The following is a 57,112-nucleotide window of genomic DNA, read 5'->3' as shown; positions in this document are numbered from 1 at the left end:
ACCTGCTCGAGTCTTCTCGGGCCAGGCCTGGGGTTGTGAGGGTGGGACCGGCCGTAGCTTGAGAACTGCACAGTGGACGCGAGCATCTTTGTAATCTGTGGTCAAGTTTTTAAGAGCACATGGTGGATGCCTTGGCAGTAGGAGCCGAAGAAGGACGTTGTAGCCTGCGATAAGCCTCGGGGAGCTGGCAAACAAGCTTTGATCCGAGGATGTCCGAATGGGGAAACCCCGCTGGAGTCATGTCCAGTGACCCTCGCCTGAACACATAGGGCGAGTGGAGGGAACGTCGGGAAGTGAAACATCTCAGTACCGACAGGAAGAGATATTCCGTGAGTAGTGGCGAGCGAAAGCGGAACAGGCCAAACCAGGCACGTGTGATAGCCGGCAGGCGTTGCGTGTCTGGGGTTGTGGGACCTTTTGGATTGATCTGCCGATCAGTCAAGGAGTCAGAAATCCGCGTGATAGTCGAAGGGCATTGAAAGGCCCGGCATAGAGGGTGCGACCCCCGTAGACGAAATTTCGCGGACTCCTGAGAGTCATCCCAAGTAGCACGGGGCCCGAGAAATCCCGTGTGAATCAGCGCAGACCACTGCGTAAGCCTAAATACTACCTACTGACCGATAGCGAATCAGTACCGTGAGGGAAGGGTGAAAAGTACCCCGAGAGGGGAGTGAAATAGTACCTGAAACCGTGTGCTTACAATCCGTCGGAGCCTCCTTGGATGGGGTGACGGCGTGCCTTTTGAAGAATGAGCCTGCGAGTTAGTGCTCAGTGGCGAGGTTAACCCGTGTGGGGCAGCCGTAGCGAAAGCGAGTCCGAATAGGGCGTTTGAGTCGCTGGGTCTAGACCCGAAGCGAAGTGATCTATCCATGGCCAGGCTGAAGCGCGGGTAAGACCGCGTGGAGGGCCGAACCCACTTGGGTTGAAAACCGAGGGGATGAGCTGTGGATAGGGGTGAAAGGCCAATCAAACTTCGTGATAGCTGGTTCTCCCCGAAATGCATTTAGGTGCAGCGTTGCGTGTTTCTTGCCGGAGGTAGAGCTACTGGATGGCCGATGGGCCCTACCAGGTTACTGACGTCAGCCAAACTCCGAATGCCGGTAAGTGAGAGCGCAGCAGTGAGACTGCGGGGGATAAGCTTCGTAGTCGAGAGGGAAACAGCCCAGAACACCAACTAAGGCCCCTAAGCGTGTGCTAAGTGGGAAAGGATGTGGAGTTGCACAGACAACCAGGAGGTTGGCTTAGAAGCAGCCACCCTTGAAAGAGTGCGTAATAGCTCACTGGTCAAGTGATTCTGCGCCGACAATGTAGCGGGGCTCAAGTACACCGCCGAAGTTGTGTCATTCACACACTGCCTGGCCTTCGTGGTCCAAGCGTGTGGATGGGTAGGGGAGCGTCGTGTGGCGGGTGAAGCTGCGGGGTAACCCAGTGGTGGACGCCACACGAGTGAGAATGCAGGCATGAGTAGCGAAAGACGGGTGAGAAACCCGTCCGCCGAATGACCAAGGGTTCCAGGGCCAGGTTAATCCGCCCTGGGTAAGTCGGGACCTAAGGCGAGGCCGACAGGCGTAGTCGATGGACAACGGGTTGATATTCCCGTACCGGCGAAGAACCGCCCATGACGAGGCGGACGATGCTAAGTGCCCAAAGCCGGTGAACCCTTCGGGGGAATCTCGGTGGCGCGCACGAACCAGATCCGTAGTAGTCAAGCGTAATAACAGGGGTGACGCAGGAAGGTAGCCGAGCGTGGCGATGGTAGTCCACGTCTAAGGGTGTAGGGCGAGCTGTAGGCAAATCCGCAGCTCATGTGCCTGAGACCTGATGGTGACCGCATTAGCGGGAAATCGGTGATCCTATGCTGCCAAGAAAAACCTCGGCGCGAGGTTCTAGCCGCCCGTACCCCAAACCGACTCAGGTGGTCAGGTAGAGAATACTAAGGCGATCGAGAGAATCGTGGTGAAGGAACTCGGCAAAATACCCCCGTAACTTCGGGAGAAGGGGGGCCTGAGGCGTGAACCAACTTGCTTGGGGAAGCGTTTGAGGGCCGCAGAGACCAGGGAGAAGCGACTGTTTACTAAAAACACAGGTCCGTGCGAAGTCGCAAGACGATGTATACGGACTGACGCCTGCCCGGTGCTGGAAGGTTAAGAGGAGAGGTTAGCCGCAAGGCGAAGCTTTGAATTTAAGCCCCAGTAAACGGCGGTGGTAACTATAACCATCCTAAGGTAGCGAAATTCCTTGTCGGGTAAGTTCCGACCTGCACGAATGGCGTAACGACTTCTCCGCTGTCTCCACCGCGAACTCGGCGAAATTGCACTACGAGTAAAGATGCTCGTTACGCGCAGCAGGACGGAAAGACCCCGGGACCTTTACTATAGCTTGGTATTGGTATTCGGTGTGGTTTGTGTAGGATAGGTGGGAGACTTTGAAGCTCGGACGCCAGTTCGGGTGGAGTCATTGTTGAAATACCACTCTGATCACTCTGGATATCTAACTTCGGTCCGTAATCCGGATCAGGGACAGTGCCTGGTGGGTAGTTTAACTGGGGCGGTTGCCTCCCAAAGAGTAACGGAGGCGCCCAAAGGTTCCCTCAGCCTGGTTGGCAATCAGGTGTCGAGTGCAAGTGTACAAGGGAGCTTGACTGTGAGAGTGACAGCTCGAGCAGGGACGAAAGTCGGGACTAGTGACCCGCTGGTGGCATGTGGAAGCGCCAGCGCTCAACGGATAAAAGGTACCCCGGGGATAACAGGCTGATCCTGCCCAAGAGTCCATATCGACGGCATGGTTTGGCACCTCGATGTCGGCTCGTCGCATCCTGGGGCTGGAGTTGGTCCCAAGGGTTGGGCTGTTCGCCCATTAAAGCGGTACGCGAGCTGGGTTTAGAACGTCGTGAGACAGTTCGGTCCCTATCCGCTGCGCGCGCAGGAAACTTGAGAAAGGCTGCCCCTAGTACGAGAGGACCGGGGTGGACCAACCTCTGGTGTGCCAGTTGTTCCGCCAGGAGCACGGCTGGTTGGCTACGTTGGGAAGGGATAACCGCTGAAAGCATCTAAGCGGGAAGCCTGTTTCAAGATGAGGTTTCCATGGGCTTTGCCCGAGAGGCCCCCAGCAGACCACTGGGTTGATAGGCCGGATGTGGAAGAGAGGACTAACGACTCTTGAAGCTGACCGGTACTAATAGGCCGATAACTTGACTTACATCAAAGTTTGCAAAAGCATTGCTACGCGTCCACTGTGCGGTTCCCGAGATACGGACGGGAAACCGTTGACATCTCCATAGAGTTTCCGCAGCCATAGCGAGAGGGAAACGCCCGGTCCCATTCCGAACCCGGAAGCTAAGCCTCTCAGCGCCGATGGTACTGCACTCGCTAGGGTGTGGGAGAGTAGGACGCTGCGGGACAACACTTCACCGAAGGGCCGCCCACACAGGGCGGCCCTTCGGCATTTCACCCAGAATAGATCTACCTGCACAGAGAGAGCGGAGCAACATGTCCGACGAGGATCAGCCGAAGCGCCAAGCGTCTGGCGGTGACAGCGACCGTTCGCGGCCTCGTAACGCGAACTCTCGAGGTGGATACCGTTCGGGTCCGACTCGTGACAGCCGTTCGAGCGAAAGCTCGGGACGCTCTGGCGGTCCTCGTCGTGAGGGCGGCTACGGAGATCGCTCTGGTGCGCCGCGTCGTGATGGTGAGCAGCGTGGCTATGGTGGCGATCGTTCTGGCGGTCCTCGTCGTGAGGGCGGCTACGGCGGCGACCGCTCTGGTGGTCCTCGTCGCGAGGGCGGCTACGGTGGCGACCGCTCCGGTGGCCCGCGTCGTGACGGGGGTGACCGGTCCGGTGGCTACGGTGATCGCTCTGGCGGCCCGCGTCGTGATGGTGAGCAGCGTGGCTATGGTGGCGATCGCTCTGGCGGTCCGCGTCGCGAGGGCGGCTACGGTCCGCGTCGTGACGGGGGTGACCGGTCCGGTGGCTACGGTGATCGCTCTGGCGGCCCGCGTCGTGATGGTGAGCAGCGTGGCTATGGTGGCGATCGCTCTGGCGGTCTGCGTCGCGAGGGCGGCTACGGTGGCGACCGCTCCGGTGGCCCGCGTCGTGACGGGGGTGACCGGTCCGGTGGCTACGGTGATCGCTCTGGCGGTCCGCGTCGTGATGGTGAGCAGCGTGGCTATGGTGGCGATCGCTCTGGCGGTCCGCGTCGCGAGGGTGGCTACGGTCCGCGTCGTGACGGGGGTGACCGGTCCGGTGGCTACGGTGATCGCTCTGGCGGTCCGCGTCGTGATGGTGAGCAGCGTGGCTATGGTGGCGATCGCTCCGGTGGGCCGCGTCGCGAGGGCGGCTACGGCGGTGACCGCGCAGCGGGCAGTCGGGCCGGCCGCGGCTTGAGCGGACCTTCGCAGGACCGGGATCGCGGCTCGCGACCCGGCCAGGAAGAGCGCGCCGCACGCCCTCGCCTCGAGGTGCCGGAGATTCCCGACGAGGTTACGATCGGGCAGCTTGACCGTGACGTGCGTGAGCGGCTTCGCACCCTGAGCAAGGACAACGCCGAGGATGTCGGCCGCCACCTGGTGATGGCCGGACGCCTCCTCGACTTCGACCCGGAGACCGCATACAAGCACGCTCAGATTGCAGCGCAGCGAGCCGGACGCGTAGACGTGGTCCGAGAAGCCGCAGCGCTGACGGCCTACGCGACGGGTCGCTATGCGGAGGCACTTCGGGAGCTTCGCACGGTGCGTCGGTTGAATGGATCGAACGAGCACCTGCCTCTGATGGCCGACTGTGAGCGAGGTCTTGGGCGCCCCGAGCGCGCGCTCGATGTCGCACGTGAGGACGGTGCGAAGGCTCTCACCCCGGAAGCGAAGGTCGAGCTCGAGATCGTCGTCGCCGGTGCTCGGATGGACCTCGGCGAGGGCGAGGCCGCTCTCGTGCACCTCGGCCGGCTTACTCCAGTCGACGAGGCTCAGCGGCTGCGGATCGTTGGCGCGCGTGCGGAGGTGCTGCGTTCGCTCGGACGTGCTGAAGAGGCCGCTGCGCTAGAAGCCGAGATCCCTGAGGTTGAGGAGCCTACGGATCCATTCAGGGATGACGTGATCCTGTACGACACCGCAGAGCTCTGGGTTGACGACGACGTCGACGACGACCCGGAAGACGCATCCGAAGAGCGTGGCGACGCACTTGAGCAGGGTGTGCCCTGGCCGCACGATCTCGACGTCGAGGACGCACCTGCGGACGAGGACTCTGCGCCCTTGTCGGACGGCGGCGACGAGGAGGACAAGTGACGGACAGGCCGATGCTGCGGGGGACCACACGACCCCTTCAGGAGGTGCACGACGTCGCGCTCGTTGACCTCGATGGTGTCGCGTACCGCGGGCCTGAAGCTATTCCCAGCGCGCCGCCGGCGCTCGCTGCCGCACGCGCGGCCGGCATGCGAGTCGTCTTCGTGACGAACAACGCGAACCGGGCTCCGGAGACGGTCGCCGCGCACCTGACCGACTTGGGCATGCCGACCACCCGCGACGAGGTCATGACGGCAGCGCAGGCAGGCGCCGCTCTTCTCGCCACCCTGGTGCCGAGCGACGCCACCGTGCTGGTCGTCGGTGGTGACGGACTGAAGGCCGCGGTCGAGGAGCTCGGCTTTGCGACGGTGGAGAGCGCCGCAGATGCACCCGACGCAGTGATCCAGGGCTTCAACCCGGACATTCGGTGGCGTGATCTGGCTGAGGTGGCCTATGCCGTGCAGGGTGGTGCGTTGCACGTTGCAACGAACCTGGACCTGACGATCCCGAATGATCGAGGCATCGCCCCGGGCAACGGATCCTTGGTCCGTGCGGTGGCGGAGGCTACCGGCGCCATTCCTCCTGCAGCGGGCAAGCCCGAGCCGGCCATGTTCCACCTGGCGGCCGCGAAGGCCGAGGCTCACAACCCGGTGATGATCGGGGATCGGCTGGACACGGACCTGAAGGGCGCGCGCGCCGCTGGTTACGCGGGGCTGCTCGTGCTCACCGGAGTCGACGGCCCGCGCGAGGCCATCCTCGCGTCGCCGGACATGCGGCCGGCCTATATCACCGAGGACATGTCGGGACTCGCCGAGCCGCACCCCGCGCCGGTGGAGGCACACGGATGGTGGCTGGTCGGCGACGCCCGCGCCCGGGTGCGGGAAGGCCTGCTGTCCGTCGAGGGCGGCAGTCGCATCGATCGCGTGCGTGCCGCGTGTGCCGCGGCATGGTCCACGGTCGACGCGGGGGGCTTCCTCGACGTTGAGGCGCTCACCGATGACGGGGTAGCCTGACGACATGGCTGAGATCAACGAGCACCGCGAGCCTCTCGGAGAGGTCGACTATCCGGCGGAGGTGAAGAAGGCGCTGCGTTCGGTGACCGAGATGCCCTCGGATCTTCAGGAGCAGGCGGACTTCTTCGACAAGATCCAGGAGTCGCTCTCGGGCCGTCTTCGCGACGACTCCTGAGCTCGCGGTGCGGCTCGACCGCGCGCTGGCGGAGCGGGGTGTTGCACGGTCCCGTTCGCATGCGCAGGAGCTCATCCGCTCTGGTGCTGTCGCTGTGGACGGTGCGACGGTCACGCGGCCGTCGCACACCGTGTCTGCGGACACGGTGATCACCGTGAGCGCAGACGCTCGCTACGTGTCGCGCGCCGCGTTCAAGTTGGCCGGTGCACTCGAAGCGTGTGCGCCTCTCGGCCTGAATGTGGCCGGCATGACTGTTCTCGACGCAGGCGCCTCGACCGGAGGCTTCACGCAGACGCTGCTTGAACACGGCGTGGCGCATGTGCTGGCTGTGGACGTCGGCCATGGTCAGATGGCGGCTGCGATCGCCGCGGACCCGCGAGTCACGTCCCGCGAAGGGGTGAATGTGCGCGACCTGAGTGCCTCCGCTCCCGGCGCCGGCGTCGATCTTGTGGTCGCCGATCTCTCGTTCATCTCGCTTCGACTGGTGCTTCCCGCGCTTGCGGACTTCGCTCGCGAGGGCGCTCAGATGCTTCTGATGGTGAAGCCGCAGTTCGAGGTGGGGCGGGAGCGTCTTGGCGCGGGTGGGGTGGTGACGAGCCTCGCCGACAGGGCGGCCGCGGTGGCCGGCGTGCTGGCTGCTGCGCGTGCGCTCGGGCTCGTCGTGCGTCATGTCGCACGCAGCGGACTCCCTGGTCCGCACGGGAACGTGGAATTCTTCGTGTGGGTCGGTGGGCCATGGCAGGCTAGAAGCGACAGTGAGCAGGAGCCCGCGTGGCCAGTGCTCGACCAGGACGCGGAGAACGCCGCGATCCGTCGTGAGGTGCATGCCTCAGGGCAGCGGGAGGGAGAGTGATGGGCCGTCGGATCCTGATAGTCGCGAATCCGCACCGCGAGGACACGCTCGCCGCGGTCGAGGTGGCGCGGGCAGCGCTCGTGGACGCAGGGATCGACGCGTGCACAGATTTCGCCGCCGGGGTCGATGCGCCCATCGAGGCTGCGTTGGTGCTGGGCGGCGATGGGACCATGCTCCACGCCGCGCACCTGACGCGCGACGCGGGGATCCCTCTGCTCGGAGTCAACCTGGGTCATGTCGGTTTCCTCGCAGAGCTGGAGCGCGACGATGTGGCTCACGCTGCGCAGAGGCTCGCGTCGGGCGCCTATGAGATCGAGGAGCGCGGAACGGTAGACGTCAAGGTGATCGCCGCCTCCGGAGACGTCGAGGTCGGATGGGCCCTCAATGAGGCGACGATCGAGCGCGCGAATCCTCGGACGATGCTTGAGGTGGACCTGGCGGTCGACGGGCGGCCGCTGTCGAGCTTCGGATGCGACGGCATCGTCGTCGCGACTGCGACAGGATCGACCGCGCACGCGTTCTCGGGAGGCGGCCCGGTGCTCTGGCCGAATGTGGAGGGGTTGCTTCTGGTGCCGCTCGCGGCCCACGCACTGTTCGCTCGGCCGCTCGTGATCGGGCCCGGGTCGACGTTCACCATCGACGTGGTGCCGCATTCGGAGACGTCGGGCCACGTGGTTCTCGACGGCTCGCGCACCATCCCTTTACAGCCGGGCGGGCGGGTCGAGATGGCCTACAGCGCTGGACGTGTGCGGCTCGCGCGGCTATCCGACGCGCCGTTCACGGAGCGGCTCGTGCGCAAGTTCCACCTGCCCACCACAGGGTGGCGCGAGGACGGTCGAGTGCGTGCGCCGGGAGTAGCGGGGGAGGGCCACTAGGTGCTGCACGAGCTCTCCATCGAGAACCTGGGGGTCATCGAGGCCGCGCGTCTCGAGCTCGGCCCCGGGCTCACGGTCGTCTCAGGTGAGACAGGCGCGGGCAAGACCATGGTCCTCACCGGGCTGGGCCTCATCCTTGGCTCCAAGGCGGTGCCGGCGACGGTGAGAGTCGGTGCGGACTCCGCCCTCGCCGAGGCGGTGGTGGACGTCGAGCCGGGCTCCTCACAGGCTGATCGGCTAGAGGACGCGGGCGCAGTGCTCGATGACGACGGCACGGTCGTCGTGAGCCGGTCCGTCGGCGCGACCTCCAGGTCGAGGACGGTCATCGGCGGTCGCACGGTGCCGCAGGTGCTGCTCGCCGAGCTCGCGTCCGAATGGGTCACGGTGCACGGCCAGTCCGACCAGCAGCGCCTTCGGAGCACCGCCCGACAGCGGGCGCTCCTCGACGAATACGCAGGCGATTCCCACGCCACTGTGATCGCGGAGTTCTCGAGGGCGTGGAATGCCTGGCGCGAGGCTCGCGAGGAGCTGGAGCGCATGGAGTCGGGTGCGGATCGTGCGCGGATGGAAGCGGCCCGGATGCGAGACGACCTCGCAGCGATCGACGAGATCGACCCTCAGCCAGGCGAGGACGAGGCACTCGCCGCCGAGGCCGCGGTGCTGCAGAACTCCGAGGCGGTGCGCGCCGGCGTTCTCGGGGCTCACGAAGCGATCGACGGTGAGTCTGACCTGACGCTCGTGATCGCCGTCGACGGCGCGCGTCGCGCATTGGCGGAAGCGGCACGGCACGACCCTGCGCTCGTCGAGCTCGAGCAACGGCTCTCCGAGATCTCGTACACGGCTTCGGATGTCGCCTCCGAGCTGGCGTCATACCTGGACAGGATGGACTCGGACCCGGCGCGTCTGGACCTGGTGCTCACCCGGCGTTCCGCGCTCGCGGGTCTCATGCGACGCGTCGGCGCCGACTACGACGGGCTCTTGGACTACCGGATCCGAGCGGCCGAATCGGTGGCGCAGGACGATGAATGGGACGAGCGGCTCGAGCTGCGTCGCGAGACGGCGGCCCGCGCGGAGACGCTCGTGCGTGACGTCGCCGCGCGCGTCACGGCCGGCAGGATCGCCGCGGCCACGCGTCTCGCGACAGCGGTGCGCGCCGAGCTCGCGTCGCTTGCGATGCCCGACGCGCAGTTCGCCGTGTCGGTGGAGCCCGACGAGCTGCGTCACTCTGGCGCCGACGCGGTGATGATGACGCTCGCCGCGCATCCGGGCGCTCCCGCGCGGCCGGTGGCTGAGTCCGCGTCGGGCGGCGAGCTGTCGCGCGTCATGCTTGCGATCGAGGTGGCGCTCGCTCGAGGAGCGCTCCGGCCTGGGCACACGTTCGTGTTCGACGAGGTGGACGCCGGCGTCGGCGGAAAGGCCGCGCAGGCGGTCGGCAGGCGGCTCGCGGAGCTTGCGCGCACGCATCAGGTGCTCGTCGTGACCCATCTCGCTCAGGTCGCAGCATTCGCCGATACCCACATTGTCGTCGCGAAGTCCACGGATGGGTCGATCACTCGCTCGCAGGTCGTGTCCGTCGAAGGCGAGCAACGGGTGCAGGAGATCGCTCGTCTGCTGTCGGGCCGCGAGGAGTCGGAGACCGCACGCGCCCACGCGCTTGAGCTGTTGGAGGCCTCCATCGTGGCACCATGAGCCACATGAGCCCCAGCCGCCGCCGAGACACCGCCACCGCACTGGGGGAGATCACCGGAACGCTTCGCCTCGAGTCCAGCCCACGAGCGCTCCTCCGGCGTCTCCGCAAGGGGGACATCGCGGTGATCGACGTCATGGATCTCGACTCGCGCACCGCGGAGGAGCTCGCCGCGGTCGGACCCGCGGCTGTGGTGAATGCGCAGCGGACCGTCTCCGGAAGGTATCCCGCCGGTGGTGCGGCCGTGCTGGTAGGCGCGGGCATCAGGGTGGTGGACGACGCGACGAGCGCCGTGATGGCGCTCATGGATGGGACGCGAGCCACGATCTTCCCCGACGGTGTGATGCGTGCCGGGGATCGGGAGCTCGCCCGCGGCACGGTCCTCACCCCGGATACCGTCGGCGATGCGATGGCGGACGCCGAGGAGGGCCTCCATGTCCAGCTCGCCGCGTTCGCGGCCGACGCGGTGGACCGTATCGAGCATGAAGCGCCGATGCTGCTGGAGGCTCGGGGGATTCCCGACACCGGTGTGGATCTCGCGGGACGCCAAGTCGTGATCGTCGCCCCTGGCTTCCAGCACAGGAGCAGGCTGAAGGCGCTGCGACCGTACCTGCGCGAGCATCGGCCGGTGATCATCGCCGTCTCCGAGGCCGCGGACACGGTGATGGAGGGCGCGTACCCGGCGACCGTAATCCTGGGCGACGTCGAGTCCGTCTCGGAGCGAGCTCTCGCCCGTGCCGCGCACATCATGCTGCACGACCCCGCGGGCGGAGAGGCTGGTGCGAGCAGGCTCGATACCTTGGGTCTGGCACATTCCGAGGTCGAGTCGTCGCTTGGCAGCGCGGATGTCGCGATCCTTCTGGCTCGCTCCGGCGGCGCGGCCTCCATCGTGACCCTGGGGGTAGCAGGCGACCTGACGTCGCTGCTGGAGACCTCGGCGCATGACCATGCCGTGGGCGCCGCGGGCACCTTCCTGGCTCGGCTTCAGGCGGGCGATCGGATCGTCGATGCCGAGGCGCTGTCTGTGCTCTACCGGCACCGATATCCGTGGTGGGTGGTGATCGCACTGCTGATGTCGGCGTTGCTGGCGCTCGGCGTCGCTTTCTGGATCACGCCTGGCGGAGGGCCGTGGCTCGAGGACGCCTGGCACACCGTCGGCGGCTGGATCGGGGTGGGGCGATGACCTCGTTCCGATATCACGTCGTCTCGCTTGCCGCGGTGTTCCTCGCGCTCGCCGTCGGGATCCTGCTCGGTTCCGGTCCGCTCCGTTCCGCGTTGGAGCAGTCGTTGGGCGAGGACGTGAACACACTGCAGCAGCAGGTGGACGACGCGCAGGCGGCGGTCTCCGACGCTCAGGCGCAGGCGGTCGTGGGTACCGATTTCGCGAACGAGCTCCGACCCGCCTTGCTGGACGGTCGGCTCGCGGGCGTGAGCATCGCCCTGGTGTCGGTCTCGGCGCCAGCTGACAGCGAGGTCGAGGCAGTGCGGCAGGCCCTGGTCGATGCCGGCGCGACGGTGACAGCCGACGTGACCATCGAGGCCGCGTGGACCGATTCCTCGCAGAACACCTTCCGTGCGGCACTCGCCGAGCAGGTCGCGGGGCAGGTGACGGGTGTCGATTCAGCCGCCACCTCGTCGGACAGGATGCTTGCGCACGCGTTGGCGCAGGCGCTCGTGCCAGCGTCGGACCAGGCGTCAGCGCAGGGCGGGGTGCTGCTGGATCTCCTGAAGCAGGCCGACCTGGTGTCAGGGACCGTGACGGGCTCGGCGACCGCGATCGTCGTCGTCTCCGGGGCGGGTTCGGACAACGAGGATGCACGCGCCGCCGCCTCTGACTCCTTGGCGAACGTGGTGGGCGTGCTGTCGGGCTACGTGCAGGGAACCGTGGAGGCGCAGGGCGCGACCGCGACGGGCGATCTCGCCTCGGCGCTGCACAACACCCCTGATACTGCAGCGATCAGCACGGTCGTGGAGGCCGACACGGTCTATGGCCAGATCGCCACCTCCTTGGCGCTGGCGGAGCAGGTGACGGGTGGCTCCGGTCACTATGGCGCCGGCTCGGATGGGACCCTGCTGCCCCAGTCGATGCTCGCCGGAGGGTGACCGTCGGCGCGTCCGAGGCGACGAGCGCCCCATCCGGCTGTTAGCATTGAAGCCCGTGGAGCGAACGAGATTCTCGTCCAATACGGACCATGTCACCCGGCACATCTTCGTCACGGGGGGCGTCGTCTCCTCCCTGGGGAAGGGCTTGACGGCTTCCAGCCTCGGCCGACTTCTCCGGTCGCGCGGACTGCGTGTCACGATGCAGAAGCTGGACCCCTACCTCAACGTGGATCCGGGCACGATGAACCCGTTCCAGCACGGCGAGGTCTTCGTGACCGACGACGGCGCGGAGACGGACCTCGACATCGGCCACTACGAGCGATTCCTGGACGTGAAGCTCTCGGCCAACGCGAACGTCACCACGGGTCAGGTGTACTCGCAGGTGATCGCCAAGGAACGCCGTGGTGAGTACCTGGGCGACACCGTGCAGGTGATCCCGCACATCACCGACGAGATCAAGCGTCGGATGCGCGAGCAGGCCGGACCGGACATCGACGTGATCATCACCGAGATCGGCGGCACGGTCGGCGACATCGAGTCGCAGCCGTTCCTCGAGGCCGCGCGCCAGGTGCGCCACGACGTCGGCCGCGATGACGTGTTCTTCCTCCACGTCTCGCTGGTTCCCTACATCGGTCCGTCCGGCGAGCAGAAGACCAAGCCGACCCAGCACTCCGTGGCGGCGCTGCGGTCCATCGGCATCCAGCCCGACGCGCTCGTGCTGCGCTCCGACCGTCCCGTGCCGCAGTCCGTCAAGAACAAGATCGCACTGTTCTGCGACGTCGATGCGGACGCCGTGGTAAACGCGATCGACGCGCCCAGCATCTACGACATCCCGAAGGTGCTCCACTCCGAGGGCCTCGACGCGTACGTGGTGCGTCGCCTGGATCTGCCGTTCCACGATGTCCAGTGGGGCGCATGGGACGACGTGCTGCGGCGCGTCCACCACCCGGCTCACGATGTCGAGGTCGCGCTCGTGGGCAAGTACATCGACCTGCCTGATGCCTACCTCTCGGTGAGCGAGGCGCTTCGCGCCGGCGGCTTCCACCACAACGCGCGGGTGAAGATCCGCTGGGTTGCCTCGGACACGTGCCAGACGGAGGAGGGCGCGGAGAAGGCGCTCGCGGGTGTGGACGCGGTGCTCGTGCCTGGTGGTTTCGGCGTGCGCGGTGTGGACGGCAAGATCGGGGCCCTTCGCTGGGCCCGTGAGAACAAGGTGCCGACGCTCGGGATCTGCCTCGGCCTGCAGACGATGGTCATGGAGTACGCGCGCAACGTGGTGGGTCTCGACGGTGCATCGAGCTCGGAGTTCGACGCCGATACCAAGCACCCGGTCGTCGCGACGATGGAGGAGCAGCTCGCGATCGTCGATGGTCAGGGCGACCTGGGAGGCACGATGCGCCTCGGCGAGTACAAGGCGGTGCTCGTTCCCGGATCGGTGGTGGCAGAGACCTACGGCACCACCACTGTCGGCGAGCGACACCGTCATCGCTACGAGGTCAACAACGCCTACCGGGCGCAGCTGGAGGAGGCGGGCCTGGTCGTCTCAGGGGAGTCGCCGGACCGGTCGCTCGTCGAGTTCGTTGAGCTCCCGCGCGACGTCCACCCGTACTATGTGTCGACGCAGGCCCACCCTGAGTTCCTGTCGCGGCCTACGAAGGCCCACCCGCTGTTCGCTGGGCTGATCGGCGCGGCGCTCGCGGTACGCGAGCACGCTGCCGACCAAGCAGCCGTCGCGGGCGCCTGACCCGTGGTCGGCTCCGGCGACCTGGCGGACAGGCCCGGACCGCGGCCGGTGCTGGCCACGCATGAGCGGTTCCATGGCAAGGTGTGGGACGTGGCGAGCGACGAGGTGGACCTGGGGGAGTCCGGTGTCGTCGTCCGCGACTATCTGAAGCACACCGGGGCTGTCGTCATCGTCGCGATGAATGACGACGGTCTCGTATACCTGGTCCGCCAGTACCGACACCCCGTGGGCGCCGAGTGCTGGGAGCCGCCTGCCGGTCTGCTCGACATGCCAGGGGAGTCCCCCGTCGCTGCTGCTCGTCGAGAGCTGGCCGAGGAGGCCGACCTCATCGCGGCGACGTGGCACACGCTCGTCGACTACTACCCGTCCGGTGGTGGTACGTCTGAGGCCGTGCGGATCTTCCTCGCACGGGGCATCTCCGAGGTACCTGAGGACCAACGCCATCAACGCGAGGCCGAGGAGCGCGACATGATCGGCGCCTGGGTGTCCCTGGATGACGCGGTGGCCGCGGTCCTCGACGGACGTATCCATGCTTCATCGGCAGTGGCTGGGCTGCTGGCTGCTGATCGCGCGCGTCGCAGCGGCTTCGCATCGCTGCGTTCCGCAGATGCCCCGTGGGTGCGTCCTGGCGCCACACGTCTGGTGCGGTGACCGAAACTCATCCAGCCGCGGCAGGGCGAGACGGTCGACCGTCGTCACGAGCTGACGACCTCCGGGGTGAAATCCGCTGCGCGGAGGGCATCGAGCACCTCGCTCTGGTGGTTCGGGCCGCGGGTCTCCACGCTCACCTGCAGCACCACGTCGTTCAGCGTGAGCCCCATGTCGTGGCGAGTGTGAAGCACCTCGATCACGTTGGCACCCACGGCGGCAAGCACCTCCGCCACCCGTGACAGTTGACCTGGGCGGTCAGGCAGCGGTACCCGGAGGGTCATGTAGCGGCCTGAGGCCACAAGGCCGTGCGCGATGATCCTCTGCATCAATAGCGGATCGATGTTCCCGCCGGACAGCAGGGCGACGGTCGTTCCAGTCGGCTCGATGAGTCCGCCCAGGATCGCTGCGATCGGCGCCGCCCCTGCCGGTTCGACGACGAGCTTTGTCCGCTCGAAGACGGTGAGGACCGCTCTCGCGAGGTCGTCCTCCTCGACGACGACGATCTCGTCGACCAGATCCCTCACCAGGGGGAACGTGATCTCGCCGGGCTTCGCTACCGCGATCCCGTCGGCGATGGTCGCGCCACGTTCGATCGCCACGGGGTGTCCGGCGGCGATCGACGGGGGGTAGGCCGCGGAGGCCGCTGCCTGGACCCCGACGACCTTGATCTCCCGCCTGGCCCTGGCGCCGAGCTCCTTGACCGCCACCGCGATCCCGGCGATGAGGCCCCCGCCGCCGATAGGGACGATGATCGTCTGCGCCTCGGCGACGTCCTCGATGATCTCGATCCCGAGCGTGCCCTGGCCTGCGATGACATCCGCATGGTCGAACGGGTGGATCATGACCGCGCCCGTACGCTCGGCATGTTCAGCGGCGCCCGCCAGACAGTCCTCGACCGTGGTGCCGGTCGTGATGACGGTGGCTCCGTAGCTCTTGGTGGCGAGCAGCTTGGGCACTGGAGCGCCGAGCGGCATGAAGATGGTGGCGTCGATTCCGAGCTGCTGCGCGGCGAAGGCGACGCCCTGCGCGTGGTTGCCTGCGGATGCGGCCACGACGCCACGGGCGCGCTCCGCGTCGGTGAGGCGGGACAGGCGATAGGTGGCGCCCCGCAGCTTGAAGGAGCCCGTGCGCTGCAGGTTCTCCAGCTTCATGTACGTGGGGACCCCTAGGAGGCCGCTCAGGTAGGTGGCCTGGTCCACAGGCGTGTGCTGCGCCACCCCGGCGATCGTCCGCGCCGCATCCTCGATGTGGGCGAACGTCACCTCATGCTGTGTCATCCCTGTTCCTGTTCTGCTTTCGTGAGGTAGAAGAAGGCGGAGTGCGCTGCGGTGAGCGCGGCCGCGCCCAGCAGGTGCGTGCCCACGATGACCTCGGGCAGACCCGTGAAGTACTGGACGTACCCGATCGCCGCCTGCGCGAAGGTGATGGCGACGAGGACGATCCATGCCTTGCGGACCTCGTCCCGGTCTCCTGCGGAGCGATCGCCGCGGAGCCTGTAGACCAGTAACAGGAGCACGGCGACGAACGCCCATACGACCATCGCGTGGATCTTGGCCACGTGGGCAGGGCTGAGCGCGAGCCTGTCTGTCGCATCGGCGTCGCCGGAGTGGGGGCCGGCGCCTGTGGTGAGGACTCCCATGAACAGGACCCCGATGAGCAGAGCGACCGAGATCCAGCGGAGCGTCGCGAGCGGCGCGCCTGCGCGACGAGGCGCACGACGGTACGTGAGCGCGAGCCAGACCGCCTGCCACACGAGCAGCATCGACAGCAGAAGGTGCGGTGCCACGACAAGCGGATTGAGTTGCACGAGCACCGTGATCCCACCGAGGACGGCTTGCGCGATGACGCCCAGCCCGGGCACGAGGCCCCACCACTTGAGATCGGAGCGCGAGTTCCAGACTCCGATGGCGAGCAGGATCGCCACCACGAGGAGGACGCCGGTGAGCGTGCGGTTGCCGAACTCGATGAAGGGATGGATGCCCGACGCGGAGTGGGCCTCGGGGGTGAACTCGCCCGGCTCGCACTGCGGCCACGTGGAGCAGCCGAGGCCGGAACCGGTGAGCCGGACTGCTCCGCCTGTGACGATGATGCCGGACTGCGTCACGATGTTCGCGATGGTCAGACCGCGGGTGTGGCGCCCGAGGAGGCCTGCACTGCTGCGCCAGAGACGGACTGGGAACGGCTTCGCCGCCGCGGCGGGGGACTGGTCGGTCGTGCTCACCCGGCAAGTCTAGGGGCGAGGGCCTTCGAGGCATCGACGGCGGAGCCCGCGAACACCAGGTTAGGTGTCCCTTGCTTGCGAGGAAGTTTTTAATGAACCAAAATGTTTCCTAATTGCTTGACGGCACACGGCCGGCAGGCTTCTCCACGGTGAGAAGGGGCCACGCATGCATGCTGACACCACACGCGACCGTGTGCTCAGCCTCATCGTCACGGCAGGACCGATCACCGCCGCCTCGCTCGCGTCCGAGCTCAGCCTGACGGCTGCGGGCGTGCGGCGGCACCTGTCGACCCTGATCGGCGACAGGCTGATCGTCGATCACGAGCAGCCGGGCCCGAACGTGCGCGGACGCGGGCGCCCCGCCAGGTCGTTCGTCGCCACCAACCACGGCCAGGAGTCGCTCGCCTCGGACTCGTCCGCCGTCGCGGTCGACGCGGTCCGCTTCATGCGCGATCACGGTGACCTCGAGGCGTTCGTCGAGTCCAAGGCATCCGAGCTCGAGTCAGCGATCGCGCCCACCGTTCCCGCAGGCGCCCCGATGCCCCAACGCGTCGAAGCCGTCGCAGCAGCGCTCGGCGTGAGGGGTTATGCGACCTCAGTTCGTCCGGGTCCCGGCGGCTACACCCTCCAGCTGTGCCAGGGCCACTGCCCTGTGCAGGAGATCGCGACCGAGGCCCCCGAGTGGTGCGAGGCGGAGACTCGCGCCATCTCGCGTCTTCTCGACGTCCACGTGCAACGGCTGTCCACCCTCGCGGGTGGGGCCCACGTGTGCACCACCACCATCCCCGTCGCCCCGGCGGCCACCAAGGAAGGTTGACCATGAGCACCCCTACAGATAATGCCCCGGCGCAGACCGACGACGAGATCATCGCGTCCATCGGGGGCTACGAGTACGGCTGGCACGACTCGGACGCCGCCGGCGCGATCGCTAAGCGCGGTCTCAATGAGAACGTCGTGCGCGAGATCTCGGCGCTGAAGAACGAGCCCGAGTGGATGCTGAACACGCGCCTGAAGGCGCTCAAGCTGTTCGGCAAGAAGCCCATGCCCAGCTGGGGCTCCGACCTCACCGGCATCGACTTCGACAACATCAAGTACTTCGTGCGCTCCACCGAGAAGCAGGCGACCAGCTGGGAAGAGCTTCCTGAGGACATCAGGGCGACCTACGACAAGCTCGGCATCCCGGAGGCGGAGAAGCAGCGCCTCGTGGCCGGCGTCGCCGCGCAGTACGAGTCCGAGGTGGTCTACCACCAGATCCGCGAGGACCTGGAGGAGCAGGGGGTCATCTTCCTCGACACCGACACTGCGCTCAAGGAGCACCCGGAGCTGTTCGAGCAGTACTTCGGCACCGTCATCCCGTCGGGAGACAACAAGTTCGCCGCGCTCAACACCGCCGTGTGGTCCGGCGGATCCTTCGTGTACGTCCCGCCGGGCGTCCACGTCGAGATCCCGCTCCAGGCCTACTTCCGCATCAACACGGAGAACATGGGCCAGTTCGAGCGCACGCTGATCATCGCCGACGAGGGCTCCTACGTGCATTACGTCGAGGGCTGCACGGCGCCCATCTACTCGTCCGACTCGCTGCACTCCGCGGTCGTCGAGATCATCGTGAAGAAGAACGCTCGCGTGCGCTACACGACCATCCAGAACTGGTCGAACAACGTGTACAACCTCGTGACCAAGCGCGCGACCGCCGCCGAGGGCGCCACCATGGAGTGGGTCGACGGCAACATCGGCTCGAAGGTCACCATGAAGTACCCGGCGATCTACATGCTCGGCGAGCACGCCAAGGGCGAGACGCTGTCCATCGCCTTCGCCGGCGAGGGTCAGCACCAGGACGCGGGCGCCAAGATGGTGCACGCCGCCCCGAACACGTCGTCGTCGATCATCTCGAAGTCCGTCGCACGAGGCGGAGGCCGCACCTCGTACCGCGGCCTTGTGCAGGTGCTCGAGGGCGCGAAGAACTCCAAGTCCAACGTGCTGTGCGACGCGCTGCTCGTGGATCAGATCTCGCGCTCCGACACGTACCCGTACGTCGACGTCCGTGAGGACGACGTGCACATGGGGCACGAGGCCACCGTGTCCCGCGTGAGCGAGGACCAGCTGTTCTACCTGATGTCCCGAGGCATGGAGGAGACGGAGGCCATGGCGATGATCGTGCGCGGGTTCGTGGAGCCCATCGCGCGCGAGCTCCCCATGGAGTACGCCCTCGAGCTGAACCGCCTCATCGAGCTCCAGATGGAAGGATCCGTCGGTTGACCGTCACCGATCACACCCGAGCAACCGCCGACGCCGCGCACAGCCACGGCATCGGCTCCACCGTTCCCGACGCCTCGCGGGCCGACCGCCCCACGTCCTTCGACCCTGAGGTCTTCGGGGTGCCGAACGGCCGTGAGGAGCAGTGGCGGTTCTCCGCGCTCAAGGACCTCGCGCCGGTCCTGTCGCTCACAGGCGGCGACGGCCACCTGGCGTGGGACGTCCCGCCGCTACCCGCAGGGGTCGACCTGTTCGACATGGCCACCGAGGACGCGCAGGCACGCTCCGTGCGTGCCCCCGGTGACAGGGCCTCGGCGGTGGCCGTCGCCCGCTCCGGCGGCGCGAAGGTGCTGCGCTTCGACGCCAACACGATCGTCGACGAGCCGATCGCGATCACCATGACGGGCGCCGGAGACGACGTCCGTGGCCACGTCCTCATCGAGGTGGGACCGGGCGCCGAGGCGACCGTCGTCCTCACGCGCAAGGGCGACGCGACCTACTCGGAGTTCGTCTCCGTTGACCTGGGCGACAACGCCGGCCTCAACCTCGTCCTGCTGCAGCAGTGGGACGACGAGGCCGTCCACGCCGGAGAGGTCGTCGCCCGTCTGGGGCGCGACGCGCGCCTGCGCGGCTCCGTCGTCACCCTGGGCGGACGCGCGGTGCGTCTCAACACCTCCGCCGCGTTCGCAGGCGAAGGCGCCTCCATCGACCTGTTCGGCCTGTACTTCGCCGACTCGGGTCAGCACCAGGAGCACCAGCTCTTCGTCGACCACGCCGTGCCCCGTTGCACGTCCCGCGTCACCTACAAGGGCGCGCTCGCCGGCAAGTCGGCGCGCACCGTGTGGATCGGCGACGTGCTGATCCGTGCCGAGGCCGAGGGCACGGACACCTACGAGCTCAACAGGAACCTCGTCCTCACCGACGGGGCACGCGCGGACTCCGTCCCGAACCTGGAGATCGAGACCGGCGAGATCGAGGGTGCGGGCCACGCGTCCGCGACCGGCCGCTTCGACGACGAGCAGATGTTCTACCTGCGGTCACGCGGAATCTCCGAGGACGAGGCCCGCAAGCTCGTCGTGCGCGGCTTCTTCGCCGACCTGGTCCGCGAGATCGGCGTGCCCGAGGTCGAGGAGGGCCTCATGCGCGAGATCGAGCTGGAACTGGAGCACATCGAGGAGGACGAGTGAGCGAGCAGGTCGCCTGCAACGTCACCGACGTCAAGCCCGGGACGGCGCTGCTGGCCGAGCTGACGCTCGCGGACGGCTCCGAGCAGCCGTTCGCCATCGTCCGCGCCGAGGACGGCGAGTTCTACGCGATCGACGACACCTGCACCCACGGTCAGGTCTCCCTCTCCGAGGGCGACGTCGAGGGCTGCGAGATCGAATGCTGGGCGCACGGCGGTCGCTTCGACTTCCGCACCGGCGCCGCGACGGAGCTTCCCGCCCTGTCGCCCGTGAAGGCGTACCCCGTCCGAGTCGACGGCGAGCTGGTGCTCGTCGACATCGACAACCCCAAGACCCCCCAGGCTTCCTGACACAAGGAGAACCCCGAATGAGCACTCTAGAGATCAAGAACCTCCACGCCTCCGTGGAGACCCCCGACGGCACCAAGCAGATCCTCAAGGGCGTCGACCTGACCATCAGGTCCGGAGAGACGCACGCGATCATGGGCCCGAACGGCTCCGGCAAGTCGACGCTCGCGTACTCGATCGCCGGCCACCCGAAGTACACCATCACGGAGGGCAGCGTCACGCTGGACGGCGAGGACGTGCTGGCGATGACCGTCGACCAGCGTGCCAAGGCCGGCCTCTTCCTGGCTATGCAGTACCCGGTCGAGGTTCCTGGCGTGTCCGTGTCCAACTTCCTGCGCACCGCCAAGACGGCAGTGTCGGGCGAGGCCCCCAAGCTGCGCCAGTGGGTGAAGGACGTGAAGGTGTCGATGGACAACCTCCGCATGGACCCGGCCTTCGCGGAGCGCAATGTCAACGAGGGCTTCTCCGGCGGTGAGAAGAAGCGCCACGAGATCCTCCAGATGGAGCTCCTCGAGCCGAAGATCGCGATCCTCGACGAGACCGACTCCGGCCTGGACGTCGACGCGCTGCGCATCGTCTCCGAGGGCGTGAACCGCATCAAGGACAACACGGGCCTGGGCGTCATGCTGATCACGCACTACACGCGCATCCTCAACTACATCAAGCCTGACTACGTGCACGTGTTCGTCAACGGCCGCGTCGCAGAAGAGGGCGGGCCTGAGCTCGCCGAGCGCCTCGAGAACGAGGGCTACGACCGCTTCCTGGTGGACGCGTAACCCATGCTTCCCGACCTGCGTGACGACTTCCCGCTCCTGGCCCGCACGGTCAGGAACGGGAAGCCGCTCGCATACCTCGACTCCGGTGCGACCGCGCAACGCCCGCACACGGTGCTGCATGCCATGGACGAGTTCGACCGTCTTCACAATGGCGCCGTCGCTCGAGGCGCCCACCTGTTGGCGGAGGAGGCCACCGAGGCGTTCGAAGGTGCTCGTGCCTCGGTCGCTCGACTCGTGAATGCGTACCGCCCCGATGAGATCGTCTGGACCGAGAACGCGACCGCCGCGATCAACCTCGTAGCGAACGGCATCGGCAACGCGTCGGCCGGTCAGGGCGGTGCCGAGTCGGCACGCTTCCGCATCGGTCCCGGCGACTCGATCGTCGTCACCCAGGCGGAGCACCACGCGAACCTGATCCCGTGGCAGCAGCTAGCCGCTCGCACCGGCGCGACGCTCCGGTGGATCGAGCTGGACGACGACGGTCGTCTGCGACTCGAACAGCTCGCCACCGTCGTCGACGGGACGACGAAGGTGGTCGCGTTCACGCACGCGAGCAACGTCACCGGCGTGATCACGAACGTCCCGCCGGTCGTCGCGCGGGCTCGCGAGGTCGGCGCGCTCACGGTGCTGGACGCCTGCCAGTCGGTGCCGCACATCCCGGTCGACGTGCAGGCGCTCGGGGTCGACTTCGCGGCGTTCTCCGGTCACAAGATGCTCGGGCCGACCGGCATCGGAGCTCTCTGGGGACGCAAGGAGCTGCTGGACGTGCTCCCGCCGTCGGTCTTCGGAGGCGGAGCGATCCAGATCGTCACGCTTGAGGAGACCACCTGGCACGAGGCTCCGACGCGCTTCGAGGCGGGCACGCAGCCTGTGACGCAGGCGGTCGGCATGGGCGCCGCGGCGGAGTACCTCATGGGTCTCGGCATGAAGGACGTCGCGGCACACGAGCGACGGATCGCGCAGATCATCCGCGAGGGCGCCGACGCGATTCCCGGCGTGCGGCTGCTCGGTCCTGTGGGCGATCCGGACGCCGACGACGTGCTCGGTCTTGCCGCGGTCGTCGTCGACGGCGTCCACGCGCATGACGTCGGCCAGGTGCTCGACGACCAAGGGATCGCGGTGCGGGTGGGCCACCACTGCGCCCAGCCCCTTCACCGGCGCTTCTCCGTCACGGGATCGACCCGCGCGAGCGCCCACGTGTACACGACCGAGCAGGACGCGCTGCGGTTCCTCGACGCGCTCGCCTCGGTCCGAGACTTCTTCGGAGTGCATGCATGAGCAGCCTTGAGCAGATGTACCAGCAGGTCATCATGGACCACGCGCGTGCCCGTCACGGGGCTGGGCTCGTGGACCTCGACCTGCCGGCCGTGGGGGAGTCCCACCAGGTCAACACGACCTGCGGCGACGAGGTGACGCTGCGCGTCGGACTCGACGGCGGCAGGGTCTCGTCGGTGCACTGGGAAGGCCAGGGGTGCTCCATCTCGCAGGCGTCCGTCTCGGTCCTCACCGAGCTCGTCGAGGGCCACAGCCTCGAGGAGACCGACGAGGTGTACGAGGCTTTCCGCGCGCTTATGGGCAACCGCGGCGAGGACCTCGGCGACGACCGGGACGACATGCTTGGGGACGCCGGCGCCTTCGTGGGCGTCGGCAAGTATCCTGCCCGTATCAAATGCGCCCTGCTGGGCTGGATGGCGCTGCGCGATGCGATCGCGCATGCGCAGGCAGCCGAGGGCGCGGAAGGAGAGACGCATGGCTGAGACCACCGCACCGTCCAACGCCGCGGACGTCGAGGAGGCGTTGCGCGACGTCATCGACCCCGAGCTCGGCATCAACGTCGTCGACCTAGGCCTGGTCTACGGCGTCCAGCTCGACGAGAACCGTCATGCGGTCATCGACATGACGCTCACGTCCGCGGCCTGCCCGCTGACCGACGTCATTGAGGACCAGGCGTCGCAGGTGCTGGCCGGCCTCGTCGATGGCTTCCGCATCAACTGGGTGTGGATGCCGCCGTGGGGTCCGGACAAGATCACCGACGACGGTCGCGAGCAGCTGCGCGCGCTCGGGTTCAACGTCTGACCCGCCTCGGGGCGATGAGCAGCGCGTGAGCGCGACCCATGTCGTCCTGATCCGCGGCATCAACGTCGGCGGCAGCAACAAGGTGCCCATGGCCGAGCTCCGCGCGTCGCTCCAGGCGGCGGGGCTCAGTCAGGTTCGGACGTACATCCAGTCCGGCAACGTCCTCGTGGACGCGGGCGGCATGCCGTCGTCGTCGGTGAGCTCGCTGGCGGAGCGTGTCCTTCTGGACCGCTTCGGCGTCGAGACCGTCGCGGTCACCGTCTCGGCCCGCATGATGCGCCGTGCGGTGTCAGAGGCCCCCGAGGGCTTCGGCAGCGACCCTGGCGTGTACCACTGCGATGTCGCGTTCCTTCGTCCCGGCATCGACATGGCCGACGCGGTCGCGGCCTTCTCCGTGAGGGACGGCGTCGACACCCTCTGGCAGGGCGACGCGGTCGTGTACTTCCAGCGGCTCAGCGCACAGCGCACGAGATCCCGGCTGTCCCGCGTGATGAGCACCCCGCTGTACAAGCACATGACGATCCGCAACTGGCGGACCACGACCACAGTGGCGTCGATGCTCGACGCGTGAGCGACCCCGACGCCATCCTCAGAGGGTGATCGTGCGGGTGGCGAGCGCCACGGCCGCGGCGGCCGCGCCGGCGACGCTCACGGCGCACAGTCCGATCTCCCACGTGGAGAAGACCTGCATCCCGCGCTCCCGCCTGGCCCACACGTACAGGATCGACGCGGGTGCGTACACGAGCAGCGCGAGCAGCAGGTACTTCATGCCGGCCGCGTACACCAGGTATGCGGTGTACACCACGGCGACCGCGGCGATCGCGACCGCACCTGACCAGCGGCGGGGGCCGAGCGCCTCCTTGAGCCCGAATCCTGCGGTGAGCAGATAGGGAAGCAGCGCGAGCGTGCTGGTGAGCGCGAGCGAGAAGTCGAAGGCGCTCGCCGAGAAGTGGGTGACGAACAGGAAGGCCTGCGTCGCCACCGACGTCGCAGTGAGCGCCGCGATCGGCACACCCTTCGCGTTGACACGGCTCAGGAGCCGAGGAGCGTCGTCCTGCCTCGCCGCCTCGAACAGCACCTCTGAGGCGAGGAGCGACCACGCGAGGTAGGCACCGAGCACGGACACGGCGAGACCGATGCCGATGAACCAGCCGCCCCACGGACCGACCACCGCCTGGAGCACGCCCGCCACGGACGGCTGCCTGAGCCCAGCGAGCTCGTCTCGCGGCATGACTCCGTACCCGAGCATCGTCACGACGACGAAGAGCGCGAGCACCGTCAGGAATCCCAGCACCGTGGCTCGGCCGACGTCCGCTCGGCGACGCGCGTAGCGCGAGTAGACGCTCGCCCCCTCGACCCCGAGGAACACGAACACGGTGACGAGCATCGTCGCCCGCACCTGTGCTGCGATCGGCCCGAGCACCGCGGTGTCACCGCGGAGATTCGCGACGAAGACGTCCCAGGAGAAGCCGCCAGCCGCGACGATCACGACGAAGAGCACCAGCGGCACAATCTTGGCGACAGTGGTGATCGCATTGAGAAGAGCCGCCTGCGACACTCCTCGGGCGATGACGAGGTGGAAGGTCCACAGGCCGATCGTGCCGAACGCAAGCGCCCAGAGGGTGTCGCCCTCTCCGAACGCGGGGATGAGTGCACCGAGCGTGGACGAGAGCAGCACCCAGTAGGTGACGTTGGCGATGCATGCCGACGCCCAGTACCCGAACGCGGAGAAGAAGCCGACGTAGCTTCCGAAGCCGGCGCGGGCATAGGCGACGATGCCCGAGTCCAGGTCGGGGCGGCGCACGGCGAGCCTCTGGAAGACGAAGGCAAGCATGAGCATCCCGCCGCCGGCGACGCCCCAGGCGAGGGCGGCACCGACCACGCCCGCGGACGCGGCGAACGACGACGGCAACGAGAAGACGCCCGCTCCGACCATCGAGCCGACCACCATGGAGGCCAGCACGGGCATCGGCATGGTGCGTGGTCGATCCTGGGCGATCGTCATCGCGTGGAACCCCCTGAGTGGATGAAGGGGACTACGGTAGCGGCGCCGGCCCGCGAGCGCCTGACCCCTGGTGGAGAACGTTAGCCCGCGCGGCGCTGACGCGCCCTGCGGGACGACACTGCACGCCTCGCGCGCCGCGATTGCGGGATCTCCTCGGTGAGCTCGTCTGAGTGGTCCTCGGTCGCCTCGTCGGCGATGCCCCGGGCGTGGAGCGCCTGGCCGAGGTCCACGGCGAAGCCGACCGTGCGCGTTGCGGCGGGCACCAGGATCGCACGCGGGGAGCGTTCGGCGCCGCGCGCCATCGCCGCTTGGCGCGACTGGCCCAGAATCTGAATCATCTCGGGGATCAGGCGGATGAGCAGGGAGAACATCAGGCCTATGGTCTCGTGCGGGACGAATCGCCTGAGGGGACGCAGCAATCCGGAGATGAGGTCCAGCATCTCGGACATCGGCGTCGAGCTGGAGACCGCGAGCGCGAGGAACACGACCGTGAACAGGTCGGTCGCGATGTCGAGGCCCAGCCGCAACTCGCCGCGCCACAGCTGGTACCCGGCCGCCATCGCGGCGAAAAGCGTGGTCCAGAGGATGGCCTTCAGAGCGACCTTCCACGGCGGCATCGTGGACAGGTAGAGGGCCAGCGAGGCTGCCGCGAACGCCAGGCCGGTGGCCACGTCCTGCACCAGGACCATGAGCACGGAGACCGCGGCGAGCAGCAGCACCTTGAACCACGCGGGAGCGAGGTGCAGGGGGGTGCGCAGCGGGCGGTAGTTCCCGAGCGTCGGGTTCATGCGCGCTGTGCCTGCTCGGGGCGGCCGAAGATGAGGTCGCGATAGAACTGGACGGCATCGCCGGGTGCGCCGTCGAAGGCGACCCGACCGGAATCGATCACGAGCGTCCGCTCGGCACGCATGGCGCTGTCGAGGTCGTGCGTGACCTCGATCAGCTGCACGGGGAGCGATCTCAGCAGGGCACCGACGTGTCCACGCCACTTCAGGTCGAGCAGGGTGGTCGGCTCGTCGGCGACGATGATGCTGGGCGCCACCGCGAGCACGCCTGCGAGCGCGAGCAGCTGGCGCTGCCCACCTGAGAGGGCGCTGACGGCGACGTCGGCGCGATCGGCGAGCCCGAGCGCGTCGAGTGCCTCGAGCGCAGCGCGCATCCGCGCGTCACGGCCCTTCACGGTGCGCCGCAGCGACAGCATCACGTCCTCGGCCGCGGTGGGCATGATGAGCTGCGCCGACGGGTCCGTGAACAGGAAGCCCACCATGCGCCGGACCTCACGCCCGTGCTTGTGGGTGCTCTTGCCCTCGACGGTGACAGTGCCCTCGGTGGGCATCACCAGGCCGTTGATGAGCCGTGCCAGCGTGGACTTCCCCGAGCCGTTGGCTCCGATGACGGAGATGTGGCGCTCACGCAGCGTCAGGGTGGTCGGCTCAAGGATGGTGACGCCCGAGTCCGGCGCGACGACTGTCGCGTCCTCGAAAACGATCATGCGAACAGACTAGGCGGTTGCGGCATCGACCCGCGCCGCGTCCCGCCGCCTGGTGGCAGGAAGCAGACCCGGGTAGGAGCGGTGGACGGCCCACGCGACGAATGCGGAGGCGACGACCTTGATCACGTCGCCGGGGAAGAACGGTGCCATCGCGATCAGGAGATCCCGCGGCGCGACGTCGAACCGGACGCCCACCCAGCCCCAGCCGATGAGGTTGATGACGATGAGCGAGCCGACGGCGCAGGCGAGCAGGAGCGTCGGCAGGGAGAGCCTTCCGCGCCTGCGCGCCGCGCGTGCGATCCATCCGGTCGCGAAGGCGCCGGCGACGAAGCCCGCGAGGAACCCTCCGGTGGTGCCCGCCCAGACTCCGAGCCCGCCGACGTGCCCGGCGAAGATCGGCGCGCCTGCGGTGCCGACCGTCAGGTACAGCAGGACGGCGGCACTGCCGCGCCATGGACCGAGGCAGGCACCTGCGAGGATCACCGCGAACGTCTGGAGCGACAGCGGCACTCCGACCGCCAGCTCGAAGGAGGGGACAAGCGTCGACGCGGCGATCAACGCGGCGAAGACTGAGACGAGGGCCACGTTGGGCCCGGTGAAGTGCTTGTGCAGCGCCATCTGAACTCCCGGGGATAATGGTTGGCGGCCACGATAGCGTTGCTACAACGAACTGCGCCGTGAAAGACGTACGTCGACCGAATCCTTGGAGGATTCGTACAAACGCTGTGGTCCTCAACCGCTAAAGAAGGAGCCTGAAGCCTGTGATCGTCGCCCAGGAGCTCGAGATGCGCATCGGCGCCCGGGTGCTGCTGCAACCCACGTCGTTCCAGGTGGGGCCCGGCGACCGGGTCGGCCTGGTGGGTCGCAACGGCGCAGGCAAGACGACGCTCACCAAGATCCTCGCAGGCGAGGGCCAGCCGACTTCCGGCAAGGCGATCCAGAAGGGCTCGCTCGGCTACCTGCCGCAGGACCCGCGCACCGGCGACCTCGATCAGCTCGCGATGGACCGCATCCTGTCCGTCCGCGATCTCGCGGGCCTCATGCGCAAGCTCCGTGACGCCGAGGAGGCGATGGCGAGCGAGGACGACAAGGTGCGTGACAAGGCGATGGACGCATACCCGCGCCTCGAGGAGAGGTTCCGCGCCGCGGGTGGCTACGCCGCCGAGGCAGAGGCGTCCCAGATCGCAGCGAACCTGGGTCTCGACTCGCGCATCCTGGGGCAGCCCGTCGGCACGCTCTCCGGAGGTCAGCGTCGCCGCGTCGAGCTGTCGCGCATCCTCTTCTCCGGGGCCGACACGCTGCTGCTCGACGAACCCACCAACCACCTCGACGCCGACTCGATCCAGTGGCTGCGGAACTTCCTGTCAGGCTTCCAGGGCGGCCTCATCGTCATCTCCCACGACGTCGAGCTGCTGCGCCAGACCGTGACGAAGGTGTTCCATCTCGACGCGAACCGTGGGGTGATGGACCAGTACGCGATGAAGTGGGACCTGTACCTGCGGCAGCGCGAGGCCGATGAGCGTCGTCGCCGCCGCGAGCGCGACAACGCGGAGAAGAAGGCATCCGCGCTGATGGCGCAGGCCGACAAGATGCGCGCCAAGGCCACGAAGGCCGTCGCGGCCCAGAACATGGCGAAGCGCGCCGAGCGGCTGCTCGCGGACACCGAGGGGGTGCGCCAGCAGGACAAGGTCGCCTCGCTGAGGTTCCCCACGCCCGCTGCGTGCGGCAAGACGCCGCTGCGAGCGGAGGGGCTCAGCAAGTCGTACGGCTCGCTCGAGGTGTTCACCGACGTGGATCTGGCGATCGACCGTGGCTCCCGAGTCGTCATCCTCGGCCTCAACGGTGCGGGCAAGACGACGCTGCTGAGGCTCCTGTCCGGTGTGGAGGACCCCGACACGGGCGAGATCCAGCCCGGGCACGGGCTGAAGCTCGGCTACTACGCGCAGGAGCACGACACGCTCGACCTGGACGCGACCGTCGGTCAGAACATGGCGCATGCCGCGCCCGATCTGGGCGAGACCGAGGTGCGCAAGGTGCTCGGTTCCTTCCTGTTCACGGGCGACGATGCCGACAAGCCGGCGCGCGTGCTCTCGGGAGGCGAGAAGACCCGCCTGGCGCTCGCCACGCTGGTCGTGAGCCAGGCGAACGTGCTTCTGCTCGACGAGCCGACGAACAACCTCGACCCTGCGTCGCGTGCGGAGATACTCAACGCCCTGCGCACATACGAGGGTGCCGTCATCCTGGTCACGCACGACGAGGGCGCGGTGGAGGCTCTGGAGCCCGATCGGGTCCTGCTCCTGCCCGACGCGGTCGAGGACCTCTACAACGAGAGCTACCGCGACCTCATCTCGCTCGCCTGAGCGTCAGAGCGCGTCCTCGATCTCCTCGTCCGTGGGCGCGCGCCGTCGGCGTGGCCTCGGCGCGGGCGCGGGGGTGACCACGCCCTCCGCGGCGCGCTTCATCTCGAGGTCGCGGCGCGTGAGGATCCATGCGCCCACAGGCACCATGAGCGAGAACGCCCACCACTGCCAGGCGTAGCTGAGGTGGGGCCCCAGATCGAGCGTGGGCAGGGGCACGGCTGCCAGGGGGCTATCGGTGCCGCACAGGAGCGCGCACCGGTCGGCGGCGACCACGTAGCCGGGGACCACGTGCCGCGACCCCGGGTCCGGCATCTGGGCAGGAGTGATGCGGGTCGCGCCGCCGCCGCGCTTGCCGTCGTCCCGCTCGAAGGCGCGCATGGTGCCCGTGAGGGTCACCTCGCCTGACGGGATCGTCGCCGTGAGCGCGGCCGTCGTCGCCTGCTCGTCCTCGACCGTGCTCCAGCCCAGGTTGACGAGCACGACGGCGCCGTCGTCCAGATGCATCCACGCCAGGTACTGCAGCGCCGCCGCCGAGTCCACCGGACGGTTCCGCAGCGCGGTGAGGCTGCCGGGGTCGATCGTGCCGGTCACGCCCACCGTCCGCCACTCCGCGCCGTCGGGCAGCGCCGCGGCGGCATCGCGCGCGGTGTCGGCGGGCGGTGCGACGTCCTCCACCTGTGCGGGGGGGAGCGCCTGGGCCGCGTGGTAGGCAGCCAGCGCGTCGGCCTTCGTCACGTACCTGCCGTACTGCCACCGACCCGCGATGACGCACAGCGTCGACAGCACGAGCACCACCAGCACCGTCACAAGCAGACGTGGCCACCCGATCTCTCGGATCACGCGCAGTGCACGCGTGCCAGGGGAGTCGGGGGAGCTCACCCCCTGATGCTATTCCTGGCGCCGGTGCGTGCCGTACCGCATCGCAGCCAGGCGAGGGGTGGGCGAGAGCCACAATCTCGCACGCCCGACGCGCAGTGACCTCCACATCGTCCCCACCCGCGAGGCTCCACTACCGTGGAGGCCATGACACGACATGTGGTGGTGACAGGAGCGAACCGCGGCATCGGCCGCGCTCTGGCGGAGGCGTTCGTCGCGAACGGCGACACCGTCAGCACGATCTATCGGGGCGGCGACCTTCCTGACGGCGTGACCGGCGCGATCGCGGATGTGACGGACACCGATGCCGTCAACGCCGCGTTCGACGAGCTCGAGGCGAAGCACGGGCGCGTGCGCGTGCTCGTGGCCAACGCCGGCATCACGCGCGACGGCCTCCTGATGCGGATGAGCGACGAGGACTTCACGTCCGTGCTCGACGTCAACCTCACCGGCACCTTCCGATGCGTGCGCCGTGCCGTGAACTCCATGATGCGGGAGCGCTTCGGGCGGATCGTGCTCGTCGGCTCGGTGGTGGGCCTCATGGGCAACCCCGGCCAGGTCAACTACTCGTCGTCGAAGGCCGCGCTGGTGGGCATGGCACGGTCGATCACCCGGGAGGTCGGCTCCCGGGGCATCACCGCGAACGTCATCGCTCCGGGTTTCATCACCACCGACATGACCGACGAGCTCCCGGCGGACACCAAGAAGCAGTACGAGGCGACGATCCCGGCCAGGCGCTTCGGCATCACGCAGGACGTCGCCGCCGCTGCGGTGTTCCTGGCCTCCGACGAGGCGGGCTACGTCTCCGGAGCGGTGCTTCCGGTCGATGGCGGTCTTGGCATGGGACACTGACCGACGGATCCCGGCCCACGGCCGATGCGACCACCGCCTCGCGTGGCGCAGCGACGGCACCCGCCGCGATGCGCGGCACTAGGCTTCCACGACAGGGAGGAAACGACATGGGCATGCTTGAAGGAAAGAACATCCTGGTCACCGGAGTGCTGACGGAGGGCTCGATCGCCTTCCATGTCGCCAGACTGTGCCAGGAGCAGGGCGCGACGGTCGTCCTGTCCGGCGTGGGACGGTCGCTCAAGATCACGCAGGCGATGGGTCGCAGGCTCCCCGTCGAGGCGCAGGTCGTGGAGCTCGACGTCACGAACGAGGAGCACGTGGCGGCGCTCGCGGACCGTGTGCGCGAGCACGTGCCGCACCTGGACGGCGTGGTGCACTCGATCGGGTTCGCGCCGCAGTCCGTGATGGGCGGCAACTTCATGAGCGGCGAATGGCCTGACGTCTCGACGGCGGTGCACATCTCGGCGTACTCGCTCAAGGCGCTTGCCGCCGCGACCGCACCGCTCCTGACCGAGGGCGGATCCATCGTCGGCCTCACGTTCGACGGGCGTTACGCCTGGCCGGTCTACGACTGGATGGGTGTGGCGAAGGCCGCGTTCGAGGCGGTGTCCCGCTACGTCGCCCGCGATCTCGGTGTGAAGGGGATCCGCTGCAACGTCGTGTCCGCCGGCCCTATCAAGACGACTGCGGCCAAGCACATCCCCGGCTTCGACCAGATGGAGTCGATCTGGAGCGATCGCGCGCCGCTCGGGTGGGACTCGAGCGACCCCGAGCCTGCCGCCAAGGCCGTCACGGCGCTGCTGTCCGACTGGTTCCCTGCCACCACCGGTGAGATGGTCCACGTGGACGGCGGCGTGCACGCCATGGGACAGTAGCCAGGTGCCTACCCTCATCCTGGCTCGTCACGCGAAGGCGGAGGCGCCCGCGCCTGGTCTGAGCGACATGGACCGCGCGCTCGCGGTGATCGGCCGCAAGGCCTCCATGCATCTGGGTGAGGCTCTCACCGAGGCGGGGCTGGTGCCTGATCTCGCGCTTGTCTCACCTGCGAGCCGCACACGGCAGACGTGGAAGCTCATGGCCACCGCGCTGCCTGCGTGCGAGTCGCGGGTGGTCGACGCGATCTACGAGACGCACGTGCCGGGGCTCCTGCGCGAGCTCGCGACGGTCGACGTCGACGGCACGGTGGTCGTGGTCGGACACGAGCCCACCTCCTCCGCCGCCGCCGCGTTCCTCGCCGGTCCAGGGTCTGACAAGACGGCGCTGCAGCGGGTCGCGCACGGGTTGCCCACAGCCACCGCCGCGGTCCTGGAGTTCGACTGCGAGTGGGCGGAGCTCGGGCCGCGCACCGCGCGTCTGCTCGCCGTGGTCTCCGGCCGTGACGTCTGAGGCGTCCCCCGCAGCCGTCGGCGCCGTCGCCGAGCTCGAGTCGTTGCGGTGGTGGCTCCTGCGGTGGGGTCCCCGTGCGGATTCGGGGGTCATCCTGGCAGCCGGGCCGGCCGACGATGAGGCTGCGAGCGTCGATGTCGCGACTCTTGCCGTGGCGTTGCCGGTGATGGCGCTCACGGGAGACTTCGCGCCCGCGGACATGCAGTACCGCATGCACCGCGAGCTCCTCTGGGACGAGGCGACGGGAATGTGGGCCGCGTCCTGCAGCGTGGACGAGCACGGTGCAGGTATCGGATCGCGGCCGCCCGTGACCCAGGACGCGACCGCCATGGTCGTCGAGACGCTCGACAAGGCGTTGCGCCTGGGCGGCGATGCGGTGCCGGCAGAGATGCGGGGACGCTGGGCCCAGCAGCTGGCGGAGCTGCGGGACGCTCTCAGCCGAGGATGATCGGCAGCGCCTCGTCGAGGCGCGCTCCGTTGATCGCGACGTCGGCCTGAGCCTGCACGATCGGCTTCGCATGCCACGCGATGCCCAGGCCAGAGGCGCTCATCATCGCCAGGTCGTTCGCGCCGTCGCCGATCGCCACCGTGTCCTCGAGCGGGCACCCGAGCTCGGCGGCGAACTCGCGCAACGCGGCCTCCTTGGCGGCGCGGTCGATCACCGGTCCCTGGGTGCGTCCGGTGAGGACACCGTCGGCCACCTCCAGCGAGTTGGCGCGGAAGCGGGTGATGCCGAGCCTCTCGGCGAGCGCCGCGACCACCTCCACGAAGCCGCCGGACACCAGCGCGACCTCCCACCCGGCGGCGTGAAGACCATCGACGAGCTCCGGGACGCCGGGCGTGAACTCCACCTCGGCGATGACGTCTGCGAACACGGTGTCAGGCACGCCCGCGAGCGTCGCGACGCGCTGGCGGAGCGACTCTGAGAAGTCGATCTCTCCACGCATCGCGGATTCGGTGACCGCAGCCACCTCCTCCCGTGTGCCCGCCCGTTCCGCGATGAGCTCGATGACCTCGGCGGTGATCAGGGTGGAGTCGACATCCATGACGCACAATCGCGTCATGCGGTGACCACTGTGTTCTTCGCGACGACGGTGATGCCGGACTCCGTGACGGTGTAGCCGCGAGCGATGTCGGACTCCCTGTCGATGCCGATGCGAGCGCCCTCCTCGATCACCACGTTCTTGTCGAGGATCGCTCGGTGCACCTGTGCATGCCGGTTGATGACGACATCATCCAGCAGCACCGAGTCCGACACGGTCGACCAGGAGTGCAGGCGCACGCCAGGGGAGAGCACGGAACCGGTGACCGTGGCCCCGGAGACGATGACCCCCGGCGACACGATCGAGTCCGCCGCGTGGCCTAGGCGGCCCTCCTCGGAGTGGATGAACTTGGCCGGCGGATGCGTGATCAGCCCCTGGTGCACCGGCCACAGGTCGTTGTAGACGTTGAAGATCGGCTGCACCGCGATGAGGTCCATGTGGGCGTCGAAGTACGAGTCGAGCGTTCCCACGTCGCGCCAGTAGTCGCGGTCGCGGTCGGTGGAGCCCGGGACGTCGTTGTCGACGAAGTCGTAGAAGCCGCACGTGCCCTTGTTCACGAAGTAGGGGACGATGTCCCCGCCCATGTCGTGCTTGGAGCCCGGGTCCTCGGCGTCAGCGACGAGGGCCTCGAGCAGGGCGTCGGCGTTGGCCACGTAGTTGCCCATGGAGGCGAGGATCTGATCCGGAGCGTCCGCGAGGCCCTCGATCTCCTTGGGCTTCTCGAGGAACGCGCGCACCCGGTCGGGCTGCGCCTTGTCCACGTCGATGATGCCGAACTGGTCCGCCAGGTCGATGGGCTGGCGGATGCCCGCCACCGAGAACTCGGCGCCCGAGGCGACGTGCGCGTCGACCATCTGCGAGAAGTCCATGCGGTAGACGTGGTCCGCGCCCACGATCACGACGATGTCAGGCCGCTCGTCCTCGATGATGTTGACAGTCTGGTAGATCGCATCCGCCGAACCGAGATACCAATGCGGACCGCGACGCTGCTGCGCCGGCACGGGCACCACGTAGTTGCCCAGCAGCGGAGACATGCGCCAGGTCCTGGCGATGTGGCGGTCAAGCGAGTGAGACTTGTACTGGGTCAGCACCACGACGTGGAGGTAATGGGAGTTGACGAGGTTCGACAGCGCGAAGTCGATGAGCCTGTAGGTGCCGCCGAACGGGACGGCAGGCTTGGCGCGGGCGGCGGTGAGGGGCATCAGGCGCTTGCCCTCACCTCCTGCGAGGACGATGGCGAGAACTTTCGGCGCTGACATACGGCCAGCGTAGCGGCACCTAGGCGCGCGCTGCAGAGCGCGCGCCCAGTTTCGACGCGATAGCGTGGGAGCCATGCGAGCCGACATCCTCACCCGCGAGTACCCGCCCTTCGTCTACGGAGGTGCAGGCGTCCACGTGAACGAGCTGGCGGCGGTCCTGCGGGGACGGGTCGATGTGCGCGTGCGTGCATTCGACGGCCCCCGGGACGAGCCGGGCGTGACCGGATACACGGCGCTCGGCGGAGGCGTAGGCGACGCAGCGCTGGACGTGCTCGCCCACAACCTGCCGATGGCGAAGGACTGCCAGGGCGCCGATCTGGTGCACTCGCACACCTGGTACGCGAACATGGCCGGTCACCTCGCGAAGACGCTGCACGGGATCCCGCACCTGCTCTCCGCCCACTCGCTCGAGCCCCTGCGCCCCTGGAAGGCCGAGCAGCTCGGAGGCGGCTACCGCGTCTCGAGCTGGATCGAGCGGACGGCCTACGAGGCGGCCGACGCGATCATCGCCGTGAGCGGAGGCATGCGGCAGGACGTCCTGCGGTGCTATCCCGACGTCGATCCTGCGAAGGTCCACGTGATCCACAACGGCATCGACGTCGACAGCTGGGCCGCGCCCTCCTCCGAGCAGGAGCGTGCCGCCGCCGACGCGGTGGTGGAGCGGTACGGCATCGACCGCACGCGCCCGGCGATCGTGTTCGTGGGCCGCATCACCCGGCAGAAGGGCCTGCCGTACTTCCTCAAGGCCGTCTCGCAGCTGCCCAGGGAGATCCAGGTGGTGCTGTGCGCGGGTGCGCCTGACACCAAGGAGATCGCCGCAGAGGTGTCAGGCGCTGTCGAGAGGCTCCAGAAGGAGCGTGACGGCGTCATCTGGATCGAGCAGATGCTGCCGCGGCCCGAGCTCGTCGCGGTCCTCGATGCGTGCACCGCGTTCGTCTGCCCCAGCGTGTACGAGCCGCTCGGCATCGTCAACCTGGAGGCGATGGCCGTCGGCTTGCCGGTCGTGGCGACGGCCACGGGCGGCATCCCCGAGGTCGTCGTGCCCGGTGAGACGGGCGCCCTGGTGCCGATCGAGCAGGTGCAGGACGGCACCGGCACACCCCTGGACCCCGAGGGCTTCGCCTCCGACCTGGCGGCGGCATTGACAGACATGGTGTCCGACATGGACCGTGCCGAGGCGTTCGGTGCCGCAGGTCGCGCGCGTGCGGCCGAGAGCTTCTCGTGGGGCGCGATCGGCGACCGTACCCTGGCGCTGTACGAGTCCGTCCTCGGATAGGCTCGGCTCCATGACCCCCGTGCTCGAGATGAGCGGCGTCACGTTGCGCCGCGATGACAACACCATCCTGCGCGGCGTCGACTGGACCGTGGACTCGGCCGACCGCTGGGTGATCCTCGGCCCCAACGGCGCGGGCAAGACGACCCTCATCACGCTGGCGTCCGCGCGCATGCATCCGACGGAGGGCACCGTCACCGTGCTCGGCTCACGCCTCGGCGAGGTGGACGTGGCCGATCTGCGCATCCGGGTGGGCCTGTCGAGCGCTGCGCTCGCCGACCATATCCCCCCCGGCGAGCGCGTGTCCGACGTCGTGATGACGGCCGCGCATGGCGTGACCGGTCGCTGGCACGAGGAGTACGAGGGAGTCGACGAGGATCGCGCGGGCCTGCTGCTCGAGGCGTTCGGCATGACGGCGTATCGCGATCGTCAGTTCTGGACGCTGTCGGAGGGCGAGCGCAAGCGCGTGCAGATCGCGCGGGCGCTGATGGCGGACCCCGAGCTGCTGCTGCTCGACGAGCCTGCCGCCGGGCTGGACCTCGGCGGGCGCGAGGAGCTGCTCGGCGCCTTGACCGAGCTCGCCGGCGATCGCCGTTCCCCTGCGATGGTGATGGTCACGCATCACGTCGAGGAGATCCCCGTGGACTTCACGCATGCGCTGCTGCTGCGCGACGGCCAGGTGGTCGCCTCCGGTCCGCTCGGTGACACGCTCACCGAGGACAACCTGTCGCAGACCTACGGGATGCCGGTACGGGTGCAGGAGTTCGCTGGGCGCTGGACCGCCCGCCGGGCCAGCTGAGCAGCGGCGATGAGGGTCTCGGCTCGCGCAGATTATGCGATCCGCGCCGCGGCGGAGCTCGCGGCGGCTGAGTCGTCGTTGACAACCGAGGCGCTCGCCTCCGCGCAGGCGATGCCGCGCAAGTTCCTCGAGGGCATCCTGTCGGTGCTGCGTCGTGAGGGGATCGTCGTCGCCCAACGCGGACTCGGCGGCGGTTACCGACTGGCCAGGTCGCCGCGGGACATCACCCTCGCCGACATCGTCCGCGCGGTCGATGGTCCGCTCGTGTTCGTGCGGGGAGAGAGGCCCTCGCAGCTCTCCTACGGCGGTGCGGCGGACGACCTGCTGACGGTGTGGGTGGCGCTCCGGGCAAGCGTGCGCGGCGTGCTCGAGAGCGTGACGGTCGCGGACCTCGCCTCGGGCTCCCTGCCGCCTGAGATCGCGGCCCTCGTCGCGGACGAGGCCGCGTGGGAGAACCCCTGAGAATTACCTTTCAAAGCGCTATGTATTGTTTCCTAGTAGGTAAGTAGGTAATCTGGCCTCGACGCGCCTTGAACCGCACCCGCGGTCGGCGCTGGAAGGGGTCCTGCATGCGCACGCTCGTGCTTCTCGCCCTCGTCGGTCTCGGCGCCCAGCTCGTCGACGGCAGCCTAGGGATGGCCTACGGAGTCACCTCCACCACCCTGATGCTTGCCGTCGGTCTCGCGCCGGCAGCCGCCTCGGCGACCGTCCACCTCGCCGAGGTCGGCACCACCCTGGCCTCCGGCCTGTCGCACTGGCGCTTCGGGAACGTCGACTGGCGGGTGGTGGTACGCGTGGGCGTGCCCGGCGCTGCGGGCGCCTTCATCGGAGCCTCGGTGCTGTCCGGACTGTCCACGGATGCCGCGAAGCCGCTCACCGCGCTGCTCCTGCTCGCACTCGGGGTGTACGTGCTGACGCGCTTCACCGTCGCGCAGCCCCGCGTCGACCGGACCGAGCGACCGCTGCGCAAGCGCTTCCTCGCTCCCGTCGGTCTTGTCGCAGGCTTCGTCGATGCGACCGGCGGCGGTGGCTGGGGGCCGATCGGCACACCCACGCTCCTCGCCACGGGTCGCATGGAGCCTCGCAAGGTGATCGGCTCGATCGATGCCGCGGAGTTCCTCGTCTCGGTGGCGGCCTCCCTGGGCTTCCTCCTCGGCCTCGGCACCGCCGGGATCGACGGCGGCTGGGTGCTCGCGCTTCTGCTCGGAGGCCTCATCGCTGCTCCGATCGCCGCCTGGCTCGTCCGGATCGTGCCACCGCGCATGCTCGGCGCCGCTGTGGGAGGGATGATCATCCTCACCAACTCCCGGACGCTCATGGGTGCGCTTCCTGTCGAGATCGGAACCTGGCGCTGGTCGGTCTACGGACTGATCGTGCTCGTGTGGGCATGGGCGATCCATCGCGCATGGAAGGCTCCCGCTGCCGAGGTCGCCGAGGTCGCGGAGCGTGAGCCCGCGGACGCCTGAGGAGCGCCTCGATCCATTCCTGTGACGCACCCCCTCGGCCCGAGCGGGCACGATCCGTCCCTGGGAGGATGGTGAGGAGGCGTTCTCGTCATCCACTCATTCCTCGGACCGATGGATGGCCCATGAACCGCCTGCTAGCGTGCCAACAGGAGGTGGGAAATGGATTCCCTGTGGTGGTACATCGGGGCTCTGGCCCTCGGTATCGCGGAGATCTTCACGCTCGATCTGACGCTCCTCATGTTCGCCGGCGGCGCCCTTGCGGGCGGCGTCGCGGCCCAGCTGGGAGCACCGCTCTGGCTGAGCATCGTGGTGTTCGCGGGAGTGTCGAGCGTGCTGCTGTTCGCGGTGCGTCCGTATCTGCTGCGCTCCCTTCGCAAGAAGGGGCCTGTCGCTGAGACGAACGCCGCGCGACTCGTGGGCATGGAGGCCTTCACGCTCGACGAGATCACGGAGCGCTCCGGCCGAGTGAAGCTCGCGGGCGAGGTATGGACGGCGCGCACGCGTGAGGACGCGCCGACGATCGCGGAGGGCGTAGACGCCGTCGTGATCGAGATCAAGGGGGCGACGGCCATCGTCGCATCGAACGCGGCCGGTCAGGCCGCGGAGAAGGAGGAATAGGGCTTATGGACAACATCAGCGTCGGGGGGCTCGTGGGCATCGTCGCCCTCATCGTCTTCGTCATCTTCATCATCTCGACCATCGCGAGGGCGCTGCAGATCGTCCCCCAGGCCGAGACGCGCGTGGTCGAGCGGCTGGGCCGCTACTCGCGCACGCTCGAGGCCGGGATGCACATCCTCGTCCCGTTCGTGGACAAGGTCCGCCAGAGGGTGGACATGCGCGAGCAGGTCGTCTCCTTCCCTCCGCAGTCGGTCATCACCTCCGACAACCTCGTGGTCGAGATCGACACAGTCATCTACTTCCAGGTGAACGAGTCCAAGTCCGCGGTCTACGAGATCGCCAACTACATCGTCGGCATGCAGCAACTCACCGTCACCACGCTCCGCAACGTGATCGGCACGATGGACCTCGAGCAGACGCTCACCAGCCGCGACCAGATCAACGGCCAGCTGCGTGGCGTCCTGGACGAGGCGACCGGCAAGTGGGGCATCCGCGTCAACCGTGTCGAGCTCAAGGCGATCGAGCCTCCCATGTCCGTCAAGGACTCCATGGAGAAGCAGATGCGCGCCGAGCGTGACCGTCGTGCGACGATCCTGACCGCCGAGGGCATCAAGCAGTCCGCGATCCTGACCGCCGAAGGTGAGAAGCAGTCGGCGATCCTCAAGGCCGAAGGCGAGGCTCAGTCCCGCATCCTGAAGGCGGAGGGTGAGGCTCGCGCCATCCTCCAGGTGTTCGACGCGATCCACGAGGGCGACGCGGACTCCAAGCTGCTGTCCTACCAGTACCTCCAGATGCTTCCGGAGATCGCGAAGGGCACGAACAACCAGATGTGGTTCGTCCCCACGGAGTTCACTGGAGCGCTCAAGGCGATCTCGGCGGGCTTCGGGGTCAACGAGGAGCTGGAACCGCTCGGTCGTGCCGAAGGCTCCGAGCGTCGCAAGTCCCGCATCACGTCGGCGCTCGCCGACCCGCGAGCGGCCCTCGAGGAAGCTCGCCGGCAGGCCGAGGGCGTCTCCGCCGAGGCCGACAGGGCAGGCTCCGAGTCTGGTCGTCCGTTCAACCCGGATGTCGAGAAGGGTCAGTAGCCACCGCATGGACCGGACCCCGGGGAGCATCGGCTCCTCGGGGTCCTTCCCTGTGCGGGCGACCTGCTTCAGTCAGGTCTCGGGCCCCGCAGCATCCTGACTGCCACCACGATCAGCGCGACACCCGTCGCGAGCACCGCGGTCCAGGTGGCCACTGCTCCGCCCACGTAGTGCTCTATCAGCTGAGGCATCATCGACAGCAGGCCGATCCCGCCAGGGATCATGAGCACGAGCAGCTCGCGTCGCATCACGGCAAGCGTGAGCATCGCGATCGCCAGCAGCACTCCCACGGAGAGCGCGAGACCGCGCGTGCCGTCCGTGGACGTGATCGTGTTGACGGCGAACAGCAGCACCAGGCCGCCCGCGACAAGCGCAGGGTGCGACGGCGTGACGATCCGCGCGACCCCGAGCCCGAGCCATGCCGCGCCCACGGCACCGATCACGAGACCCGGGATCATCCCGTCCGTCGCGTTCAGGATCTCGATCGTCGTCGCCGCGATTCCGACCGTCGCAGCCAGGAGGGCCAGCTCTGCGAGAGCCCTGCGTCGCCACACGTAGATGATGCAGGCGACCGCACCAGCCGCGACGAACGTCCACAGGCCGGCGACCTCGTCCCGCAGTCCTGCGGCGTCGACCGACACCCAGGCCAGCCATCCGAAGCACACGACGGTGGAGAACAGCAGCACCGAGGCGAGGCGCTGCGCAGGATCCTGAGGCGAACGAGTCCCGACGACACCCGCGACCGCGACGATCGCGGTCAGGCCCGCGACCAATGCGACGCGACCGGGAGTGGAGATGGACGGCCACGTCTGGCTGACGATGAAGCTGATCGCGGTGATGGCGAGGACCGCGCCCAGATACCCGAGGATCTCCCCGACGAGCCCGCGCACCGGGCCCCGATCGGCTCGCTCCGCCTCAGGCTCCGTCGACGCCGCGCCTTCGCGCAGCACAGGTGCCACCGCATCGCGACCGTGACCCGCCTCGTAGGCCCTCAGCGCGTCCGCCGTCGAGGTCTCGAGCAGCCCCGCCTCGACCCACTCATCGAACCGATCCTGCCGCGCACCCATGGCCGCGTCCTCTCAGCTCGGACCCCTCCGGAGCCCTCACCTCAAGGCTACGCTCGCCGGCGCATCGTCGCAGGCCCTGCCTGGGATGATGGAGGCATGCCTGTGATCCTGGTCGACTCCGCGTCCGACGAGCGCCTCGCCGACTACCGTGACCTCACCGATGTCGCTCTGCGCCGCCTGCTCGAGCCTGAGCGAGGTCTGTACATGGCGGAGGGGGAGAAGGTGATCTCCCGCGCCCTCGCCGCTGGGCATGAGCCCTTCTCCGTGCTGGTGAGCGAGCGCTGGCTGCCGGGGATCGAGAACGCCCTGTCGCGCGCGGGTGTCGACGTCCCGGTGTACCTTGCGCCGGTCGACCTCCTCGAGTCGATCACGGGATTCCAGGTGCATCGCGGAGCGCTCGCAGCCATGCGTCGGCCCGTGCTGCCCGCCGTCGAGGAGCTGGTCTCTCCAGCGCGGCGAGTGGTCGTTCTCGAAGGGGTCGTCGATCACACGAACGTCGGAGCGATCTTCCGCTCCGCGGCCGGGATCGGGGCCGACGCGATCGTCGTCGCCCCGACCTGCGCCGACCCGCTCTACCGACGATCGGTGAAGGTCTCGATGGGCACCGTCTTCCAGGTGCCGTGGACACGCGCGCAGGACTGGCCGGCCGACCTGGGTCGCATGCGTGAGGCGGGCTTCGTCGTGGCGGGGCTCGCGCTCGCGGACGATGCGGTCGCGCTCGACGAGTTCGCGGCGCTGGGCCACGAGAAGGTGGCGATCGTCATGGGCTCCGAGGGTGATGGGCTGTCGCGTGGCGCGCTGCGAAGCGTGGACGCCGTGGTCACGATCCCGATGGCTGGAGGGGTGGACTCGCTGAACGTCGCCGCTGCGTCGGCTGTCGCCATGTGGGAGCTGCGAGTGCGCTGATCCCTCGGCGTCCCCCCTGGGTCGTGCCCGTCTCTCCGGAGAGGGCGATCGAGCCTTCTCGGATGTCGCTGCGACATGGCAGAATCGAACGTATGTTCGAACAGGTTCGCGACGATCGGCTGGCTGCAGCCCGCGCCGCCCTCAAGGAGGTCGAGGCGCGGGTCGGTGTCGCGCGCGACGTCTCCGAGCGTGCCTGGAGGGTGGACGAGCAGTGGCGCATGCTGTTGCCTGAGGGGCTGCCTCGTGGCCGGGTGGTGAGCGTCTCGGGATCCACGTCGCTGCTGCTGGCGCTGGCCGGGCAGGCCTCTCGACAGGGTGCCTGGTCCGCAGCGGTCGGCATGCCATCGGTCGGTGTCGTGGCCGCCGCTCGGCGGGGGATGGATCTGTCCCGGCTCGCGCTCGTCCCCGAGCCTGGCATGCAGGCAGCCGCGGTGATCGGGCTCTGCCTCGAGGGCGTGGACGTCGTGATGGCGGGGGAGCGGCTGGTCCTCTCGGAATCGGATCGCAGGCGTCTGGCCTCCCGCGCACGCGAGCAGGACGCCTTGATGCTCTCCGTCGGTCCCTGGCCGGGGGCGGAGCTGTCGCTGTCGGTCGAGAGGGTGCGGTGGTCCGGTCTCGGGGCGGGGGATGGTCGCCTTCGTGGTCGCGAGGCGACGGTGGCGGTGAGCGGACGGCGGCTCGGCTCGGTGCGACGGGTGCGGATCGATCTGGACGTCGACCGCTCGGTGGCACCTGCATGGGTACGGGATGCGGGTGCCCGCGAGGAGGTGGCGTGAGCGCCGAGACGCGTGAGGCGGCGCCGCTGGACGGCCCTGTCGCGACGGTGCGACGTGCTGTGCTGTGGGTGCCCGACTGGCCTGTCGTCGCCGCCGCGACCGAGGCGGGACTGGGGGCGGAGGCCTCTGCGGCAGTGCTTCATGGGAGAGGACTGGTGGCGGTGTCCGCCGTCGCCCGTGCGGCAGGCGTGAGGCGAGGCATGAGGCGGCGGGACGCCCAACGCGTCTGCCCGGACCTGGTGGTCCTGGGATACGACGAGGGCAGGGACGCCCGCGAGTTCGAGGCGGTCGCGGCAGCCGCCGAGCGGGTCGTCGCAGGCGTCGAGATATCCCGGCCAGGTCTGCTGATGATCCCTGCCGACGGAGCAGCGCGCTTCCACGGCTCGGAGGAGGCGCTCGCCGAAGCCCTGGTCGACGCGGTCGCCGAGGCCGGCGGGGAGGCGCAGGTGGGCGCGGCCGATGGGCTGCTGGCCGCGGTCATGGCGGCCAGGCTCTCCGTCATGGTCCCGCGCGGAGGATCTGCGGATTTCCTCTCCCCGCTTCCAGTGGACTCGCTCGTGCATGCCGCCATGGAGCGTGGTCGTCGGGTCGAGTCGGAGGAGCTCGCGGGAGTGCTCGCGCGGCTCGGCCTGCACACCCTCGGGCAGCTTGCGGCTCTCCCCGCGGGCGATGTGCTGGCACGCTTCGGTCCCCTCGGCGCGTGGGCACGCCGCATGGCGCTCGGGCAGGATGTCGCGCCGCCGGTGCTGCGACGCGCGGAGGAGGACATCGCGGTCGAGCAGGCATTCGAGGACCCGGCCGAGCGTGTCGAGCAGCTCGCGTGGGCGGCGCGGGACGCGGCGGAACGGCTCGACGAGGCGCTGCTGGCAGCGGGCGTGCGCTGCGGGAAGGTGAGGATCATCGCGTCCACGGTCGAGGGCGGCAGGCTCGAACGTGTGTGGCGCACCGATGTCGTGACCCGTTCCGGTGCGTTCGCCTCGCACATGGCCGACAGGGTCCGCTGGCAGCTCGAGGGGTGGTTGTCCGGGACTGCGGACGGTCCGACGCCGGCCCCTCTCATCTCCCTGGCGCTGGTGGCGGAGGATGTGGTCGCGCTTGGGGACGAGCAGTCGTACCTGTGGGGTGGCTCCTCCGGAGGCGATGCCAAGGCCCGCCGCGCCCTGGAGCGGCTGCAGGGGCTGCTCGGCATCGACGGGGTCCTCGCCGTGTCCGAGCAGGGGGGACGCTCGCCTCGTGATCGTGTCCACGCGCTCGCATGGGGCCAGGAAGGAGAGGCGCCTCGGCGCATCGAGCATCCCTGGCCTGGGCATGTCCCTGACCCGGCGCCGGCGACCGTGCTCCCTGTGCCTGCACCGGTGCAGGTGCTCGACGCAGGCGGAAGCCCCGTCTCGGTCGACAGGCGGCTCGCGATCTCCGCATCCCCCACATGGGTGCGTCTGCCTGCTGACCCTCGCGACGCGATCGCTCGCGCCGCCCATCGGCATCCCTCCTCCGGGCATGTCGGTCGATTTGAGGGGCCCGTGTGGGAGAGGGCGCGTCCGGTGGACGCCTGGGCGGGCCCGTGGCCCGTCTCCGAGAGATGGTGGGCGCCTGACGCCGATCGTCGCGCCTACATGCAGCTGGCGCTGCGCGCTCCCGACGGCGAGCCGGGCATGGCAGTCCTCGTCGCCTTCGCGGGAGGGCTATGGCGGCTTGAGGCGCTGTATGACTGAGCGGCTCGAGTATGCGGAGCTGCACGCCCATTCCGCGTTCAGCTTCCTCGACGGGGCCAGCCAGCCTGAGGAGATGGCCGCGGAGGCGGGCCGGCTCGGGCTCTCAGCGATGGCGATCACCGATCACGACGGCCTCTATGGAGCGGTGCGCTTCGCGAATGCCGCGCGGGCCATCGGGATGCCCGCGATCTTCGGGGCGGAGCTCCACCTCTCCGTCCCTGAGGGGCCAGGTGGGGCTCCCGTGCTCGACGCACCGACCGACAGGCCGGACCCCAGAGGCTCCCATCTGCTCGTGCTCGCGCGCGGTCCCAGGGGATACGCCCGGCTCTCGCATGCCATCGGGCTGGCCCACCTTGCCACAGGGGAGAAGGGCACTGCTCGCTACACGCTCGAGCAGCTCGCGGCCGACGGCGACGGAGACCTGCTGGTCCTCACCGGATGTCGCAAGGGCATCGTGCGTCGTGCCCTCGCGGGGATCGGCGTGCCCGGGGTCGGGCTCGAGGACCAGGGGCGAGGCGTCACGCGTGAGGGGTTCGCGGCTGCGCACGCCGAGATCGACCGGCTCGCTGCGCTGTTCGGTCGGGACAATGTGGCTGTCGAGATCACGGACACCGGTCAGCCGTACGACTCCGAGGTCAACAGCGCGCTCGCCGATCTCGCCTTCGATGCGGCACTGCCGCTCGTGGCCACCACGAACGCGCACTATGCGACACCCCGGGACGCTGACCTCGCCGCTGCGCTGGCCGCCGTCAGGGCCCGCTCCGCGCTCGACGACATGGATGGGTGGCTCCCTGGCGGCGCGGGACAGCATCTGCGATCGCCGGGGGAGATGCTCCATCGTCACAGGCGGCACCCTCAGGCGGTCGCGACGGCGGCAAGGCTCGGCGCGGAATGCGCCTTCGACCTGCAGCTCGTCGCGCCCCGGCTCCCTCCGTATCCCGTGCCTGACGGGCACACGGAAGCCACATGGCTGCGCGAGCTGACGTATCGCGGTGCGCGGCAGAGGTACGGTCCACCCGATGCGGAACGGGTCCGTGGGGCCTGGGCGCAGATCGAGCATGAGCTCGCGGTGATCGAAGCGCTGGACTTCCCGGGGTACTTCCTCATCGTTCACGACATCGTGAGCTTCTGTCATCGGGCGGACATCCTCTGCCAGGGGCGTGGTTCTGCAGCCAACTCGGCGGTCTGCTACGCGCTCGGGGTGACCGCGGTCGACGCGGTCACCCACGGCCTGCTCTTCGAGCGGTTCCTGGCTCCGGAGCGCGACGGGCCGCCCGACATCGACGTCGACATCGAGTCGGACCGTCGCGAGGAGGTCATCCAGTACGTCTTCGAGCAGTTCGGTCGCATCAATGCGGCCATGGTGGCCAACGTCATCCAGTACCGTCCTCGATCCGCCGTGCGTGACGCGGCGAGGGCCCTCGGCTTCGACGCCGGGCAGCAGGACGCCTGGTCCACATCGATCGACCGGTGGTCCACGCTGCGGACGGACCAGGCGGCAGAGGCCGCCTGGGCAGCGCGTCAGCGCGATGCGATGTGGCCCGAGCCTCCGCCCGTCCAGCCGGTCGATCACATCCCCGGCCAGGTGGTGGACCTCGCCGAACGGATGCTGAGGCTGCCGCGGCACCTGGGCATCCATCCAGGCGGCATGGTGCTGTGCGACCGTCCTGTGATCGACGTCTGTCCTGTCGAGTGGGCGCGGATGCCTGGTCGCACGGTGCTCCAGTGGGACAAGGACGACTGCGCGGACGCGGGTCTTGTGAAGTTCGATCTGCTCGGCCTGGGGATGCTGTCGGCGCTCAAGTACGCGTTCCGCTACGTCCAGGACGTCGAGAGGGAGGACCTCGACCTGCATTCGTTGCCGCAGGAGGACCCTGCGGTCTACGACCTGCTCTGCGCCGCGGACACGGTAGGGGTGTTCCAGGTCGAGTCCCGAGCCCAGATGGCGACCCTGCCCAGGCTTCGGCCTCGGCGGTTCTACGACATCGTCATCGAGGTGGCTCTGATCCGGCCCGGACCGATCCAGGGAGGATCCGTCCATCCGTACATCTCGCGCGCCCGGGGTCGCGAGGAGGTCACCTACCTGCATCCGCTGCTGAAGAAGTCGTTGGAGAAGACGCTCGGTGTCCCGCTCTTCCAGGAGCAGCTCATGCAGATGGCGATGGACTGCGCGGGCTTCGACGGGGCGCTGGCCGATCAGCTGCGTCGAGCCATGGGCTCCAAGCGCTCGCCCGAGCGCATGGAGGCGCTACGGGCGCGCTTCATGGTCGGGGCGAGCGAGCGTGGCGTGCCCCCCGACATCGCGCATCAGATCTTCGACAAGCTCAAGGCCTTCGCCGATTTCGGCTTCCCCGAGTCGCACTCCTACTCGTTCGCGTACCTGGTCTACGCCTCGAGCTGGCTCAAGGTCCACAAGCCTGCAGCCTTCTATGCAGGGCTCCTGGCGGCGCAGCCGATGGGCTTCTACTCGCCGCAGTCGCTCGCGGCGGACGCCCGCAGGCATGGCCAGGTGGTGCTGCGACCGTGTGTCGTGCGCTCCCAGTCGCTCGCGGTTGTCGAGCGTCTCGCGACTCCCTTCACGCCGCCCGTGGAGACGCGGTCGGACATGACCGCGCTGACGCGAGTCGACCCGACCCTTGCGGTGAGGATGGGGCTGCGTTCCATCCGAGGACTCGGCTCCGACGCGGCGGACGCGATCGTGTCGGCGCGCGAGGAGGCACCGTTCACCTCGCTGGGCGACATGGCCCGTCGGGTCAGGGTGCGGGCGGCGGGTGCCGCAGGGAAGGCAGGATTCGCGCCAGCGAGGGGGCTGACGGTGGTCCAGTGGGAGGCGCTTGCCACCGCAGGTGCGCTCGAGGCGCTCGGCGTCACCCGGAGGGAGGGGCTCTGGGCTGCGGGCATCCTCGCGCGGGAAGGACCGGGGACGCTGCCGGACGTCGTGCCCGGTGCGGTCGCCCCGACGCTGCCGGGGATGTCGCTGGTCGAGGAGGCGGTGGCTGACGTCTGGGCCTCGGGCGTATCGGTCGACTCGTATCCGACGGTGTTCGTGCGGGAAGGGCTCGACCGGCAGGGGGTGCTGCGAGTGGCGGACGTCCTGACGCATGAGGCGGACAGGCGGGTCGCGACCGCAGGCGTGGTCACTCATCGGCAGAGGCCCGGCACTGCGAAGGGGGTCACCTTCCTCTCCCTTGAGGACGAGACGGGGTTCCTCAACGTGATCTGCTCGGCCGGTCTGTGGCGGAGGTTCCAGGCTGTGGCGAGGCGCTCGCCCGCGCTGGTGATCCGCGGACGGATCGAGCGCGCCGACGGTGCGACGAACCTGGTGGCCGAGCACCTTGCTCCGCTGAGCCTCAGGGTGCCGACGAGCAGCCGGGACTTCCGTTGACCGACGCAAGCCCGCGTCTCGCCTCGGCATGCTGGACCGCCATGTCCGAAAAGCGCCAGCGGTCGGACCGGGCATACGTCATGCTCGATGACATGAGAGACGACGATGCGCGATATGCGGTGATCACCGGGAGGGACTCACGGTACGACGGTCAGTTCTTCACCGGAGTGGTCACCACGCGCATCTACTGCCGGCCGTCGTGTCCCGCGCGCACGCCGGCAAGGAAGAACGTGACGTTCTTCCGCACGGCGGCAGCGGCGCAGGCCGCAGGATTCCGATCCTGCCGAAGGTGCCGGCCCGAAGCCGTCCCGGGCTCCCCGGACTGGGACGTGACGGGGGACATCGCAGCGAGGGCCATGCACCTCATCGACGACGGCGTCGTCGATCGCGACGGGGTGGACGGCCTTGCCATCCGCCTCGGCTACTCAAGACGGCACCTGCAGCGCGTGCTCGTCGACGAGCTCGGCGCGGCACCGCTCGCCCTCGCCACTGCGCACCGGCTTCACTCGGCGCGGGCACTGCTGGAGCATACGGCGATGCCCGTGTCGGATGTCGCCTACGCCGCAGGGTTCGGCTCCGTACGCCAGTTCAACGATGCCGCGCGCGCGGCGTGGGGCATGACGCCGTCAGACGTGCGGAGCAATGCGCGACGCGGGAGGTCAGCGCGTGTCGTGACAGGTCTCGAGGCGGGGTCGATCGCGCGCACCGAGGTGCGCCTCCGGCTGCGCGTGCGCGAACCCTTCGACGGCCGCCGCGCTCTCGCATTCCTGGCAGCGCGCACCATCGCGGGCGTGGAGGAGACGACGCCGACAGTGCACGTGCGCACGCTCGCGCTGCATCACGGGCCCGCGATCGTCACGCTCGAACCTGAGCCCGGCGCGGTGAACGCCACCCTCGAGCTGTCAGATCCGCGGGACCTCGGTTCCGCGGTCGCACGCTGTCGCGCCCTGCTCGACCTGGACGCGGACCCCGTCGCTGTCGCTGACGCCCTAGGTCGCGACCGGGCCATGGCTGCACTGGTGGCTCGCGCGCCGGGCCTCCGTGTGCCGGGGACGGTCGATGTCTTCGAGACGATCGTCCGGGCAGTGGTCGGGCAGCAGGTCTCTGTCGCCGGTGCGACGCGCACGCTCGGGGCTATCGCATCTCGATGGGGCGCACGGCTCGACGGCTCTGCGCGCCTGCTGATGCCGACGCCAGAGTGTCTTGCTGACGTCGATCCTTCGAGCGGACTCATGCCCGCGTCGCGGTGGCGCACCATCTCAGCTGTGGCGCGCGCGGCAGTGGACGGAACGCTTGACGTCTCGCCGGGAGCCGACCGATCAGAGGCGCTCCGGTTCCTCGGATCGATCGCCGGCATAGGTCCGTGGACCAGGGACTACATCATGCTCAGGGGTTATGCGGACCCCGACGCGTTCCCGTCAGGCGACCTGGTGCTGCGTCAGGTGACCGGGTTGGACGCTGCGCTCCTCAGTGCGGAGTCAGAGCGGTGGAGCCCGTGGCGGGCATACGCGGCTCAGCACCTCTGGACCGCTCGATCGGAAGGAATGGACGATGTCTACCAACAATGACGCACTCGTTGCGGCATGGGCTGAGATGGATTCGCCACTGGGCGCTCTCAGGGTGGTCGCCACCGCTGAGGGCCTGCGCTCCGTCGCCTTCGTCGCACCGGGCGCGGGCCTGCCTCGGCGCGCGGCGGCAGCGCCGCTGGCGGCGACCGGACCGCGCGACGATGCGCACCCGTTCGTCGCCGGAGCGCTCGCGGCGCTGCGCGCCTACTTCGTGGGCGGCGGCGACGGCGCGCAGCTTCCGCCCCTGGATCTTCGGGGAACCCCGATGCAGCGCGACGTCTGGAACGCGCTGCTCCAGATCCCAGCCGGCACCACCCGCACATATCAGCAGCTCGCCGACGCTGTGGGACGGCCGCGCGCTGTGCGCGCGATCGGGGCGGCGGTCGGCGCGAACCCCGTCGGGGTCCTGGTGCCGTGCCACCGCGTCATCGGCGCGAAGGGTGCCTTGACGGGCTACGCAGGCGGACTTGATCGCAAGCGCTGGCTGCTCGCCCATGAGGGCGCGATGCTCCCGATCGACGTGCGCGGGGGTGCGTTCTCGCGCGAGTGAGGCAGGGGCTGTGCGCCCTGCCTCTGGCTGGTCCTTCCGAGCCTCCTTGGCGATGCTTTGTCCTGTGGTGCGGGAATACCAGGAGCATCGTTCGGGGTTGTCCTCTGCGTCCGACACATCACCGAGACGTAGGAGGCATCATCGTGTGGGATTTCATCCTCTGGATCGCCGCTCTGATCATCGGCATCATCGGAGTCGTCCGCATCTTCCAGCGCCAGATCCTCTGGGGAATCGTCCTCATCGTGATCGCGCTGCTGATCGGTCCGGGAGGCGTGAGCCTGCTCACGTGACCCGTGCATGACGAAGGGGCCGTTCCTTCTCAGGAGCGGCCCCTTCGGCGTCCCGGGAGAGATCGGACGCGGGTGTCAGGAGGACGTGATGTCAGAGGAGGTGCACCGCCACTGTGACGCCGGCGATGACGATGGACTCCATCGACATCAACTTCACGAGGATGTTGAGGCCGGGCCCCGAGGTGTCCTTGAAAGGGTCGCCGACGGTGTCGCCGATGACCGCGGCCTTGTGGGCCTCGGAGCCCTTGCCGCCGTGGTTGCCCTGCTCGATGTACTTCTTCGCGTTGTCCCAGGCGCCGCCGGCGTTCGCCATGAACATCGACAGCGAGAAGCCTGTGACCATCGCGCCGATCAGCAGCCCGAGGACGCCGGGAACGCCGAAGATCAGCCCGACGAGCACGGGAGCGGCCAGCGCGAGGATCGCGGGCAGCATCATCTCCTTCTGGGCTGCCTTGGTCGAGATCGAGACGCACCGGGCATAGTCCGGGTCCGTCTCGCCGCTCATGATCCCGGGGATCTCGCGGAACTGGCGACGCACCTCGTCGACCATCTGGCCCGCGGCGCGGCCCACGGCGTTCATCGTGATGCCGGAGAACGCGAACGCGAGCATGGCGCCGATGAACATGCTGACGATGACCTTCGGGTTGATCAGCACCACCTCGAAGCGCGACATCATATCCATGAGGTTGAGGGACTGGAGCTGGTCGATCGCGCCGGCAGCGAGTGAGCTGCCGTCCGGGAAGACGTAGTCGACGCCACGGTCGAGGATGTGCGAGATCCCGATCTTGACCTCCTCGATGTACGAGGCCAGGAGCGCCATGCCGGTGAGAGCGGCGGACCCGATCGCGAAGCCCTTGCCGGTGGCGGCGGTGGTGTTGCCAAGGGAGTCGAGCGCGTCGGTGCGCTGGCGCACCTCTGGCGGCAGGCCCGCCATCTCGGCGTTCCCGCCCGCGTTGTCGGCGATCGGGCCGTAGGCGTCGGTCGCGAGGGTGATGCCGAGGGTCGAAAGCATGCCGACGGCAGCCATGCCGATGCCGTACAGCCCCAGGTTCATGGTGGACGTCGAGTACTCGAAGCCTGATCCGAAGAAGTACGCGAGGGTGGTCCCGAGCACGACTGCGATGACGGGTACCGCGACGGAGAGCATCCCGGAGCCGACTCCCGCGATGATGACGGTGGCGGGGCCGGTCTTGCTGGCTCCCGCGATGGTGCGGGTGGGCCTGTAGCTCTCCGAGGTGAAGTACTCGGCGGCCTGTCCGATCGCGATGCCCGTGAGGAGGCCGACCACGAGCGCGAGCCAGAGGCCCCACAGGTTGGGCATGCCCATCCATGCGAGCAGGCCGAGCGAGAGCGCGGCGATCAGCACGGCGGCGCCGTTGACGCCCCTGGCGAGCGAGCCCAGAAGATCCTTCTGGCTGGCACCCTCCTTGGTGCGCACGAAGAAGACCCCGACGATCGAGAGCAGCGCCCCGAGCGCGCCGATCACCATGGGGGCGATGACGGCGAGCACCTGCGTGCCGGTGTCGCTCGAGTAGTACGCGGCCGCGCCCAGCGCGGCGGACGCCAGGATGACGCCCACGTAGGACTCGTAGAGGTCCGCGCCCATGCCGGCGACGTCGCCGACGTTGTCGCCCACGTTGTCGGCGATCGTCGCCGGGTTGCGCGGGTCGTCCTCGGGGATGCCCGCCTCGATCTTGCCGACCAGGTCGGCGCCGACGTCGGCAGCCTTCGTGAAGATGCCGCCTCCCACGCGGGCGAACAGCGACTGCACCGCGGCGCCCATGCCGAACGTCAGCATCGTGGTCGTGATGACGACGACGTGCTGCGACTGCTCGATGTCGTAGAACTGGGTGAGGACGAAGAACCAGATCGAGATGTCCAGGAGTCCCAGACCGACGACCGTGAGCCCCATGACCGCGCCCGAGCGGAAAGCGACGTTGAGCCCGGCGTTGAGCGAGTGACGCGCCGCGTTGGCGGTGCGGGCCGAGGCGTACGTCGCGGTGCGCATCCCGATGAAGCCCGCGAGGCCGGAGAACAGCCCGCCTGTGAGGAATGCGAACGGCACCCATGGGTTCTGCACGTGCAGACCGTAGGCGAGCACGCAGAACAGGGCGGTGAGGGACGCGAGGACGATGCCCACGACCTTGTACTGCTGCTTCAGGTAGGCGAGGGCGCCGTTGCGGACGTGCAGCGCGATGCGCGCCATCGTCTCCGTGCCTTCGGACTCTTTCATCATGGCGGCGAAGAAGTAGTAGGCGGCGCCTAGCGCCATCACCGATGCGGTGGGCACCAGCCAGAACCAGACGGGCATGGGTTCCTCTCGAACTGTTGGACGGGATCGGCTACTGGCCGAAGGTGGACTGCGCCGAACGCCACCACGCGAAGTGCTCACGCTCAAGGGCATCTCGGCTGGGAAGGGCGAACGTGGTGAGACCGGTGGCGTCGCCGACGTGGAAGCCTCCGCTGACGGTGCGGAACAGCACCTCCTGCGTCATCTGCCTCAGGACGGTCTTGGTCGACTTTCCCGCGTCGTCCGCGAGCTCGACGAGGCAGTCCCGCAGATGCCCGACGTTCGGATACGGGAGATCGTCCGCTCGCCCGTTCACGGGGTCCTGCGCCAGTGCTCCCAAGGTGAGCTCGGCGAACACGATCCTCGGCACGTGGACCGGCTGCGTGTCATCGGTGATGAAGGCGGTGAACGCAGCGGGATCGAGGCTCGACACGACGCGCGGCGATACGGGGCAGAACTCCTGGTACAGGTGCGACCAGCTGTCGGTCTGGGGCTCGTACTCCGTGGGGGACAGGGTGAGGACGCGGCCGTCGTCCGTCGCCAGGTGGAGTGCAGTGATGGCCTCGCGGGGGATGCGCTCGAGCACGCGGTAGATCGCGATGTAGAGCGATCGCTTCGGTCCGCCGTCGGGGTGGGGCACGCACCGTGTGTCGACCTCCGAGAGGTCGAATGCGCCTTCGGGAAGCCTGGCTCTGTCCACCGAGAAGAACACCGCCTGACCGCGCGACCGCTTGGCATTGCCGATCGCGTAGTAGAGGCCGAACTCCTCGGGCGTGAGCATCGAGGCGATGAGCGCCTCGGGGATGAGCGAGAGGTAGAGATTCGTCGTCATCAGTGTTCCTGTCCTCGTTGACTGGAGTGGTGCCTCACCTTCGACGCTAGGCGCGTCACAGGTGGTGTTACCTGGGCCCTTGGTCCTGTGGGGCGTCTGAATCGAGCCTTGTCCGGCATGTTCGGCGCACCGGCCGGTCCCCGACGCCCGTATCCAGTGTGCGCGTTCACACCGCACAGGCGCAGGGGAGGGGTGCGGGTGAGTCCAGGCGGACGGCGAGGTGGTGAACACGGGCCCGATGGCGTGCTATCCTTTTGGTCGCGCTGAGGCGCTCGTAGAGAGCCTCGGTCCACTCGTCCGGGTGGCGGAATTGGCAGACGCGCTAGCTTGAGGTGCTAGTGCCCGTATAGGGCGTGGGGGTTCAAGTCCCCCCTCGGACACCAGCAGAAGGGCCCCTCCTCGGAGGGGCCCTTCGTGGTGTTCGCACGGATAGTCTGGCGCCATGCTCGATGGACCACGCCCTGCGGTCGAGGGACCGCGTCGCTCCCTCTGGGTGGAGACGGCGACCGCGCCCGATCAGGAGCGCCGCCGCCGCGTCCTCGCGGCGGTGCTCTACACGCTGATCTCGGCCGCGCTGGTCCTGACCACCTTGCATGTGAGCGGACAGACCATGTCGTTCGTCGACGAGCCGACTCACGTCGACTACGCGTGGAAGGTCGCGCATGGGGAGGTGCCGCGGCAGGGGAGCACCCTCAGCCCGGAGATCCTCCGACTGTGGGCCTGCGAGGGGCGGAACACGTACGAGCTCCCCGAATGCGGCACGACCCTCGATCCGGCTGACTACCCCTATCGCGGCGAGAACTACAACTTCGGACATCCTCCGACGTACTACCTGCTGACGGGCCTGACCGCACGCGCCATCACCGAGGTCGCGCCGGCGGTCGGCTTCATGTCGGCGGCCAGGGCTCTCGGGATCGTGTGGCTCGCCGCTGGGATGTGGGTGCTCTACGTCGCCCTCAGGCGATGGCGCGTCGACCCCGCGCTCGCGCTTGTCGCGCCCGCGCTGCTGCCCCTCTTCCCACGCATCCTGCACGCCTCGACCACTGTCAACCCCGACGCCCTCGCACCGCTCGCAGGAGCCGCTGCGCTGTGGGCCGCGGCATTGGTGATCGTGGAGGAGGATCGACGATGGTGGATCCCCGCAGTGCTCGCCGCTGTGACGACGAGCGTCAAGGTGATCATGGTGGTCCCGTTCCTCGCGCTCGCCGTGCTGCTGCTGATCAAGGCCGTGCGGCGGGCAGACGCCCCCGCCATCCGACGTCGTTTCGCCACGGCGGCCGTTGCGATCCTGGTGGCCGTGCTGGCGACCTACGTGGTGTGGCAAGGGATCCAGGCCATCCGTGCGAGCGGGTCGTGGACCAACCCCGTGATGGGCCACAACACGGAGGACGTCGAAGGGTTCCCGTTCTCAGAGTGGCTGCCCAGCATGTTCGGCGGTCTCGAGCTCGCGAGCGACTACTACGTCCAGTACCCGCTCGACATCGCCCTGCTGCGAGGGTGGACCGAGGTGCTGAACGCGATCGTGATCGGAGCGGGTTTCGCGGTGGTCGTCGCATTCGTGGACTCCTCGGTCAAGAAGTCACCGGGATGGCTGCTGCTCATCGGAGCGGTGATCTACCCGGTGGCCGTGCAGGTGCAGACCTACCTCGCGAACACCGTTCCTCAGTACTTCCCGCACGTCACCGGCCGCTACGGGCTGTCGCTGATCCCCATCGCCATCGGCTGCATCGCGATGGCGAGCGCGCACGCCGGCTACCGGCGCTTCGTCGGCCTTCTCATCGTGGCCGGATGGATCGTGCTCGCGGTGGACCTGGGCAACGCGTTCCACATGCCGCCCCTCGTGGTCGAGTGACGACTGCGAGGCCGTGGAACGGTCGGCGCTAGGCTGACGGGCATGTCCGACGACTCGCTGATCCAGCTCACGCAGGACCTCATCAGGATCGACACCTCGAACTACGGTGATGCCCCGGGACCGGGTGAGCGCGTCGCCACCGAGTACGTCGCGACCTTCCTGTCCGATCTGGGACTGGAGCCGACGATCCGCGAGGCGGAGCCGGGGCGCACCACCGTGACAGCACTGTGGGAGGGTCGGGACCGCACCAGGCCGCCGCTCGTGCTCCACGGCCACCTGGATGTCGTGCCCGCCTTCCCCGAGGAGTGGACGTATCCGCCGTTCGCCGCAGAGATCCACGATGAGATGATCTGGGGCCGCGGCGCGGTCGACATGAAGGGCATCGCGGCGATGTACCTCGAGGCCGTGAAGCGCATCATCGCCACGGGCGGCAAGCCGGCACGTGACATCGTCATCGCCTTCTTCGCGGACGAGGAGCACGGAGGCAGGCGAGGCGCGTCCTGGATGGTGGACAACCACCCCGACGACTTCCGCGGAGCCACCGAGGCGATCTCTGAGGTCGGCGGCTTCTCGGTGTCCGTCGGAGGGCGTCGCACCTACCTCATCCAGACTGCCGAGAAGGGCATCTCGTGGCTGCGCCTCGTCGGCACGGGCGTCCAGGGGCACGGCAGCCTTGTGCATCATGACAACGCCGTGGCCCACCTGGCCGGTGCCATGAGCCGGATCGGCTCCCACGCCTGGCCGCTCGACATCACGCCCACCTCGGAGGCTCTGCTGCGGGGCGCCGCCGAGCTGCTCGGCCTCGAGTACGAGCCGACGGACGAGCGGATCGCCGAGATCGTCGCGGGTCTCGGGCCTGTGAGCCGAATGATCGAGGCGTCGTTGCGCAACACGTCCAACCCGACGATGCTCGATGCCGGCTACAAGACGAACGTGATCCCCGACGTTGCGACCGGATACATCGACACCCGCTATCTCCCGGGCCAGCAGGAGCAGGTGCTTCGCGAGCTTGAGCAGCTCGCAGGCAGCCACGTGAAGATCGAGCAGTACATCGAGCAGCCCGCGGTCGAGGCGCCGTTCGACACCCCGGTGGTGCACAAGATGATCGCCGCGCTCCGAACGGCTGACCCCGAGGCGATCGCCCTGCCCTACATGATGATGGGCGGCACCGACAACAAGCACCTTGCACGGATCGGCATCAACGGCTACGGGTTCGCGCCGCTCATGCTGCCCGACGGCCTCGACTTCTCCAGCCTTTTCCACGCGATCGACGAGCGGATCCCGATCAGCTCGCTGCGCGTGGGCGCCGACGTGGTGGTGGAGTTCCTGCTGGACTGCTGACGTCGGCCACGCCCCGGGGGAGCGATCAGGCGGCGTCGAAGCGCTCGACGCGCATCGTCCTCCGCTTCAGCCAGACGCGACGACGGCCGCCTATGAACAGCTGCGTGCGTGCCAGCTCCCACTTGCCGTACTCCGCCTGCTCGGTGAGCATCGCGCGCGCGTCCGCCTTCGACACCTCGCGCGGGATGTCGACTACTCGCCACTCGAGGCGCGAGCGCGCGCCGTCCCTCGGCCGTGTCGGCGACACGACATGACCATGATCGCGCTGATTCCTGTTCATCTTCATCCCTCCCATTTCAGCAGAACCGCGGGTACCGTCGTGACCATGAACGAGTCGCGCGAGGCGCTGCGCCGCCTGATGTCCGCATTCGAGGAGCACCTCACGGCCGTCGCAGGGCGTCGTGGCGAGGATGACGTCGCCGTCGATGACGCGTACGACGCACTCGCGGAGGCCTTCGAGTCGTACGAGTCAGCGCTCGACGACGAGTTCGGAGAGTCCCTGCCCGTGGTGCTCGACGACTCCGACGAGCTCGACGCCCACGCCGTCGAGGACGAGGACGAGCTGGACGACGACATCGAGGAGTTCGAACTCCACTGAGACGTCGTCATGGAGCCCTCTACCGGCGCTCCGGGTAGCCCAGGTCGGGTGCCGTGACCTCGTCCAGGGCGTTGATGATGGCGGCGGGAAGCTCGAGATCCGCGGCGCGCAGCGACAGCTCCAGCTGCCGAGCGGTGCGCGCGCCGACGATCGCGGAGGCGATCCACTCCCGTGACAGCACCCACGCGAGCGCGACCTCC

General features: G+C 68.4%; 55 protein-coding genes, 1 tRNA gene and 2 rRNA genes (1 of these 58 cut by a window edge). 44 read left to right on the top strand and 14 right to left on the bottom strand.

All coding sequences use genetic code 11. The annotated features are described in order from the left end of the window. Positions 1-99 precede the first annotated feature (99 nt). The 13 genes from RN607_RS07950 (at position 100) to RN607_RS07890 (ending at position 14,374) form a co-directional block, all read left to right on the top strand. Positions 100-3,198 (top strand): 23S ribosomal RNA (locus RN607_RS07950). Positions 3,199-3,283: 85 nt separating this feature from the next. Beyond that, a 5S ribosomal RNA gene (gene rrf / locus RN607_RS07945) occupies positions 3,284-3,400 on the top strand. A 194-nt stretch (positions 3,401-3,594) separates the two neighbouring features. Beyond that, the gene (locus RN607_RS07940) at positions 3,595-4,383 is read left to right on the top strand and encodes a hypothetical protein (RefSeq protein WP_313541702.1); all 789 of its coding nucleotides are present in this window, start codon (positions 3,595-3,597) and stop codon (positions 4,381-4,383) included. A gap of 122 nt (positions 4,384-4,505) precedes the next feature. After that, positions 4,506-5,276, top strand: a complete 771-nt coding sequence (locus RN607_RS07935) for a hypothetical protein (protein ID WP_313541699.1) — start codon at positions 4,506-4,508, stop codon at positions 5,274-5,276. Next, entirely contained in the window at positions 5,273-6,286 is a 1,014-nt protein-coding gene (locus tag RN607_RS07930; protein WP_313541696.1) for an HAD-IIA family hydrolase, read from the top strand. Before RN607_RS07935 ends, RN607_RS07930 begins: the two co-directional genes overlap by 4 nt. 4 nt (positions 6,287-6,290) lie before the next feature. Then, positions 6,291-6,461, top strand: coding sequence for a hypothetical protein (locus RN607_RS07925; RefSeq protein WP_313496022.1), 171 nt, complete (start codon positions 6,291-6,293; stop codon positions 6,459-6,461). A 7-nt stretch (positions 6,462-6,468) separates the two neighbouring features. Further along, positions 6,469-7,314, top strand: a complete 846-nt coding sequence (locus RN607_RS07920; protein ID WP_313541693.1) for a TlyA family RNA methyltransferase — start codon at positions 6,469-6,471, stop codon at positions 7,312-7,314. After that, positions 7,314-8,189 carry an NAD kinase gene (locus RN607_RS07915; RefSeq protein WP_313541690.1) on the top strand — a complete coding sequence of 292 codons (876 nt, stop codon included), beginning with the start codon at positions 7,314-7,316 and terminating at the stop codon, positions 8,187-8,189. Before RN607_RS07920 ends, RN607_RS07915 begins: the two co-directional genes overlap by 1 nt. Further along, complete coding sequence (recN, locus tag RN607_RS07910) at positions 8,190-9,878, top strand: DNA repair protein RecN (RefSeq protein WP_313541687.1); 1,689 nt, start codon at positions 8,190-8,192, stop codon at positions 9,876-9,878. Positions 9,879-9,883: 5 nt separating this feature from the next. Beyond that, positions 9,884-11,059, top strand: a complete 1,176-nt coding sequence (steA, locus tag RN607_RS07905) for a putative cytokinetic ring protein SteA (protein WP_313541684.1) — start codon at positions 9,884-9,886, stop codon at positions 11,057-11,059. After that, the gene (locus tag RN607_RS07900; protein ID WP_313541681.1) at positions 11,056-11,979 is read left to right on the top strand and encodes a copper transporter; all 924 of its coding nucleotides are present in this window, start codon (positions 11,056-11,058) and stop codon (positions 11,977-11,979) included. The genes steA and RN607_RS07900 overlap by 4 nt, the downstream gene beginning before the upstream one ends. Before the next feature lie 46 nt (positions 11,980-12,025). Further along, positions 12,026-13,723 carry a CTP synthase gene (gene pyrG, locus RN607_RS07895; RefSeq protein ID WP_376784138.1) on the top strand — a complete coding sequence of 566 codons (1,698 nt, stop codon included), beginning with the start codon at positions 12,026-12,028 and terminating at the stop codon, positions 13,721-13,723. A 3-nt stretch (positions 13,724-13,726) separates the two neighbouring features. Next, entirely contained in the window at positions 13,727-14,374 is a 648-nt protein-coding gene (locus RN607_RS07890; protein ID WP_376784137.1) for an NUDIX domain-containing protein, read from the top strand. A 44-nt stretch (positions 14,375-14,418) separates the two neighbouring features. On the opposite strand, the gene ilvA is transcribed toward RN607_RS07890, so the two are convergent. Both ilvA and RN607_RS07880 read right to left on the bottom strand, forming a co-directional pair. After that, the gene (gene ilvA / locus RN607_RS07885) at positions 14,419-15,651 is read right to left on the bottom strand and encodes a threonine ammonia-lyase (protein WP_313541673.1); all 1,233 of its coding nucleotides are present in this window, start codon (positions 15,649-15,651) and stop codon (positions 14,419-14,421) included. Then, complete coding sequence (locus tag RN607_RS07880; protein ID WP_313541670.1) at positions 15,648-16,595, bottom strand: COX15/CtaA family protein; 948 nt, start codon at positions 16,593-16,595, stop codon at positions 15,648-15,650. The genes ilvA and RN607_RS07880 overlap by 4 nt, the downstream gene beginning before the upstream one ends. 166 nt (positions 16,596-16,761) lie before the next feature. Between RN607_RS07880 and RN607_RS07875 the strand changes: the two genes are divergently transcribed. Genes RN607_RS07875 through RN607_RS07835 form a run of 9 tightly spaced genes read left to right on the top strand, consistent with a single transcriptional unit; the run spans position 16,762 to position 23,802 of the window. Further along, positions 16,762-17,412: a helix-turn-helix transcriptional regulator gene (locus tag RN607_RS07875; RefSeq protein WP_313541668.1), complete on the top strand. Its 651-nt coding sequence runs from the start codon at positions 16,762-16,764 to the stop codon at positions 17,410-17,412. A gap of 2 nt (positions 17,413-17,414) precedes the next feature. Next, on the top strand, positions 17,415-18,851 hold the full coding sequence (gene sufB, locus RN607_RS07870) for a Fe-S cluster assembly protein SufB (protein ID WP_313541666.1): 1,437 nt from the start codon (positions 17,415-17,417) through the stop codon (positions 18,849-18,851). Continuing rightward, positions 18,848-20,035 carry a Fe-S cluster assembly protein SufD gene (sufD, locus tag RN607_RS07865; RefSeq protein ID WP_313541663.1) on the top strand — a complete coding sequence of 396 codons (1,188 nt, stop codon included), beginning with the start codon at positions 18,848-18,850 and terminating at the stop codon, positions 20,033-20,035. Before sufB ends, sufD begins: the two co-directional genes overlap by 4 nt. After that, positions 20,032-20,382, top strand: coding sequence for a non-heme iron oxygenase ferredoxin subunit (locus tag RN607_RS07860; protein WP_313495995.1), 351 nt, complete (start codon positions 20,032-20,034; stop codon positions 20,380-20,382). Before sufD ends, RN607_RS07860 begins: the two co-directional genes overlap by 4 nt. A 17-nt stretch (positions 20,383-20,399) precedes the next feature. Next, positions 20,400-21,155 carry a Fe-S cluster assembly ATPase SufC gene (sufC, locus tag RN607_RS07855; protein WP_313541660.1) on the top strand — a complete coding sequence of 252 codons (756 nt, stop codon included), beginning with the start codon at positions 20,400-20,402 and terminating at the stop codon, positions 21,153-21,155. Positions 21,156-21,158: 3 nt separating this feature from the next. Beyond that, positions 21,159-22,433: a SufS family cysteine desulfurase gene (locus tag RN607_RS07850; RefSeq protein WP_313541657.1), complete on the top strand. Its 1,275-nt coding sequence runs from the start codon at positions 21,159-21,161 to the stop codon at positions 22,431-22,433. Continuing rightward, positions 22,430-22,912 carry a Fe-S cluster assembly sulfur transfer protein SufU gene (gene sufU, locus RN607_RS07845; protein WP_313495991.1) on the top strand — a complete coding sequence of 161 codons (483 nt, stop codon included), beginning with the start codon at positions 22,430-22,432 and terminating at the stop codon, positions 22,910-22,912. Before RN607_RS07850 ends, sufU begins: the two co-directional genes overlap by 4 nt. Continuing rightward, on the top strand, positions 22,905-23,231 hold the full coding sequence (locus RN607_RS07840) for a metal-sulfur cluster assembly factor (protein WP_313495990.1): 327 nt from the start codon (positions 22,905-22,907) through the stop codon (positions 23,229-23,231). The genes sufU and RN607_RS07840 overlap by 8 nt, the downstream gene beginning before the upstream one ends. A 25-nt stretch (positions 23,232-23,256) precedes the next feature. After that, the gene (locus RN607_RS07835) at positions 23,257-23,802 is read left to right on the top strand and encodes a DUF1697 domain-containing protein (protein ID WP_313541655.1); all 546 of its coding nucleotides are present in this window, start codon (positions 23,257-23,259) and stop codon (positions 23,800-23,802) included. Positions 23,803-23,820: 18 nt separating this feature from the next. Here RN607_RS07835 and RN607_RS07830 read toward each other — a convergent pair whose 3' ends face one another. The 4 genes from RN607_RS07830 to RN607_RS07815 form a co-directional block, all read right to left on the bottom strand. Beyond that, entirely contained in the window at positions 23,821-25,236 is a 1,416-nt protein-coding gene (locus tag RN607_RS07830) for a basic amino acid/polyamine antiporter (protein ID WP_313541652.1), read from the bottom strand. Between the two features lie 80 nt (positions 25,237-25,316). Beyond that, positions 25,317-26,024 carry an energy-coupling factor transporter transmembrane component T family protein gene (locus RN607_RS07825; protein ID WP_313541649.1) on the bottom strand — a complete coding sequence of 236 codons (708 nt, stop codon included), beginning with the start codon at positions 26,022-26,024 and terminating at the stop codon, positions 25,317-25,319. Next, complete coding sequence (locus RN607_RS07820) at positions 26,021-26,728, bottom strand: energy-coupling factor ABC transporter ATP-binding protein (protein ID WP_313495982.1); 708 nt, start codon at positions 26,726-26,728, stop codon at positions 26,021-26,023. Before RN607_RS07820 ends, RN607_RS07825 begins: the two co-directional genes overlap by 4 nt. Before the next feature lie 9 nt (positions 26,729-26,737). After that, positions 26,738-27,346, bottom strand: a complete 609-nt coding sequence (locus tag RN607_RS07815) for a biotin transporter BioY (RefSeq protein ID WP_313541647.1) — start codon at positions 27,344-27,346, stop codon at positions 26,738-26,740. Positions 27,347-27,513: 167 nt separating this feature from the next. On the opposite strand from RN607_RS07815, the gene RN607_RS07810 reads away from it, so the two are divergent. Then, the gene (locus RN607_RS07810) at positions 27,514-29,088 is read left to right on the top strand and encodes an ABC-F family ATP-binding cassette domain-containing protein (RefSeq protein ID WP_376784257.1); all 1,575 of its coding nucleotides are present in this window, start codon (positions 27,514-27,516) and stop codon (positions 29,086-29,088) included. Between the two features lie 3 nt (positions 29,089-29,091). Here the strand turns inward: RN607_RS07810 and RN607_RS07805 are convergent, their stop codons facing one another. Continuing rightward, on the bottom strand, positions 29,092-29,967 hold the full coding sequence (locus RN607_RS07805; protein ID WP_313541641.1) for an SURF1 family protein: 876 nt from the start codon (positions 29,965-29,967) through the stop codon (positions 29,092-29,094). A 144-nt stretch (positions 29,968-30,111) separates the two neighbouring features. Here RN607_RS07805 and fabG point away from each other — a divergent pair, with 144 nt between their 5' ends. From fabG to RN607_RS07785, 4 genes are all read left to right on the top strand, one after another. Continuing rightward, the gene (gene fabG / locus RN607_RS07800) at positions 30,112-30,816 is read left to right on the top strand and encodes a 3-oxoacyl-ACP reductase FabG (protein ID WP_313495974.1); all 705 of its coding nucleotides are present in this window, start codon (positions 30,112-30,114) and stop codon (positions 30,814-30,816) included. A gap of 107 nt (positions 30,817-30,923) precedes the next feature. Next, a complete protein-coding gene (gene fabI, locus RN607_RS07795) occupies positions 30,924-31,691 on the top strand; it encodes an enoyl-ACP reductase FabI (RefSeq protein WP_313495972.1) in 768 nt (255 codons plus the stop codon). Positions 31,692-31,695: 4 nt separating this feature from the next. Beyond that, the gene (locus RN607_RS07790; protein ID WP_313541638.1) at positions 31,696-32,202 is read left to right on the top strand and encodes a SixA phosphatase family protein; all 507 of its coding nucleotides are present in this window, start codon (positions 31,696-31,698) and stop codon (positions 32,200-32,202) included. Next, entirely contained in the window at positions 32,192-32,650 is a 459-nt protein-coding gene (locus tag RN607_RS07785; protein ID WP_313495969.1) for a hypothetical protein, read from the top strand. The genes RN607_RS07790 and RN607_RS07785 overlap by 11 nt, the downstream gene beginning before the upstream one ends. Here RN607_RS07785 and serB read toward each other — a convergent pair. After that, positions 32,637-33,266: a phosphoserine phosphatase SerB gene (serB, locus tag RN607_RS07780; protein ID WP_313541636.1), complete on the bottom strand. Its 630-nt coding sequence runs from the start codon at positions 33,264-33,266 to the stop codon at positions 32,637-32,639. The genes RN607_RS07785 and serB overlap by 14 nt on opposite strands. After that, positions 33,263-34,504: a glucose-1-phosphate adenylyltransferase gene (locus RN607_RS07775; protein WP_313495965.1), complete on the bottom strand. Its 1,242-nt coding sequence runs from the start codon at positions 34,502-34,504 to the stop codon at positions 33,263-33,265. Before RN607_RS07775 ends, serB begins: the two co-directional genes overlap by 4 nt. A 73-nt stretch (positions 34,505-34,577) precedes the next feature. Here RN607_RS07775 and glgA point away from each other — a divergent pair, with 73 nt between their 5' ends. From glgA to RN607_RS07745, 6 genes are all read left to right on the top strand, one after another. After that, positions 34,578-35,780: a glycogen synthase gene (gene glgA / locus RN607_RS07770; protein WP_313541634.1), complete on the top strand. Its 1,203-nt coding sequence runs from the start codon at positions 34,578-34,580 to the stop codon at positions 35,778-35,780. A gap of 10 nt (positions 35,781-35,790) precedes the next feature. Then, positions 35,791-36,576 (top strand): ABC transporter ATP-binding protein, encoded by a 786-nt coding sequence (locus RN607_RS07765; RefSeq protein WP_313541631.1) that lies wholly within the window; start codon positions 35,791-35,793, stop codon positions 36,574-36,576. Positions 36,577-36,585: 9 nt separating this feature from the next. Continuing rightward, positions 36,586-37,038 (top strand): RrF2 family transcriptional regulator, encoded by a 453-nt coding sequence (locus RN607_RS07760; protein WP_313495958.1) that lies wholly within the window; start codon positions 36,586-36,588, stop codon positions 37,036-37,038. A 107-nt stretch (positions 37,039-37,145) separates the two neighbouring features. Next, positions 37,146-38,042: a sulfite exporter TauE/SafE family protein gene (locus RN607_RS07755; protein WP_313495957.1), complete on the top strand. Its 897-nt coding sequence runs from the start codon at positions 37,146-37,148 to the stop codon at positions 38,040-38,042. Positions 38,043-38,201: 159 nt separating this feature from the next. Further along, positions 38,202-38,660, top strand: a complete 459-nt coding sequence (locus RN607_RS07750) for an NfeD family protein (protein ID WP_313495955.1) — start codon at positions 38,202-38,204, stop codon at positions 38,658-38,660. 5 nt (positions 38,661-38,665) lie between these two features. After that, entirely contained in the window at positions 38,666-39,745 is a 1,080-nt protein-coding gene (locus RN607_RS07745; RefSeq protein ID WP_313541628.1) for an SPFH domain-containing protein, read from the top strand. Positions 39,746-39,813: 68 nt separating this feature from the next. On the opposite strand, the gene RN607_RS07740 is transcribed toward RN607_RS07745, so the two are convergent. Further along, positions 39,814-40,812, bottom strand: a complete 999-nt coding sequence (locus RN607_RS07740) for a DUF2157 domain-containing protein (RefSeq protein ID WP_313541625.1) — start codon at positions 40,810-40,812, stop codon at positions 39,814-39,816. Between the two features lie 96 nt (positions 40,813-40,908). On the opposite strand from RN607_RS07740, the gene RN607_RS07735 reads away from it, so the two are divergent. From RN607_RS07735 to RN607_RS07705, 7 genes are all read left to right on the top strand, one after another. Next, positions 40,909-41,718 (top strand): TrmH family RNA methyltransferase, encoded by an 810-nt coding sequence (locus tag RN607_RS07735; RefSeq protein WP_313541622.1) that lies wholly within the window; start codon positions 40,909-40,911, stop codon positions 41,716-41,718. Positions 41,719-41,810: 92 nt separating this feature from the next. Beyond that, complete coding sequence (gene imuA' / locus RN607_RS07730; RefSeq protein ID WP_313541620.1) at positions 41,811-42,494, top strand: DnaE2-dependent mutagenesis accessory factor ImuA'; 684 nt, start codon at positions 41,811-41,813, stop codon at positions 42,492-42,494. After that, the gene (locus RN607_RS07725; protein WP_313541617.1) at positions 42,491-44,206 is read left to right on the top strand and encodes a DNA polymerase Y family protein; all 1,716 of its coding nucleotides are present in this window, start codon (positions 42,491-42,493) and stop codon (positions 44,204-44,206) included. Before imuA' ends, RN607_RS07725 begins: the two co-directional genes overlap by 4 nt. After that, positions 44,199-47,591, top strand: coding sequence for an error-prone DNA polymerase (locus tag RN607_RS07720; protein ID WP_313541615.1), 3,393 nt, complete (start codon positions 44,199-44,201; stop codon positions 47,589-47,591). The genes RN607_RS07725 and RN607_RS07720 overlap by 8 nt, the downstream gene beginning before the upstream one ends. 92 nt (positions 47,592-47,683) lie before the next feature. Beyond that, positions 47,684-49,159 (top strand): AlkA N-terminal domain-containing protein, encoded by a 1,476-nt coding sequence (locus tag RN607_RS07715; protein ID WP_313541613.1) that lies wholly within the window; start codon positions 47,684-47,686, stop codon positions 49,157-49,159. Beyond that, positions 49,143-49,709, top strand: a complete 567-nt coding sequence (locus tag RN607_RS07710) for a methylated-DNA--[protein]-cysteine S-methyltransferase (protein WP_313541612.1) — start codon at positions 49,143-49,145, stop codon at positions 49,707-49,709. Before RN607_RS07715 ends, RN607_RS07710 begins: the two co-directional genes overlap by 17 nt. A gap of 143 nt (positions 49,710-49,852) precedes the next feature. Further along, positions 49,853-49,999 (top strand): GPGG-motif small membrane protein, encoded by a 147-nt coding sequence (locus RN607_RS07705; protein WP_313495937.1) that lies wholly within the window; start codon positions 49,853-49,855, stop codon positions 49,997-49,999. A gap of 91 nt (positions 50,000-50,090) precedes the next feature. On the opposite strand, the gene RN607_RS07700 is transcribed toward RN607_RS07705, so the two are convergent. Next, the gene (locus RN607_RS07700; RefSeq protein ID WP_313495934.1) at positions 50,091-52,310 is read right to left on the bottom strand and encodes a sodium-translocating pyrophosphatase; all 2,220 of its coding nucleotides are present in this window, start codon (positions 52,308-52,310) and stop codon (positions 50,091-50,093) included. A gap of 31 nt (positions 52,311-52,341) precedes the next feature. Next, the gene (locus RN607_RS07695; protein WP_313541609.1) at positions 52,342-53,121 is read right to left on the bottom strand and encodes a hypothetical protein; all 780 of its coding nucleotides are present in this window, start codon (positions 53,119-53,121) and stop codon (positions 52,342-52,344) included. Positions 53,122-53,416: 295 nt separating this feature from the next. Here RN607_RS07695 and RN607_RS07690 point away from each other — a divergent pair. The 3 genes from RN607_RS07690 (at position 53,417) to RN607_RS07680 (ending at position 56,314) form a co-directional block, all read left to right on the top strand. Then, positions 53,417-53,504, top strand: a tRNA-Leu gene (locus tag RN607_RS07690). 59 nt (positions 53,505-53,563) lie between these two features. Next, positions 53,564-54,973, top strand: coding sequence for a glycosyltransferase family protein (locus tag RN607_RS07685; protein ID WP_313541606.1), 1,410 nt, complete (start codon positions 53,564-53,566; stop codon positions 54,971-54,973). Positions 54,974-55,015: 42 nt separating this feature from the next. Beyond that, entirely contained in the window at positions 55,016-56,314 is a 1,299-nt protein-coding gene (locus RN607_RS07680) for a M20/M25/M40 family metallo-hydrolase (RefSeq protein ID WP_313541603.1), read from the top strand. A gap of 25 nt (positions 56,315-56,339) precedes the next feature. Here RN607_RS07680 and RN607_RS07675 read toward each other — a convergent pair whose 3' ends face one another. After that, the gene (locus tag RN607_RS07675; protein ID WP_313541600.1) at positions 56,340-56,561 is read right to left on the bottom strand and encodes a DUF5703 family protein; all 222 of its coding nucleotides are present in this window, start codon (positions 56,559-56,561) and stop codon (positions 56,340-56,342) included. 78 nt (positions 56,562-56,639) lie between these two features. On the opposite strand from RN607_RS07675, the gene RN607_RS07670 reads away from it, so the two are divergent. Then, entirely contained in the window at positions 56,640-56,912 is a 273-nt protein-coding gene (locus RN607_RS07670) for a primosomal protein (protein WP_313495921.1), read from the top strand. A 19-nt stretch (positions 56,913-56,931) separates the two neighbouring features. On the opposite strand, the gene RN607_RS07665 is transcribed toward RN607_RS07670, so the two are convergent. Beyond that, positions 56,932-57,112: the end of an aldo/keto reductase gene (locus tag RN607_RS07665; RefSeq protein WP_313541597.1), read on the bottom strand. It continues 782 nt past the right edge of the window; 181 of the gene's 963 nt are visible here — the last part of the coding sequence; its start codon lies off the right edge, out of view; the stop codon is at positions 56,932-56,934.

Source organism: Demequina capsici (assembly GCF_032102965.1).
In the GTDB taxonomy this organism is placed as follows: domain Bacteria; phylum Actinomycetota; class Actinomycetes; order Actinomycetales; family Demequinaceae; genus Demequina; species Demequina capsici.
This window is presented reverse-complemented; position numbering and strand designations above follow the sequence as displayed.

Coding starts and splice junctions, on each gene's coding strand:
- RN607_RS07925 (WP_313496022.1), top strand. CDS start 6,291: ATGGCTGAGATCAACGAGCACCGCGAGCCTCTCGGAGAGGTCGACTAT.
- RN607_RS07915 (WP_313541690.1), top strand. CDS start 7,314: ATGGGCCGTCGGATCCTGATAGTCGCGAATCCGCACCGCGAGGACACG.
- steA (WP_313541684.1), top strand. CDS start 9,884: ATGAGCCCCAGCCGCCGCCGAGACACCGCCACCGCACTGGGGGAGATC.
- RN607_RS07900 (WP_313541681.1), top strand. CDS start 11,056: ATGACCTCGTTCCGATATCACGTCGTCTCGCTTGCCGCGGTGTTCCTC.
- ilvA (WP_313541673.1), bottom strand. CDS start 15,651: ATGACACAGCATGAGGTGACGTTCGCCCACATCGAGGATGCGGCGCGG.
- RN607_RS07875 (WP_313541668.1), top strand. CDS start 16,762: ATGCATGCTGACACCACACGCGACCGTGTGCTCAGCCTCATCGTCACG.
- sufB (WP_313541666.1), top strand. CDS start 17,415: ATGAGCACCCCTACAGATAATGCCCCGGCGCAGACCGACGACGAGATC.
- sufC (WP_313541660.1), top strand. CDS start 20,400: ATGAGCACTCTAGAGATCAAGAACCTCCACGCCTCCGTGGAGACCCCC.
- RN607_RS07850 (WP_313541657.1), top strand. CDS start 21,159: ATGCTTCCCGACCTGCGTGACGACTTCCCGCTCCTGGCCCGCACGGTC.
- sufU (WP_313495991.1), top strand. CDS start 22,430: ATGAGCAGCCTTGAGCAGATGTACCAGCAGGTCATCATGGACCACGCG.
- RN607_RS07840 (WP_313495990.1), top strand. CDS start 22,905: ATGGCTGAGACCACCGCACCGTCCAACGCCGCGGACGTCGAGGAGGCG.
- RN607_RS07830 (WP_313541652.1), bottom strand. CDS start 25,236: ATGACGATCGCCCAGGATCGACCACGCACCATGCCGATGCCCGTGCTG.
- RN607_RS07825 (WP_313541649.1), bottom strand. CDS start 26,024: ATGAACCCGACGCTCGGGAACTACCGCCCGCTGCGCACCCCCCTGCAC.
- RN607_RS07820 (WP_313495982.1), bottom strand. CDS start 26,728: ATGATCGTTTTCGAGGACGCGACAGTCGTCGCGCCGGACTCGGGCGTC.
- RN607_RS07815 (WP_313541647.1), bottom strand. CDS start 27,346: ATGGCGCTGCACAAGCACTTCACCGGGCCCAACGTGGCCCTCGTCTCA.
- RN607_RS07810 (WP_376784257.1), top strand. CDS start 27,514: ATGCGCATCGGCGCCCGGGTGCTGCTGCAACCCACGTCGTTCCAGGTG.
- fabG (WP_313495974.1), top strand. CDS start 30,112: ATGACACGACATGTGGTGGTGACAGGAGCGAACCGCGGCATCGGCCGC.
- fabI (WP_313495972.1), top strand. CDS start 30,924: ATGGGCATGCTTGAAGGAAAGAACATCCTGGTCACCGGAGTGCTGACG.
- serB (WP_313541636.1), bottom strand. CDS start 33,266: ATGACGCGATTGTGCGTCATGGATGTCGACTCCACCCTGATCACCGCC.
- RN607_RS07775 (WP_313495965.1), bottom strand. CDS start 34,504: ATGTCAGCGCCGAAAGTTCTCGCCATCGTCCTCGCAGGAGGTGAGGGC.
- glgA (WP_313541634.1), top strand. CDS start 34,578: ATGCGAGCCGACATCCTCACCCGCGAGTACCCGCCCTTCGTCTACGGA.
- RN607_RS07765 (WP_313541631.1), top strand. CDS start 35,791: ATGACCCCCGTGCTCGAGATGAGCGGCGTCACGTTGCGCCGCGATGAC.
- RN607_RS07760 (WP_313495958.1), top strand. CDS start 36,586: ATGAGGGTCTCGGCTCGCGCAGATTATGCGATCCGCGCCGCGGCGGAG.
- RN607_RS07755 (WP_313495957.1), top strand. CDS start 37,146: ATGCGCACGCTCGTGCTTCTCGCCCTCGTCGGTCTCGGCGCCCAGCTC.
- RN607_RS07750 (WP_313495955.1), top strand. CDS start 38,202: ATGGATTCCCTGTGGTGGTACATCGGGGCTCTGGCCCTCGGTATCGCG.
- RN607_RS07745 (WP_313541628.1), top strand. CDS start 38,666: ATGGACAACATCAGCGTCGGGGGGCTCGTGGGCATCGTCGCCCTCATC.
- RN607_RS07740 (WP_313541625.1), bottom strand. CDS start 40,812: ATGGGTGCGCGGCAGGATCGGTTCGATGAGTGGGTCGAGGCGGGGCTG.
- RN607_RS07735 (WP_313541622.1), top strand. CDS start 40,909: ATGCCTGTGATCCTGGTCGACTCCGCGTCCGACGAGCGCCTCGCCGAC.
- imuA' (WP_313541620.1), top strand. CDS start 41,811: ATGTTCGAACAGGTTCGCGACGATCGGCTGGCTGCAGCCCGCGCCGCC.
- RN607_RS07720 (WP_313541615.1), top strand. CDS start 44,199: ATGACTGAGCGGCTCGAGTATGCGGAGCTGCACGCCCATTCCGCGTTC.
- RN607_RS07715 (WP_313541613.1), top strand. CDS start 47,684: ATGAGAGACGACGATGCGCGATATGCGGTGATCACCGGGAGGGACTCA.
- RN607_RS07710 (WP_313541612.1), top strand. CDS start 49,143: ATGTCTACCAACAATGACGCACTCGTTGCGGCATGGGCTGAGATGGAT.
- RN607_RS07700 (WP_313495934.1), bottom strand. CDS start 52,310: ATGCCCGTCTGGTTCTGGCTGGTGCCCACCGCATCGGTGATGGCGCTA.
- RN607_RS07695 (WP_313541609.1), bottom strand. CDS start 53,121: ATGACGACGAATCTCTACCTCTCGCTCATCCCCGAGGCGCTCATCGCC.
- RN607_RS07685 (WP_313541606.1), top strand. CDS start 53,564: ATGCTCGATGGACCACGCCCTGCGGTCGAGGGACCGCGTCGCTCCCTC.
- RN607_RS07680 (WP_313541603.1), top strand. CDS start 55,016: ATGTCCGACGACTCGCTGATCCAGCTCACGCAGGACCTCATCAGGATC.
- RN607_RS07670 (WP_313495921.1), top strand. CDS start 56,640: ATGAACGAGTCGCGCGAGGCGCTGCGCCGCCTGATGTCCGCATTCGAG.